Annotated in this window: 51 protein-coding genes and 3 tRNA genes (1 of these 54 cut by a window edge); 14 read left to right on the top strand and 40 right to left on the bottom strand. The window is 72.1% G+C overall.

Going from position 1 to position 56,288, the window contains the following annotated elements:
• Together ABD236_RS25180 and ABD236_RS25175 are read left to right on the top strand one after the other, a co-directional pair.
• On the top strand, window positions 1-932 hold the 3' portion of the coding sequence (locus ABD236_RS25180) for an SPFH domain-containing protein (RefSeq protein WP_425543942.1). 232 nt of this gene lie to the left of the window's left edge; the window shows 932 of its 1,164 coding nt (coding positions 233-1,164); the start codon falls outside the window, past its left edge; the stop codon is at window positions 930-932.
• 157 nt (window positions 933-1,089) lie between these two features.
• Window positions 1,090-1,680 (top strand): lytic polysaccharide monooxygenase auxiliary activity family 9 protein, encoded by a 591-nt coding sequence (locus tag ABD236_RS25175; RefSeq protein ID WP_344077089.1) that lies wholly within the window; start codon window positions 1,090-1,092, stop codon window positions 1,678-1,680.
• 447 nt (window positions 1,681-2,127) lie between these two features.
• On the opposite strand, the gene ABD236_RS25170 is transcribed toward ABD236_RS25175, so the two are convergent.
• The 10 genes from ABD236_RS25170 to ABD236_RS25125 form a co-directional block, all read right to left on the bottom strand.
• Window positions 2,128-3,633 carry an MFS transporter gene (locus ABD236_RS25170; RefSeq protein ID WP_344077087.1) on the bottom strand — a complete coding sequence of 502 codons (1,506 nt, stop codon included), beginning with the start codon at window positions 3,631-3,633 and terminating at the stop codon, window positions 2,128-2,130.
• 128 nt (window positions 3,634-3,761) lie between these two features.
• On the bottom strand, window positions 3,762-4,238 hold the full coding sequence (locus ABD236_RS25165) for a group II truncated hemoglobin (protein WP_344077083.1): 477 nt from the start codon (window positions 4,236-4,238) through the stop codon (window positions 3,762-3,764).
• The gene (locus ABD236_RS25160; RefSeq protein WP_344077081.1) at window positions 4,235-4,786 is read right to left on the bottom strand and encodes a hypothetical protein; all 552 of its coding nucleotides are present in this window, start codon (window positions 4,784-4,786) and stop codon (window positions 4,235-4,237) included. The genes ABD236_RS25165 and ABD236_RS25160 overlap by 4 nt, the downstream gene beginning before the upstream one ends.
• A 114-nt stretch (window positions 4,787-4,900) precedes the next feature.
• Window positions 4,901-4,974 (bottom strand) — tRNA-Lys (locus ABD236_RS25155).
• Window positions 4,975-5,058: 84 nt separating this feature from the next.
• Window positions 5,059-5,817 carry an IclR family transcriptional regulator gene (locus ABD236_RS25150; protein WP_344077079.1) on the bottom strand — a complete coding sequence of 253 codons (759 nt, stop codon included), beginning with the start codon at window positions 5,815-5,817 and terminating at the stop codon, window positions 5,059-5,061.
• Between the two features lie 177 nt (window positions 5,818-5,994).
• Window positions 5,995-6,723 (bottom strand): amino acid ABC transporter ATP-binding protein, encoded by a 729-nt coding sequence (locus ABD236_RS25145; protein WP_425543946.1) that lies wholly within the window; start codon window positions 6,721-6,723, stop codon window positions 5,995-5,997.
• A gap of 52 nt (window positions 6,724-6,775) precedes the next feature.
• Complete coding sequence (ehuD, locus tag ABD236_RS25140; RefSeq protein WP_344077122.1) at window positions 6,776-7,393, bottom strand: ectoine/hydroxyectoine ABC transporter permease subunit EhuD; 618 nt, start codon at window positions 7,391-7,393, stop codon at window positions 6,776-6,778.
• 56 nt (window positions 7,394-7,449) lie between these two features.
• Complete coding sequence (gene ehuC, locus ABD236_RS25135) at window positions 7,450-8,109, bottom strand: ectoine/hydroxyectoine ABC transporter permease subunit EhuC (protein WP_344077075.1); 660 nt, start codon at window positions 8,107-8,109, stop codon at window positions 7,450-7,452.
• Entirely contained in the window at window positions 8,106-8,960 is an 855-nt protein-coding gene (ehuB, locus tag ABD236_RS25130) for an ectoine/hydroxyectoine ABC transporter substrate-binding protein EhuB (protein WP_344077073.1), read from the bottom strand. Before ehuB ends, ehuC begins: the two co-directional genes overlap by 4 nt.
• A gap of 42 nt (window positions 8,961-9,002) precedes the next feature.
• Window positions 9,003-10,388, bottom strand: coding sequence for an amidase (locus ABD236_RS25125; protein ID WP_344077071.1), 1,386 nt, complete (start codon window positions 10,386-10,388; stop codon window positions 9,003-9,005).
• Between the two features lie 124 nt (window positions 10,389-10,512).
• Here ABD236_RS25125 and ABD236_RS25120 point away from each other — a divergent pair, with 124 nt between their 5' ends.
• Window positions 10,513-11,601, top strand: a complete 1,089-nt coding sequence (locus tag ABD236_RS25120) for an LLM class flavin-dependent oxidoreductase (protein WP_344077069.1) — start codon at window positions 10,513-10,515, stop codon at window positions 11,599-11,601.
• Between the two features lie 306 nt (window positions 11,602-11,907).
• A complete protein-coding gene (locus ABD236_RS25115; protein WP_344077066.1) occupies window positions 11,908-13,623 on the top strand; it encodes a glycosyl hydrolase family 18 protein in 1,716 nt (571 codons plus the stop codon).
• Between the two features lie 535 nt (window positions 13,624-14,158).
• On the opposite strand, the gene ABD236_RS25110 is transcribed toward ABD236_RS25115, so the two are convergent.
• Complete coding sequence (locus tag ABD236_RS25110; RefSeq protein ID WP_344077064.1) at window positions 14,159-16,036, bottom strand: putative bifunctional diguanylate cyclase/phosphodiesterase; 1,878 nt, start codon at window positions 16,034-16,036, stop codon at window positions 14,159-14,161.
• 330 nt (window positions 16,037-16,366) lie between these two features.
• Here ABD236_RS25110 and ABD236_RS25105 point away from each other — a divergent pair, with 330 nt between their 5' ends.
• Window positions 16,367-17,635 (top strand): M6 family metalloprotease domain-containing protein, encoded by a 1,269-nt coding sequence (locus ABD236_RS25105; RefSeq protein WP_344077062.1) that lies wholly within the window; start codon window positions 16,367-16,369, stop codon window positions 17,633-17,635.
• Window positions 17,636-17,694: 59 nt separating this feature from the next.
• Here ABD236_RS25105 and ABD236_RS25100 read toward each other — a convergent pair.
• The 7 genes from ABD236_RS25100 to ABD236_RS25070 form a co-directional block, all read right to left on the bottom strand.
• Window positions 17,695-17,768 (bottom strand) — tRNA-Lys (locus tag ABD236_RS25100).
• Entirely contained in the window at window positions 17,759-18,361 is a 603-nt protein-coding gene (locus ABD236_RS25095) for a bifunctional DNA primase/polymerase (RefSeq protein ID WP_344077060.1), read from the bottom strand. Before ABD236_RS25095 ends, ABD236_RS25100 begins: the two co-directional genes overlap by 10 nt.
• A gap of 609 nt (window positions 18,362-18,970) precedes the next feature.
• Entirely contained in the window at window positions 18,971-19,306 is a 336-nt protein-coding gene (locus ABD236_RS25090) for a hypothetical protein (protein WP_344077058.1), read from the bottom strand.
• Between the two features lie 102 nt (window positions 19,307-19,408).
• On the bottom strand, window positions 19,409-20,752 hold the full coding sequence (locus tag ABD236_RS25085) for an AAA domain-containing protein (protein ID WP_344077056.1): 1,344 nt from the start codon (window positions 20,750-20,752) through the stop codon (window positions 19,409-19,411).
• A complete protein-coding gene (locus tag ABD236_RS25080) occupies window positions 20,749-22,335 on the bottom strand; it encodes a hypothetical protein (RefSeq protein ID WP_344077054.1) in 1,587 nt (528 codons plus the stop codon). The genes ABD236_RS25085 and ABD236_RS25080 overlap by 4 nt, the downstream gene beginning before the upstream one ends.
• On the bottom strand, window positions 22,326-23,513 hold the full coding sequence (locus tag ABD236_RS25075) for a hypothetical protein (protein WP_344077052.1): 1,188 nt from the start codon (window positions 23,511-23,513) through the stop codon (window positions 22,326-22,328). Before ABD236_RS25075 ends, ABD236_RS25080 begins: the two co-directional genes overlap by 10 nt.
• Window positions 23,434-24,315, bottom strand: a complete 882-nt coding sequence (locus ABD236_RS25070) for a phosphatase PAP2 family protein (protein ID WP_344077049.1) — start codon at window positions 24,313-24,315, stop codon at window positions 23,434-23,436. The genes ABD236_RS25075 and ABD236_RS25070 overlap by 80 nt, the downstream gene beginning before the upstream one ends.
• A 193-nt stretch (window positions 24,316-24,508) precedes the next feature.
• On the opposite strand from ABD236_RS25070, the gene ABD236_RS25065 reads away from it, so the two are divergent.
• Window positions 24,509-25,114 carry a histidine phosphatase family protein gene (locus ABD236_RS25065; protein ID WP_344077047.1) on the top strand — a complete coding sequence of 202 codons (606 nt, stop codon included), beginning with the start codon at window positions 24,509-24,511 and terminating at the stop codon, window positions 25,112-25,114.
• Window positions 25,115-25,448: 334 nt separating this feature from the next.
• Here ABD236_RS25065 and ABD236_RS25060 read toward each other — a convergent pair whose 3' ends face one another.
• Complete coding sequence (locus ABD236_RS25060; protein WP_344077045.1) at window positions 25,449-26,912, bottom strand: NsdA family TPR-like regulatory protein; 1,464 nt, start codon at window positions 26,910-26,912, stop codon at window positions 25,449-25,451.
• A gap of 230 nt (window positions 26,913-27,142) precedes the next feature.
• On the opposite strand from ABD236_RS25060, the gene ABD236_RS25055 reads away from it, so the two are divergent.
• Both ABD236_RS25055 and ABD236_RS25050 read left to right on the top strand, forming a co-directional pair.
• Complete coding sequence (locus ABD236_RS25055; protein WP_344077043.1) at window positions 27,143-27,595, top strand: hypothetical protein; 453 nt, start codon at window positions 27,143-27,145, stop codon at window positions 27,593-27,595.
• Window positions 27,596-27,602: 7 nt separating this feature from the next.
• Window positions 27,603-28,517, top strand: a complete 915-nt coding sequence (locus ABD236_RS25050) for a spermidine synthase (protein ID WP_344077041.1) — start codon at window positions 27,603-27,605, stop codon at window positions 28,515-28,517.
• Window positions 28,518-28,524: 7 nt separating this feature from the next.
• Here the strand turns inward: ABD236_RS25050 and ABD236_RS35070 are convergent, their stop codons facing one another.
• Window positions 28,525-29,079 (bottom strand): hypothetical protein, encoded by a 555-nt coding sequence (locus ABD236_RS35070; RefSeq protein ID WP_425543941.1) that lies wholly within the window; start codon window positions 29,077-29,079, stop codon window positions 28,525-28,527.
• 100 nt (window positions 29,080-29,179) lie between these two features.
• On the opposite strand from ABD236_RS35070, the gene ABD236_RS25035 reads away from it, so the two are divergent.
• The 3 genes from ABD236_RS25035 to ABD236_RS25025 all read left to right on the top strand — a co-directional run bounded on the left by ABD236_RS25035 (window position 29,180) and on the right by ABD236_RS25025 (window position 33,226).
• Entirely contained in the window at window positions 29,180-29,881 is a 702-nt protein-coding gene (locus tag ABD236_RS25035) for a response regulator transcription factor (RefSeq protein WP_344077032.1), read from the top strand.
• On the top strand, window positions 29,878-31,275 hold the full coding sequence (locus tag ABD236_RS25030; RefSeq protein WP_344077030.1) for a HAMP domain-containing sensor histidine kinase: 1,398 nt from the start codon (window positions 29,878-29,880) through the stop codon (window positions 31,273-31,275). Before ABD236_RS25035 ends, ABD236_RS25030 begins: the two co-directional genes overlap by 4 nt.
• A gap of 466 nt (window positions 31,276-31,741) precedes the next feature.
• Window positions 31,742-33,226 carry a glycoside hydrolase family 18 protein gene (locus ABD236_RS25025; RefSeq protein ID WP_344077028.1) on the top strand — a complete coding sequence of 495 codons (1,485 nt, stop codon included), beginning with the start codon at window positions 31,742-31,744 and terminating at the stop codon, window positions 33,224-33,226.
• Between the two features lie 35 nt (window positions 33,227-33,261).
• Here the strand turns inward: ABD236_RS25025 and ABD236_RS25020 are convergent, their stop codons facing one another.
• The 6 genes from ABD236_RS25020 to ABD236_RS24995 all read right to left on the bottom strand — a co-directional run bounded on the left by ABD236_RS25020 (window position 33,262) and on the right by ABD236_RS24995 (window position 39,189).
• On the bottom strand, window positions 33,262-33,450 hold the full coding sequence (locus tag ABD236_RS25020; protein ID WP_344077026.1) for a hypothetical protein: 189 nt from the start codon (window positions 33,448-33,450) through the stop codon (window positions 33,262-33,264).
• The gene (locus tag ABD236_RS25015; RefSeq protein ID WP_344077024.1) at window positions 33,447-34,217 is read right to left on the bottom strand and encodes a MerR family transcriptional regulator; all 771 of its coding nucleotides are present in this window, start codon (window positions 34,215-34,217) and stop codon (window positions 33,447-33,449) included. The genes ABD236_RS25020 and ABD236_RS25015 overlap by 4 nt, the downstream gene beginning before the upstream one ends.
• Before the next feature lie 58 nt (window positions 34,218-34,275).
• Window positions 34,276-35,754: a glycoside hydrolase family 1 protein gene (locus ABD236_RS25010; protein WP_344077022.1), complete on the bottom strand. Its 1,479-nt coding sequence runs from the start codon at window positions 35,752-35,754 to the stop codon at window positions 34,276-34,278.
• 149 nt (window positions 35,755-35,903) lie between these two features.
• Entirely contained in the window at window positions 35,904-36,800 is an 897-nt protein-coding gene (locus ABD236_RS25005) for a carbohydrate ABC transporter permease (RefSeq protein WP_344077020.1), read from the bottom strand.
• Window positions 36,797-37,840, bottom strand: coding sequence for a carbohydrate ABC transporter permease (locus tag ABD236_RS25000; protein ID WP_344077018.1), 1,044 nt, complete (start codon window positions 37,838-37,840; stop codon window positions 36,797-36,799). Before ABD236_RS25000 ends, ABD236_RS25005 begins: the two co-directional genes overlap by 4 nt.
• 2 nt (window positions 37,841-37,842) lie before the next feature.
• Complete coding sequence (locus ABD236_RS24995) at window positions 37,843-39,189, bottom strand: ABC transporter substrate-binding protein (RefSeq protein WP_425543940.1); 1,347 nt, start codon at window positions 39,187-39,189, stop codon at window positions 37,843-37,845.
• Window positions 39,190-39,473: 284 nt separating this feature from the next.
• Between ABD236_RS24995 and ABD236_RS24990 the strand changes: the two genes are divergently transcribed.
• A complete protein-coding gene (locus ABD236_RS24990) occupies window positions 39,474-40,514 on the top strand; it encodes a LacI family DNA-binding transcriptional regulator (protein WP_344077014.1) in 1,041 nt (346 codons plus the stop codon).
• Between the two features lie 347 nt (window positions 40,515-40,861).
• Here ABD236_RS24990 and ABD236_RS24985 read toward each other — a convergent pair.
• The 4 genes from ABD236_RS24985 to ABD236_RS35065 form a co-directional block, all read right to left on the bottom strand.
• Window positions 40,862-40,934 (bottom strand) — tRNA-His (locus tag ABD236_RS24985).
• Between the two features lie 156 nt (window positions 40,935-41,090).
• Window positions 41,091-41,693 (bottom strand): oligoribonuclease, encoded by a 603-nt coding sequence (orn, locus tag ABD236_RS24980; protein WP_344077010.1) that lies wholly within the window; start codon window positions 41,691-41,693, stop codon window positions 41,091-41,093.
• A 5-nt stretch (window positions 41,694-41,698) separates the two neighbouring features.
• Entirely contained in the window at window positions 41,699-42,931 is a 1,233-nt protein-coding gene (locus ABD236_RS24975) for a helix-turn-helix domain-containing protein (RefSeq protein WP_344077007.1), read from the bottom strand.
• Between the two features lie 387 nt (window positions 42,932-43,318).
• On the bottom strand, window positions 43,319-43,750 hold the full coding sequence (locus ABD236_RS35065; RefSeq protein WP_425543939.1) for a hypothetical protein: 432 nt from the start codon (window positions 43,748-43,750) through the stop codon (window positions 43,319-43,321).
• 358 nt (window positions 43,751-44,108) lie between these two features.
• Here ABD236_RS35065 and ABD236_RS24965 point away from each other — a divergent pair, with 358 nt between their 5' ends.
• Together ABD236_RS24965 and ABD236_RS24960 are read left to right on the top strand one after the other, a co-directional pair.
• Window positions 44,109-44,630 carry a universal stress protein gene (locus ABD236_RS24965; RefSeq protein ID WP_344077004.1) on the top strand — a complete coding sequence of 174 codons (522 nt, stop codon included), beginning with the start codon at window positions 44,109-44,111 and terminating at the stop codon, window positions 44,628-44,630.
• A gap of 154 nt (window positions 44,631-44,784) precedes the next feature.
• Complete coding sequence (locus ABD236_RS24960) at window positions 44,785-45,354, top strand: GPR1/FUN34/YaaH family transporter (RefSeq protein WP_344077002.1); 570 nt, start codon at window positions 44,785-44,787, stop codon at window positions 45,352-45,354.
• Window positions 45,355-45,486: 132 nt separating this feature from the next.
• Here the strand turns inward: ABD236_RS24960 and glmS are convergent, their stop codons facing one another.
• From glmS to ABD236_RS24910, 10 genes are all read right to left on the bottom strand, one after another.
• Window positions 45,487-47,304, bottom strand: coding sequence for a glutamine--fructose-6-phosphate transaminase (isomerizing) (gene glmS / locus ABD236_RS24955; RefSeq protein ID WP_344077000.1), 1,818 nt, complete (start codon window positions 47,302-47,304; stop codon window positions 45,487-45,489).
• Between the two features lie 73 nt (window positions 47,305-47,377).
• Window positions 47,378-47,659 carry a hypothetical protein gene (locus ABD236_RS24950; protein WP_067159327.1) on the bottom strand — a complete coding sequence of 94 codons (282 nt, stop codon included), beginning with the start codon at window positions 47,657-47,659 and terminating at the stop codon, window positions 47,378-47,380.
• A gap of 108 nt (window positions 47,660-47,767) precedes the next feature.
• Window positions 47,768-48,643, bottom strand: coding sequence for a DUF4429 domain-containing protein (locus tag ABD236_RS24945; protein WP_344076996.1), 876 nt, complete (start codon window positions 48,641-48,643; stop codon window positions 47,768-47,770).
• Window positions 48,644-48,717: 74 nt separating this feature from the next.
• On the bottom strand, window positions 48,718-50,496 hold the full coding sequence (locus ABD236_RS24940; protein WP_344076994.1) for an IucA/IucC family protein: 1,779 nt from the start codon (window positions 50,494-50,496) through the stop codon (window positions 48,718-48,720).
• A complete protein-coding gene (locus tag ABD236_RS24935; RefSeq protein ID WP_344076992.1) occupies window positions 50,493-51,056 on the bottom strand; it encodes a GNAT family N-acetyltransferase in 564 nt (187 codons plus the stop codon). The genes ABD236_RS24940 and ABD236_RS24935 overlap by 4 nt, the downstream gene beginning before the upstream one ends.
• Entirely contained in the window at window positions 51,053-52,327 is a 1,275-nt protein-coding gene (locus ABD236_RS24930) for a lysine N(6)-hydroxylase/L-ornithine N(5)-oxygenase family protein (RefSeq protein WP_344076990.1), read from the bottom strand. The genes ABD236_RS24935 and ABD236_RS24930 overlap by 4 nt, the downstream gene beginning before the upstream one ends.
• Entirely contained in the window at window positions 52,308-53,753 is a 1,446-nt protein-coding gene (locus ABD236_RS24925; protein WP_344076988.1) for a pyridoxal phosphate-dependent decarboxylase family protein, read from the bottom strand. The genes ABD236_RS24930 and ABD236_RS24925 overlap by 20 nt, the downstream gene beginning before the upstream one ends.
• Window positions 53,754-53,973: 220 nt before the next feature.
• Window positions 53,974-54,813, bottom strand: coding sequence for a siderophore-interacting protein (locus ABD236_RS24920; protein WP_344076986.1), 840 nt, complete (start codon window positions 54,811-54,813; stop codon window positions 53,974-53,976).
• A gap of 2 nt (window positions 54,814-54,815) precedes the next feature.
• Entirely contained in the window at window positions 54,816-55,850 is a 1,035-nt protein-coding gene (locus tag ABD236_RS24915; RefSeq protein WP_344076984.1) for an ABC transporter substrate-binding protein, read from the bottom strand.
• Between the two features lie 100 nt (window positions 55,851-55,950).
• Complete coding sequence (locus tag ABD236_RS24910) at window positions 55,951-56,127, bottom strand: hypothetical protein (protein WP_344076982.1); 177 nt, start codon at window positions 56,125-56,127, stop codon at window positions 55,951-55,953.
• Window positions 56,128-56,288: the final 161 nt, after the last annotated feature.

Raw genomic sequence — 56,288 nt, 5'->3', positions numbered from 1 at the left:
GGCCCGCCCCGCCCGGCGACCCCGACCTGGTCGAGCGGCCCGGGCCGGTGGTGCCGGGGGCGGTGGCGGTCGCGGCGGGCTTTGCCGCGCTGGCGGGGTGCGCGGCGGTCGTCTGGTCGGCGGGCCTGGTCCCGGGGGCGGTGACCCAGGCGCTGCGGCTGCCCCCGTCCCCGTACGCCGCTGGGCACGCCGTCATGGGGCCCGCGCGCTGGGCGCTGCTGGTGTGCGGGACGGCCGTCGCGGTGGTCTGCTTCGGCGGGCTGGGGCGCGGCCGGGCCGGGTACGCCTGGGTGCTCTCGCTCTGCGGCGACTATCGGGGGAGCGTGCGGCGCACGGGGCTGGTGTGGATCAGCCCGCTGCTGCTGCGCGAGCCCGTCGACGTACGGCTGCGGCACTGGCGCAGCGAGCCGATGCCCGCGGTCGACGCGGACGGCACGGCGCTGCGGGCCGTGGTGCTGGTGGTGTGGCGGGTCAGGGACACCGCGCGGGCCGCCCTGGCCGTCGACGACCATCTGATCTATCTGCGCGACCAGGTGGAGGCGGCGATGGCCCGGGTGCTCTCGCAGCTCCCGGCCGACGCCTTCCACGAGGACGCCCCGACCCTGCGGGACGCGGAGGCCGTCGGGGACGCGCTGACCCGGCTGCTGAAGGCGGAGGCGGAGCCGGTCGGGATCGAGGTGTACGCGGTGCAGCCGACCCGGATCGAGTACGCGCCGGAGGTGGCGGCGGCGATGCGGCGGCGGCGGGTCGCGGCGCTCGACGCCCGGCACCGGGACGCGGTGCTGGGCTCGGTGGTGGACGCGGTCGACGACACGGTGGCCCGGCTCACCTCGCGCGGCCTGGTGGAGCTGGACGACTACGAGCGGCGCGTGCTGGTGAAGGACCTGACGGTGGCGTTCTATACGGGCCGGGGCGGGGCGGAGGGCGCCTGAGCGCGGGCCCCTGAACGGGGGGAGCGGCGGCGTCGAAGCCGTGTGGTGATTGGTCTGGACATGCTCAACTGGCGGGAATAGCCTGTGAGTTGGTCCAGACCAGATTGCACGCGTGCCACGGCCCCAGAACTCCCCCACGTTCTCCAGGAGCGTCAGCATGCGCAAGAAGAAGCTGGGCGCGGCCGTCGTCGCGCTCGCGGCGGCGGGCACGTCGCTGCTCGCCACATCGAGTGCCAGCGGTCACGGGTACACCGACCAGCCGCTCAGCCGCCAGAAGGTGTGCGCCAACGCGCACGCCTGCGGCGAAATACAGTGGGAGCCGCAGTCCGTCGAAGGCCCCAAGGGGTTCCCGGCCGCGGGACCCGCGGACGGCCGGCTCTGCGCGGGCGGCAACGCGCGCTTCGCGGAGCTCGACGATCCGCGCGGCGGTACGGGCTGGCCGGCCACGCGTATGACGGCGGGTCAGACGTACACCTTCCGCTGGCAGTTCACCGCGCGGCACGCCACGACGGACTTCCGGTACTACCTCACCAAGCAGGGCTGGGACCCGGCCCAGAAGCTCACCCGGGCGGCGCTGGATCCGCAGCCGTTCCTGACGGTCCCGTTCAACGGCAAGCAGCCGCCGCCGACGCTGTCGCACGACGGCACGATTCCCTCCGGGAGGAGCGGGCATCATGTGATCCTGGCGGTGTGGACTGTGGCGGACACGGGGAACGCGTTTTACGCGTGCTCTGACGTGCAGTTCTGAGTGCCCGGTCTTTGGCTGCGGGTGTGTGGTGGGTTGCTCGCGCAGTTCCCCGCGCCCCTGCTTGTGCCCGGTCTTTGCCTGCGGGTGCGTGGTCGGTTGCTCGCGCAGTTCCCCGCGCCCCTAGGTAGTACGTCTCGCTCGGGCGGGTTTTCGCGCCGCGGGAAGCCCGTTGTCGTCTGCGGGTCGTGGCCGGTTGCTCGCGCAGTTCCCCGCGCCCCTAAAAGCCTGTGGCTGAGCAGGGTTCGAGAGCTGCGGCACACCCCCAACCGGCCACGCCCGACCCCCTGAGGGGCGCGGGGAACTGCGCGAGAAGCGGCCACCGGCTCGCAGCCGACGAACCACCCAGGGGCGCGGGGAACTGCGCGACCGGCTCGCCACTCAGCCGCAGACAAACGACCGCCGGGCGGGCTCACTCGGAGCCCGGCCGGCGGTCGTCGTAGCGCGGGGTTACCCCACCAGCTCCCCCTCCCGCGCAGGCGCAGCCACACTCGTCCCCCGGAGCAGACCCACCGTCACCCCCGCCGCGACCAGCAGCAGAACCGTCCCCCCGACCCCCGCGAACTGCATCCCGTGCACAAACGCCTCCCGAGCCGTGGTCACCAGCCCGTCGTCGCCGGTGGCGACCGCCGCGCCCAGGGTCTCGCGGGCCGCGGCCGGGGCCGAGTCGGGCATGTCCGCGCGGTAGACCGCCGTGCCGATCGAGCCCAGGACCGCCATGCCCATCGCCCCGCCGAACTCCTGCCCGGTCTCGAGCAGTGACGCCGCCGAGCTCGCCTTCTCGGCGGGCGCCGAGGCCAGCGCCATGTCGGAGACGAGCGCCATCACCGTGACGATGCCGCTGGCGATCACCGCGGCGCCGGTCAGTACCAGCCACAGCGAGTCGGTGCCGGTGAGGGCGAGCACGCCGTAGCCCGCGGAGCCGATCGCGAAGCCGGACGCGATGACCGGGGCCTTGCCCAGCTTGGCCGCGACCGCCGTGGCCGTAGGGGCGGCGATGCCCACCGCGAGCGAGGGGGCCAGCGACCACAGGGCCGCCTCCATGGTGCCCATGCCGAGCACCGACTGGAGGTACTGCGTGGTGAAGTAGGCCGAGCCCATCATCGCGAACGCCGCGATCGCGTTGAGCGAGATCCCGGCGCCGAAGACCCGGTCACGGAAGAGCTCACGGCTGATCATCGCGTCCCGCCGCACCCGCTGGCGGTGGACGAAGACCCAGCCGACCGCGAGGCCCACGGCCACCGACAGCAGCCGCGCCGCGCTGAAGCCCTCGGCCGCGAACTCCTTCAGCCCGTACACCACCGGCAGCACCGCGCCCATCGACAGCGGCACGCTCAGCAGGTCGAACCTGCCGGGGGCCGGGTCCTTGAACTCGGGGACCAGGACCGGGACGAGGACCAGCAGGAGCAGCATCGCCGGCACGTTGATCAGGAACACCGAGCCCCACCAGAAGTGCTCCAGCATCACGCCGCTCATCACCGAGCCGAGCGCGATGCCGCCCGCCATGGCGCCGGACCAGATGCCGATCGCCTGGCCGCGCTGCTTGTCGTCGCGGAACATGTTGCGGACCAGGCCCATGGTGGAGGGCATCAGGGTCGCGCCGCCGACACCGAGCAGGGCGCGGGCGGCGATCAGCATCTCGGCGCTGGTCGCGTACGCCGCCGTCACCGAGGCGAGGCCGAACGCCGCCGCTCCGATCAGGAGCAGCCTGCGGCGGCCGATCCGGTCACCGAGCGAGCCCATCGTGATCAGCAGGCCGGCCAGCGCGAAGGCGTAGACGTCGAAGATCCACAGCTGCTGGGTGGCGCTCGGGTCCAGTTCGCGGGTGATCGAGGGGATCGCGAAGTAGAGGACGGAGACGTCCATGGAGACCAGGAGGAGCGGCAGCAGCAGGACGACGAAGGCGGTCCATTCCTTGCGGCCCGCGCGGAGGTTGGTGCTCGGTGTGTGGGTCATGACAGGAACTGTACGGGCGTTTAATACGACTGTCTAGAACGAATGTATAGGACATGCGTATGGCCCCTCCGGAACCGTCCGGAGGGGCCATGTGCGAGGTCGGGCGAGCGGGGGAGGCGGGGGGCGGGTCAGCCCTGCCAGGGCGGGGTCTGGTTCCAGCCCCACCTCGGCACCTTCGCCCCCGTCCCCTCCACCGGCGGCGGATTGGGGCCGGAGTACACCAGCGCCATCCGCGTGCCCCACTCGATGTAGTACGCGAACACCGCCCGGAACTCCGGGTCGTCCGGCAGCCCCACCTCGTCCGCCGCGTCCATCAGCAGCGCGATCCAGCGCCGCCGCTGCTCCTCGGTGATGCCGCGGCCCAGATGGCGCCCGGCCATGTGGTCGTGGCCGCCGTGGGCCGCGGTGTAGTCGGCGGGGCCGCCGAAGACCTCGGCCAGCCAGACCGCCACGTGGTGGGCGTGCTCGGCCGGGGCGGCCGCGAACACCGGTGCCAGGACCGGGTCCTTGTGCACATGCCCGTAGAAGACCTCGGTCAGGCGGTCCAGCGCCTCCTGGCCGCCCATCCACTCGTAGACGCTGGGGATCCCCGGAGCGTCGCTCATGCGTTTTCCTCCTCGGCGGGCCCCGACGCGCGGTCGGGCCCCTGGGCGCGGACTTCCCGTACCCGCTCCAGGGAGTCGCGCAGCTCCCCGAGCCAGTCGTCGGTGTGACTCTGTACGAGCCGTACGCACCAGGCAAGGGCCTCGCTGCGACTGCGGACCACACCGCCCGCCACCAGGGTGTCCAGGACCTGGCGTTCGGGCTGGCGGAGCCGGGTCATGACCGGGGCCGAGACCTGGGTGAACATCGCGCGCCGGCCGCCGCACTCGGCGCCCCAGGAGACCTTGCGTCCATAGCGGTGCTCGGCCTCGCGGGCCACCGCGATCCGCTCGTCGCGGGTGCGCTCGCGGAACTCCTGGATACGGCCGTCGAGGGCGGCGGTGCGCTCGGCGGGGGAGGCGTCGTCGGCGAGCTTCGGCTCGGGGACGCGCCCGACGACGGTGATCTCCTCGCGGTCGACGACCACCTCGACCAGGCGCTCGAAGAGACCCTCGGGGATGCGGCCGGAGAACCAGCCGCGAAGCTGCTCGTGCTGTTCGGCTGTAATCATGTAATCAGCATTACGCGGGCAAGGCGGCCTGCCAAGGGTGTTCGCCGTGGGCCGGAAAGGTGTAAGGGCAACGCAAAAAGCCCTCCGCTTTCGCGAAGGGCTTCCTGCTGTCTGTGCGCCGCCAGGGACTCGAACCCCGGACCCGCTGATTAAGAGTCAGCTGCTCTAACCAACTGAGCTAGCGGCGCCTGCTGACAGAGAAAATACTACCTGGTCCGAGGGGGTGCTCCTGCCACCCTCGGATCACGGATCGGATTACGGAAACGAAACGCCTAGATCGCCAGTGAGAGCACCACGGGAGCGGCCCGGCGGTTCAGGGTGTCGGCCGCCGAGCGCAGCCGGTGGGCGTGTTCGATCGGGAGCGAGAGCGGCAGGCAGCCGACCGCCGAGCCCGCCGTGAGCGGGACGGCCGCGCAGACCGTGCCCACCGCGTACTCCTGGAGGTCGAGGACCGGGACCGTCGCCGGCTGGCTGTCCAGCTTGTTGAAGAGCACGCGTTCGTTGGTGATGGTCCGCGAGGTGAGCCGGGCGATCTTGTGGCGCGAGAGGTGGTCGCGCCGCCCGTTCTGGTCGAGCTGGGTGAGCAGGCACTTGCCGACCGCGCTGGCGTGGGCCGCCGAGCGGAAGTCCACCCACTCGTTCACCTTCGGGGCGCGCGGGCCGTCCGCGTACTGCGTGATCTTCACTTCGCCGTCGATGTACCGGCTGATGTAGACCGCCGCGCCGACCGAGTCGCGCAGCTCGGTGAGGGTGGCCTGGAGCTTGGCCTCCAGGGCCTGCTGGCGCACCACGCCGGAGCCCAGCAGGACGGTCGAGTCGCCGATCACATACGCGCCGTCGGCGACCTGCTCCACATAGCCCTCGCAGCGGAGCATGAGCAGGAGGGAGGCGAGGTGCGCGGTCGGCAGACCGGTCTCTCGTGCGATCTGGACGTCCGTCACTCCGCTCCCGTGCTTGGAGATCGTCTCCAGGACGCGGAAGGCGTACTGCACCGAGTGGAACGGCGCGGTCGGCTCGGGCTTCAGCGCCACGGTTTCCCCCTAGCAGGTCGAGGCTGCGAAGGTGGACAGCTTCACCGTTCCACGATAACCGCCAAGGCCCGTTTGCGGTGGGGGTGTTGACGAGATTGATGATGCGCCCCGGCTCGCGAGCAGGGGCGCATCCGCCTGGCATATGCCAGGGGTAAGGTCTCTGGCCGGAACCAGAGGTCAGAGCACCGCACCCAGGAACTCGCGCGTGCGTTCGTGCTCTGCCCCGGAGAAGATTTTCTCCGGCGGACCCGACTCGATGACCTTCCCGGAATCGAACATCATGACCTCGTCCGAGATGTCGCGCGCGAAGTTCATCTCGTGGGTGACGCACAGCATGGTGATGTCCGTCGTGGTCGCGATGTCCCGCAGGACGTCCAGGACCCCGGCCACCAGCTCCGGGTCGAGCGCGGAGGTCACCTCGTCGAGAAGCAGCACCTGGGGCCGCATCGCGAGGGCCCGGGCGATCGCGACCCGCTGCTGCTGGCCGCCGGAGAGCTGCGAGGGCTTGGCCCCGGCGCGGTCGGCGAGACCCACCAGCTCCAGCAGGTCCCGCGCCCGCGCCTCGGCCTCGTCCGGTGACAGCCCGAGCACCCGGACCGGCGCCTCGGTGAGGTTGCGCAGCACCGTCATGTTGGGGAAGAGGTTGAACTGCTGGAAGACCATCCCGATCTTCTTCCGGGCCTCCCGGCGCTCTCTCTCGGCGGCCGGAAACAGCCGGTCCCCATTGACCTGGATCGTCCCGGAGTCGGGTGTCTCCAAGGTCATCAGCAGCCGCAGGATCGTGGTCTTGCCGGAGCCGGAGGGGCCGATCAGCGTGACGTGCCTGCCCGGCCGCACCGAGAAGCACAGATCGTCCAGGACCGTGGTGGCGCCGAAGCGCTTGGTCACGTTGTCGAAGGTGATCAGGGGCGAGTCCGGGGCGGCGGCGGGGGAGGACGGGGCGGGCTTGGGGGAGAGGTCAGCGGGCAAGGCGGCGCTCCAGGGCTCGTACGAGAAGGGATGCCGGATAGGCGATGAGGATGAAGGCGACACCGACCACGGTCAGCGGCTCGGTGTACTGGAAGGTCGACGCGCCCTCCAGACGGGACTGCTGAAGGAGTTCGAGGACGCTGATCCCGGCGAGCAGCGGGGTGTCCTTCAGCATCGAGATGACGTAGTTGCCGAGCGCGGGAACGATCCTGCGGACCGCCTGCGGCAGGATCACCGCCAGCCAGGTCCGGTGCGTGGGCAGGCTGAGCGCGGTGGCCGCCTCCCACTGCCCCTTGGGCACGGCGTCGATGCCGGCCCGGTAGACCTGCGCGGTGTACGTCGAGTAGTGCAGCCCGATGGCGAGCACGCCGGTGGTCAGGGCGGAGAACTTCACGCCCCACTCGGGCAGCACGAAGAACAGGAAGAACAGCTGCACCAGCAGCGGCGTGGTGCGGATGAACTCGGTGACGGCGGTCACCGGCCACCGCAGGAGCCGGGAGGGCGCGCGCAGGCCGAGCGCCCACACCAGGCCCAGCGAGAACGAGATGAGCGAGCCGAGCGCCAGGACCTGGAGGGTGACGAGCACCCCGTCCCAGAAGCGCGGCATGAAGTCCGCGACGGCGGACCAGTCCCAGGAGGACTGCGCTCCTTGAGCCGACAGCGTCACTTGACCGTCACCCCCAGATTGGCCTTGGTGCGGCGCTCCAGCGCCTTCATGCCCCGGGTGATCCCGAAGGCGAGGACGAAGTAGACGACGAGCGTGACGCTGTAGATCTGGGCGCTGTCCTGGGTGGCGAGCCGGACCAGGTACGCGGCGAACGACACGTCGCCGACGCCGAGCAGCGAGACCAGCGCGGTGCCCTTGAGCAGCTCCACCAGCAGGTTGCAGAACGGCGGGATCATCTCCGGCACCGCCTGCGGCAGCAGCACCAGCCGCATCCGCTGCCAGGGCGTGAGGCTGAGGGCGATACCGGCTTCGCGCTGGGCGGTCGGGACGGCCTTCAGGGCGCCCCGGACGATCTCCGCGCCGTACGCCCCGTAGGACAGGCCGAGCGCGAGGACGGCCGCCCACATCGGCACCAGCTGCCAGCCGACCAGCGGCGGCAGCACGAAGAACAGCCAGAACATCAGGACCAGGGCGGAGGTGCCCCGGAAGACCTCGGTGTAGAAGCCGGCCAGGAACCGTACGAACCGGGAGCGGTGCGTACGGGCCATGCCGACCCCGAAGGCGACGGCGGCGGCCAGCGCCGCGCTGTACACCGTCAGCTGGATCGTGATCCAGATTCCCGGCAGCACCCAGTGCTGCCACAGGCCCGCCGTCATCGGCACAGCTCCTTGGCGGTGAGGGTGGTCATCTCGGCCTCGGTGAAGCCGAACGGCCGCAGGATCCGGAAGAGTTCGCCGCTGGCGCGCATCTTGTGCAGCTCGGTGTTGAAGGCGTCGCGCAGCGTGGTGTCGGTGGGCCGGAAGGCGAAGCCGCCGCCGTCGACCTTCTTCTTGCCGTCGACCACGGCGGCGAAGGGCGCGGTGGCCTCGGTGCGGCTGCTCTTGCGCACCACGGCGCGGGTGGTGAGCGCGGTCCCGGCGAAGACGTCGACGCGGCCGGACTCCACCGCGTTCAGCCCGGCGACCTGGTCCTGGAGGATCACGATGTCCTTCTCCGGGATGCCGGCGGCGACGGCGTACTGGATCTCCGCGTAGCCGGTCCCGGTGGCGAAGCGGGCGCGGGTGCGCACCACGTCCTGGTAGGTGTGCAGCCCCTTGGGGTTGCCCTTGCGCACGATGAACGCGTCGAGCATCTGGTACTCGGGGTCGGCGAACAGGACCTGTGCGCAGCGCTCCTTGTTGATGTACATCCCGGCCGAGACGACGTCGAACTGCTGGGAGTTGAGGCCGGGGACGAGGGAGGAGAAGTCGGTGGCCACCGGCTGGACGCGGTCGATGCCCAGCCGCTTGAAGATCACTTTGGCGAGCTCCGGCGCCTCTCCGGTGAACCGGCCGTCCTCGTCGACATAGCCGTACGGGACCTCTCCGGCGATCCCCAGCCGTACCGTGCCCTGCGATCTGAGGCGCCCGAGCGCGTCGCCGTCGGGCACCCGGGAGCAGCCGGCGGCGGCGAGGGCCGCCCCGACACCTCCGGCCAGAAACGTTCGTCGTGCAGTTGCTCGAACCATGGCGGCGCCGCTACCCGCGATCAGCGCCGCCATGCGTCCCTCTCATCCCTCCAGTGCCCGCGCCCCCCTCAGCACCAGCGTGTCGCGGTGGCGCGCGGCGACCAGCTGGAGGCCGATCGGCAGCCCGTCGGCGTCGGTCCCGACCGGCACCGTGAGCGCCGGCTGGCAGGTCAGGTTGAAGGGGTACGTGAACGGGGTCCATCCCGTCCACCGGCGCAGCCCGGAGCCGTGCGGAAGCTCCGCGCCCGCCTCGAACGCGGTGATCGGCAGGGTCGGGGTGACCAGCAGGTCGTAGGTGCGGTGGAAGCGCGCCATCCGGTGGCCGAGCTCCGCCCGGACGTCGAGGGCGGCCAGATAGTCGACCGCCGAGTACCGCGCGCCCTGCTCGGCGATCTCCCGCAGGCCCGGCTCCAGCGCCGCCCGCCGCTCGGTGGGGAGCCGGCCGACCATCCGGGCCGCGCCCGCGAACCACAGCGTGTGGAAGGCGGCGACCGGGTCCGCGAAGTCGGGGTCGGCCTCCTCGACGTACGCGCCGAGCCCGGCGAGCCGGGTCACCGCCGCCCGTACCGCCGCCGCGACCTCGGGGCGCACGGCCACCTGGCCGCCGAAGGAGGGCGAGTAGGCGATCCGCAGGCCCTTCACGCCCTCGCCGAGGCCCGGCGAGAGCGGCGGGGAGCCGTCGGCCGCCGACCAGTCGCGCCAGTCGGCGCCGCTGATCACGTCGAGCAGCAGCGCGGTGTCGGCCGCGTCCCGCGCGATCGGCCCGATGTGCGCGAGCGAGCCGAACGGGCTCGGCGGGAACAGCGGCACCCGCCCGTACGTGGGCTTCAGCCCGACCACCCCGCAGAACGAGGCGGGGATGCGGACCGAGCCGCCGCCGTCGGTGCCGAGCGAGAGCGGGGCCGCCCCGGCCGCCACCGCCGCCGCGCTGCCGCCGCTGGAGCCGCCGGCCGTGCGCGCGGGGTGGTGCGGGTTGCGGGTGATCCCCGAGAGCGCCGAGTCGGTGACCCCCTTCCAGCCGAACTCGGGCATCGTGGTCTTGCCCACGAACACCGCCCCGTGCTCGCGCAGCCGGGCCACGGCGGGCGCGTCCACGTTCCAGGGCCCGGGCCCCGGCGGGAGCGTGGAGCCGCGCAGGGTCGGGCCGCCGGCCACCGGGAGGGAGTCCTTGACGGACACCGGCACCCCGTCGAGCAGCCCGCGCGGCTCCCCGGCCCGCCACCGGGCGGTGGACTCCTCGGCGCGGGCCAGCGCCGCCTCGGCGTCGACCCGGACGAAGGCGTTGATCCGGGGCTGCACGGCGGCGATCCGCTCCAGCACGTCCCGGACCGCCTCGACGGGGGAGAAGTCGCCCTTGCCGTATCCGTACAGAAGTTGATGGGCCGTCAGGTCAGCGAGTGAGGTGGGGCCTCTCGTCGGATCGGTCATGTCCGGGGTCGTACCCGTGTTTGCTGATCGACAGCGTCCGGGGCGGCGGCCCGACGGGCGGGGAATAAAACGGAGACAGCCTCCTGTTAGCTTCGGGGTATCCGTACCGCCGTACCCGTACGGCATGAACTGGAGGAGCGGACCGGTGGACGTGGACGACATTCGAGGGACGGCGTTCGGCAGCGCGCCCGTGCCCCTGTCCGTGCTGGACCTGGTGACGGTCGGCAGCGGCTACACCGCGACCAGGGCCCTGCGCACCAGCGTGGAGATCGCCCGGCTCGCCGAGCGGCGCGGCTTCACCCGCCACTGGGTGGCCGAGCACCACTCCATGCCCGGCGTGGCCTCCTCGTCCCCGGCCGTCATCCTCGCCCACCTCGCCGCCCACACCGAGCGCATCCGGCTCGGCTCCGGCGGCGTCATGCTGCCCAACCACGCGCCGCTGGTGATCGCCGAGCAGTTCGGCACCCTGGAGGCGCTGGCTCCCGGGCGGATCGACCTGGGCCTGGGGCGCGCGCCCGGCACCGACGGCGCGACGGCGGCGGCCCTGCGCCGCACCGACCACCTCAGTGAGGGCGCGGACGAATTCCCGAAGCAGCTCAGCGAGTTGACCCGGTTCCTGGACGACGACTTCCCCGACGGGCACCCCTACGCCCGGATCCACGCCGTGCCCGGCCCCGTGCAGGGCCCCACCGGGCGGCCGCCGATCTGGCTGCTCGGTTCCTCCGGCTTCAGCGCCCGGCTCGCCGGGATGCTGGGCCTGCCGTTCGCCTTCGCGCACCACTTCTCGGCCGCCAACACCGTGCCGGCGCTCGACCTCTACCGCGAGTCGTTCCGGCCCTCGCGGGTCCTCGACGCGCCGTACGCGCTGATCGGCGTCTCGGCGCTGGCCGCCGACAGCGAGGCCGAGGCGCGCCGCCAGACGCTCACCAACGCCCTGTCGATGGTGCGGCTGCGCACCGGCCGCCCGGGCCTGGTGCCGACCCCGGAGGAGGCCGCCGCGTACTCCTTCAGCCCGCTGGAGCGGGAGTTCGTCGACGGCTGGCTCGCCAACGTGGTCTCCGGTACGGCCGAGGAGGTGCGCGACGGGCTCGACGCGCTCCAGAAGCGGACCGGCGCGGACGAGCTGATGCTGACCGCGAACGCGCACTCGCCCGAGGCGCGGCTGCGTTCGTACGAGCTGATCGCGGAGGTGTACGGGGCGCCCTCGGCGTGACCGCCCGGGGCCGCTCCCGGTGATCGTCGCGGCACCCACGCGGGGCTCACCCGCCGGTAAATCCTGGCTTCCGCGCGGTGGGTGGTCCAACCCGTTCACGGCCCCTTCCAAGATCCATAAGACAGCCTTAAACCGCTCGTCACCGATGGTGGCGAGCGGTCGGCGTATCCGGTCCACCTCCCTGACAAGCGGTTTCGCGCTCAAATTGGTCTAGTCCTCAATTTGGTTCAGACCATTGACGCGGGCATGGCGTGATCGCTATCACTGCTCCAACCGCCGTTCCGCTCAGCCCACCGGAGGCCGACCGTGCCCGTCCGCAGACCTCTAGCCGCAGCCCTGACGACCGCGACGCTCGCCGCGGGCGCGCTGGCCGCCTTCGCGGGCCTCGGCCCGGCCGGCGCCGCCTCGGCCGCCGACGCGCAGACCGTCGCCGCCTCCACCGGGGGCGTGAAGATCGCGTACTACGACCAGTGGAGCGTGTACGGGAACGCCTTCTATCCCAAGCACCTCGACACCCGGGGCATCGCGGGCAAGCTGGACGTCATCAACTACTCGTTCGGCAACATCCACCCCACCGACCTCACCTGTTTCGAGGCCAACAAGGCGGCGGGCGACGACAACAACGCGAGCGCCGGTGACGGCGCGGGCGACTCCTACGCCGACTACCAGAAGTCCTTCAGCGCGGCGGACAGCGTCAGCGGCGTGGCCGACAAGTGGGACCAGCCCATCGTCGGCGTCTTCAACCAGTTCAAGCAGCTGAAGGCGAAGTACCCCAAGCTGAAGATCAACATCTCGATCGGCGGCTGGAGCTACTCCAAGTACTTCTCCGACGCGGCCAAGTCGGACGCGAGCCGCAAGAAGCTGGTCGCCTCCTGCATCAAGCAGTACATCCAGGGCGACCTGCCGGTCGAGGGCGGCTACGGCGGCCCCGGCTCGGCCGCCGACATCTTCGACGGCATCGACATCGACTGGGAGTACCCCGGCTCGCCCGATGGCCACCTCGGCAACCACTACGCGCCCGAGGACAAGCAGAACTTCACCCTCCTGCTCGCCGAGTTCCGCAAGCAGCTCGACGCGTACGGGGCCGCGCACGGCGGCAAGAAGTACCTGCTGACGGCGGCGATGCCGGCCGGCCAGGACAAGATCAAGAACATCGAGACCGACAAGGTCGGGCAGTACCTCGACTACGCCAACGTCATGACGTACGACATGCACGGCGGCTGGGACGGCGACGGGCCGACGTACCACCAGTCGCCGCTGTACTCGGGCGCCAACGACCCGACCGACGTGATCAAGCCGGGTACGCAGAAGTACTCGATCGCCAACGCGGTCGACTCCTGGCTGGACGGGAACGCGGCGTACGGCATCGCGGGCGGCTTCCCCGCGAACAAGCTCACCCTCGGGTACGAGTTCTACTACCGCGGCTGGAAGGGCGTCCCCGCGGGCTCCGCGAACGGCCTCGCCCAGGCCGCGACCGGCCCGTCCGGCGCGCGTCCGCTGAGCCAGCAGCCGGGCATCGCCCACTACAAGGAGCTCGGCGGGATCGTCGACAACGCGGCGACGACGTTCTGGGACGACCAGGCGAAGGCGTCCTACTTCTACAAGGACGGCGAGTTCTTCACCGGCCTGAACCAGAAGTCGATCCAGGCGCGGGCCGACTACGCGCACAGCCGGGGGCTGGCGGGGGCGATGATGTACTCCCTGCTCGGCCTCGACGACCGGACGACGCTCCTGAACCAGATCGTCACGGCGGTCGGCTCGTCGCCGTCCTCGACGCCGGACCCGACGACGCCGCCGACGACGCCTCCGACCACCCCGCCGACCACTCCGCCCACGACGCCGCCCACCACCCCGCCGACGACCGGGTGCACGGCTGCGGCCTGGGACAAGGGCGGTACGTACACCGGCGGTACGCAGGTCTCCCACAAGGGCCACAACTGGAAGGCGAAGTGGTGGACGCAGGGGGAGGAGCCGGGGACGACGGGCGAGTGGGGGGTGTGGCAGGACCTGGGGGCGTGCTGACGCGTCTGCCCTGAGCCCCCTTCGGGGGGAGGCCGCCCCACCCCGTGCCGGGGGTGGGGCGGCCTTCTTGTCGCCCCACCCCGCCCCTTCCCTAAACCCTCCGGGGGTGGGGGGCCGGTTTGCCTGGGCCGCCGAGGGGGCTGCGGGCCTGCGGCCCGGTGGCGGGTTGCTCACGCAGTTCCCCGCGCCCCTGAAAACCCTCGTTCGCCTGCGGCCCGTGGCCGGTTGCTCGCGCAGTTCCCCGCGCCCCTGGGTGGTTGGTTGGCTGCGGGCCGGTGGCCTCTTCTCGCGCAGTTCCCCGCGCCCCTGGCGGCCTGGGGCTGAGCTGGTTCCCAGGGGGACGGCGTACACCCCAAGGGCCCGTGGCCGAGCAGAGTCCTCCGGCTGCGGCCGACTACCTAAGGGGCGCGGGGAACTGCGCGAGCAACCCACCACTCAGCCGCAGGCAAAGGCCGGGCGGGATCAGGGGCGCGGGGAACTGCGCGAGCAACCACCCACTCACCCGCAGACAAAGGCCGGGCACAAAAGGCCCCACTCAGCCGCAGACAGAGGCCGGGCCACTACGCCGGCACCCGGCGGACAGCATCGTCGCGATCAGTTCCGGCGCGATCGCCCGCGAATACAGCCACCCCTGCCCCGTATCGCACCCGATCCGCCGCAACCGCCCAGCCTGATGCACCGTCTCCACGCACTCCGCCGTCACCTTCAGCCCCAGGCGGTGCGCCAGCTGCACCAGCGCCTCGACGATCGTCTCGTCGGCGGGGTTGGGGTGCGTGCCGCCCTCGTCGTACTGGAAGCCCCGGACGAAGGAGCCGTCCAGTTTCAGGACGGAGACCGGGAGGCGAGACAAATACGCCAGGTTCGAGTAACCCGTGCCGAAGTCGTCGATGGCGATCCGTACGCCCATGTCGGACAGCGCCTGGAGGGCCTGGAGGGGGCGGCCCGCCGAGCCCATCACGGCGGACTCCGTGAGTTCCAGCTGGAGCAGGTGCGGGGCCAGGCCCGTCTCCGCCAGGATCTCCGCCACGTCCGCGACCAGGTCGGAGTCCCAGACCTGGCGCACGGCCACGTTCACGCTGACGAAGATCGGCGGCACCCCGGGGTGCTCGATCTGCCAGCGGCGCGCCTGCCGGCAGGCCGTACGAAGGACCCAGCGGCCGAGCTGGACGATCGAGCCGTCCTCTTCCGCAATTCCGATGAACCGATTCGGCGCAAGTGTGCCGAACTGCGGATGGTTCCATCGGACAAGCGCCTCGACGCCCTCCACGGCTCCGTCGGCCATCCCCACCAGCGGCTGGTACTCCAGGGTGAACTCGCCCCGCTCCACGGCGGGCCGCAGCGTGGAGGAGAGCGCCTGACGGGTCATCCGGTGCGCGTTGCGCTCGGGGTCGAAGAGGGTCCAGCGGGCCTTCCCGTCGGCCTTCGCCCAGTACAGCGTCGTGTCGGCGTCCTGCATCAGACCCGTCGCCGTCGTCCCCGCGACCGCCCGCTCCACCACGCCGATGGACGCCGAGACGGACAGCCGCTGCCCGGCGAGGTCGAACGGCTGCTGGAGCACGGCCAGTACGGACTGCGCCAGATCCGCCAGCTGCTCGGTGCCCGTCGAGTCCTCGACCAGGACCGCGAACTCGTCGCCGCCCAGACGCGCCACCAGGTGGCCGCCGCTGCGGGCGTACCCGCACTGGTCGGCGCAGTGCGTGAGGCGGGCCGCGACCGCGGACAGGAGCCGGTCGCCGATGCGGTGGCCCAGTGTGTCGTTGACGGCCTTGAAGCCGTCGAGGTCGAGGTAGCAGATGCCGATCCGGCCGGTGCCGCCGCGCCCGTACGTGGAGGCCTCCAGCGCGCCCGCCAGCCGCTCGAAGAAGAGCGTGCGGTTGGGCAGCCGGGTCACCGGGTCGTGCATCTGGAGGTGGCGCAGCCGGGCCTGGAGCTCGCGCCGGTCGCTGACGTCCGTGATCGAGAGCAGCGCCCCGGTGCTGTCGCGCACCGGCGAGACGGTGACCTCGGCCCACAGCGAGTGCCCGTCGGGGTGCTTGAGGCGGCGGGTGCAGCGGAACCGGGAACGGCTGCCCTGGAGCACGTCCTGGTAGATGTGCCAGGTGCGGGCGTCGGCGGCGAGGTCCACCAGGTCGGCGGCGGCCTGGCCGCACAGCTCGGCGGGCGTGGAGCCGAGCAGCTCGGCCAGCGCGTGGTTGGCGGCGGTCACATGGCCGTCCCGGTCGACGACGGCCATCGCCAGGTGGGCCGCGTCGAAGGCCGCGCGGTAGTCGCGCGGCTCGGCCGTGGTGCGCCCGACCGCGTGATGTTCGGGCGGTCGGCCGAAGGGCCCCGCAGGCCCCTCCGGATGACGCTCTGTGACCGGCGGCCGCATGGTCCCGGGGGCTGCTCCCGGTCCTTCGGGGGTTCCGCTCACCGCTCGCTCCCGCTGTGCATTCGAGTCGTACAGAGATGTGGTCGGGGCCGTCGGCCGGGTGGAGGACAGCCGCCCGGGGCTGAATCCACGCAGGAAAGTGTGCCGATCATAGAGGCAGGCGCAAGAGCCGATCCAGCTCCACGACGGTGATCATGCGCACCGGGCGCCCGAGGCCGATCGTTTCTGCACGCGCCTGGCCAGCGGCGATCCCCATGTGACCAATTGTGACTTTCCGTAAGGCATCGGGGTGTCGGGCTGGTGTCGGGCCCCTCACCCACCTGGGGCAGCGGAACAGGGCGTAATCACACAAACCATCACAAGGTGGGTGAGGTGTCCCGCATTCCGTACCCGGAGGTCGACGTGGAGCGTCAGCTGACACCCGGGGGAGTGGAGCGTGCCCGGCTGCGCAGTGCCGCCGCCGCGCTCACCTCCCTGACGGCGGTCGCCGCCACCACCCTCGCGGCCGGCCCGGCCGTGGCCGCCAAATCCGCGATGCCCTGCGCCCTGCCCCGTACCGCCGCACACCACTCGCTGGGAGTGGACACCTGGAACACCGCCTATCCGCGCCCGGTGCGCACGCTGAAGGCGGTGATGGTCTTCCTCTCCTTCCCGGACTCGTCGCCGGTCGCCGCCCCCAAGGACCTAGCCACCGACTACTTCCCCGCCACCAGCGACTTCTTCGCCCGTGCCTCGTACGGCAAGTTCCGGCTGAGGGCGGAGGCGCGGCCGCACTGGGTGAGGATGCCGAAGCCGTCCACCGCGTACCGCATACAGCGCGACTGGGACCCCGACCGGCGCACCGAGTATCTGCGCGACGCCGTCACGGCCGCCGACCCGGACGTGGACTTCTCCGCGTACGACGTCGTCTACCTGGTCGCCGACCCGGACGCGCCGGGCGTCGACTCGGACGCGACGAAGGTCGTCAACTTCGACCAGCCGCTGCGGGTCGACGGCACCGATCTGAAGCGGGTCGTCACGGTCTTCGAACAGCACCCGCCGGACCGCAACGTGCTCGCCCACGAGACCGGCCATGTCTTCGACCTGCCGGACCTCTACCACCGTCCGACGGACGGCAAGGGCGACTGGGACACCTACGTCGGCGACTGGGACGTGATGGGCAGCCAGTTCGGGATGGCGCCGGACCTGTTCGGCTGGCAGAAGTGGAAGCTGGGGTGGCTGGACCGGCGCCAGGTCGCGTGCGTGGCGACGCGCGGCTCCACGCGCCTCACCCTGGCGCCGCTGTCGGAGTCGCCCGCGCGGGTGGGGCCGGGCGGGGTCCGGCTCGCGGTCGTACGGACCTCGCAGGACAGCGCGATCGCCATCGAGGCCCGGGACGCGGCGGGCAACGACCGTACGACCTGTACGTCCGGGCTGCTGATCTACCGGGTCCGCAGCGAGACGGCGTCCGGGACCGGGCCCGTGGAGGTCCTGGACACGCATCCGGACTCGGGGGCGTGCTGGGAGCACTCGGTCTACCCGGCGCTCGCGGACGCGCCGCTGAACGTGGGCGAGACGTACACCGTGCCCGGGGACGGGGTGCGGATCGAGGCGACGGGGCGGACGCGGTCGGGGGGCTGGACGGTCCGGGTGACGCCGTAGGGGTGTCCTCCCGGCGCACGAAAAGGCCCCCCGCTCGCGCGAGGGGCCTTTTCCGTCTGTGCGCCGCCAGGGACTCGAACCCCGGACCCGCTGATTAAGAGTCAGCTGCTCTAACCAACTGAGCTAGCGGCGCCTGCTGACGTCGTAGACCTTAGCATCCTGATCGGCGGGAGGAAAAATCGATAAGCGCCGGTCCGTGGGGGTGGGGTTTCGGGCGGCTCGGACGCAGGCCCAGAGCAGTACGTCGGGGCCCGGGAGCCAGGGGTGGCGGCTGTCCGGGGCGACCAGCCAGCGGGGGGCGCCGGGGTGCTCGGGGCGGCGGAGACCGGGCACGGTGACCGCGTCGCCGGCGCCGTGGCACAGCAGCGGCGGCACCTCGGTCCACTCCTCCCAGCCGAGCAGGGCGGGCAGGCGCTGGGCGGTGCCGGGGGCGGCGAAGAGCAGCGTCCGGCCCCGGTGCCGGGCGACCGGGCCCGATCCGGCGCCCTCGCCCCACAGCAGGTCGAGCATCCGGCGCCCGAAGACGGCGGTGACGTTGACCACGTCGAAGGCCGAGCCGCAGGGCAGGACGACGGGGGCGCCGGGCCGGTCCTCCCACAGGGCGAGGGTGCTGCGCGGGTACGGCGCGGCCGAGGCCAGCCAGGTGGCGCCCTCGGGGGTGACGGTGACCAGGGCTTCTTCGGCCTCTTCGGTCTCTGCGGCCTCTTCGCGCTGCCTGATGCTCATACGCACTAGATGTACGGGGCTGGGGGTGGGGGGCCTTCGGGATTGGGGGAAAGCGGGACGGGGTGGGGTGGGGTATGGTGCGGGGTTTTTTGCCCGGACTTTGTCTGCGGGCCGTCTTGGCTGCTCGCCCGGTTCCCCCACCCCGCCCCTTCCCTAAACCCTCCGGGGGAGCCCTTTCGTCTGCGGCTGAGTGGCGGGCTGGTCGCGCAGTTCCCCGCGCCCCTGAAACGCCCCTGCGGGGCGACCAGCCCCGGACGACCAGGGGCGCGAGGAACTGCGCGAGCAACCGTCCACGGTCCGCAGACGAAGGCGGGTTTAGGGGCGCGAGGAACTGCGCGAGCAACCGTCCACGGTCCGCAGACGAAGGCGGGTTTAGGGGCGCGAGGAACTGCGCGAGCAACCGGTTACGGTCCGCAGACGAAGGCGGGTTTAGGGGCGCGAGGAACTGCGCGAGCAACCGTCCACGGCCCGCAGACGAAAGCGGGTTTAGGGGCGCGAGGAACTGCGCGAGCAACCGGCCACGGCCCGCAGACAAAGGCGGGTTTCAGGGGCGCGGGGAACTGCGCGACAAGCCCCCCACTACGCCGCAGACGAAGGCCGGGCAACAGGCTATGGCGTCCCGCGTGACAGGTCCCGGCCGAACTCCACCATTTTCTTCGCGTAGTCCTCGGTCCACTGCGCCCGCCGCGCGATGTCCGCCGCCGTGAGGCGGTCGAAGCGGCGGGGGTCGGCCAGCTGGGCCGCCGCGATCGCCTGGAACTCCACCGCCCGGTCCGCCGCCGCGCGGAACGCCAGTGCCAGCTCCGTGGAGCGCGACAGCAGCTCACGGGGGTCCTCGATCGACTCCAGGGCGAAGAAGTGCTCCGGGTCGGCGGCGGCCTCGGCCGGCTCGAACAGCAACGGCGCCGGCCTCAGCCGCTGCTCTTTCCGCTCGGGCTCCGCCATCGGGGTCTCCTCCTGCCGCAGTTCAACGGCCCGGAGTCCGCCCCGGGCCACCCACCATTGTCCCGCGCCCCGCAAGTGGGCCTCGGTCACCCCGCGCGCCCCCTACGAGCGCCAGACCACCCGGTGCTCCGACAGATGGGTCAGGACCGCGTGGTTCGCCTCCCAGCCGTCCGGGAACTTCACCGTGACGCCCAGCTGGACCGGCTCGGTCGAGGGGTGCTCGTCCAGCAGGTCCGCCACGCCCGCGCGGCACACCACGATGCAGGCGTGCCGGTGCCGGGAGGCCAGGACGCACAGCCGGCCGGTCTCCAGGTGGAACGCCGTCGCGTCGGGGCGGCCCGAGAGCGGGTGCAGCACCACCGTCACGTCGAACTCGCGGCCCTGGAGCCGGTTCGCCGTGTCCACCGCGACCCCGGTCACCCCCAGCTCCGCGAGCGCCGCCCGCACCGCCGCGGCCTGGTCGCGGTGGGCCGTGCCGACCGCGATCCGGGCGGCGGTCAGCGGCACCGGGTCGGGCGAGCGCTCGCTGGTCGCCGCGCCGCCCCGGTCGAGCAGCCTGCGGACCACCTGGGCCACCGCCCGTACCGCCTCGGGGTCGGTGCGCGGGGTGTGGCGCGCCGGCAGCTCGAGGAGGGCCCAGCCCGCCTCGGCCGCCTCGTCCAGCGCCCGGTCCGGCGCCGAGCCGTCGGATGCGACGCCGAAGGAGAGCCGCCGGTCGCCGTGGTCCGTACCGCTGCGGAACGGGGTGTACGGGTAGAACGCGTCGGAGACCAGCGGCGCCGCCGACGCGGGCAGCCGCCAGGAGACCGGCAGCCGGTGCTGCGGCAGCTCGGGGTTGTGCGCGAGCAGCGTGGTCACCGCGCTCGCCGACGGGTCGTAGGAGAGCCCCGCCCACTGCTCGGAGTCCGCGATCGCGAACGGGTCCAGCTGGCCCGGGTCGCCCACGAACAGCGCCCGCTCGAACAGCCCGGCCACGGCCAGCAGCGCGTCGGAGCGCATCTGGTAGGCCTCGTCCACGATCGCGTGCGCCCACGGCTCGACGTCCTTGACGTGCGCCCACTTCGCGGCCGTCGACAGCACCACGTCCAGGCCCGCCAGATCCCCGGCCTTCGACGACTTGCGTACGTTCGCGAGGTCGTCCAGCGCCTTGTCGTACGGGTCGGCGTCGCTGCTGTGCAGCCGGCCCACCGGCAGCTCCGGCTCCTTCTCGGCCAGCCGCAGGACGAGGTCGTCGACCTGCGCGTTGGTCTGCGCCACCACCATCAACGGGCGCCCGGCGGCGGCCAGTTCGAGCGCCGCGCGCACCACCAGCGTCGACTTGCCGGCGCCCGGCGGGGAGTCCACGACGACGCCCCGGGCCTCGGCGTGCAGCGTGTGCTCCAGGATCTTCCCGGTGGCCTCGGCCGCCGCCGCACCGGGGTCGAAGCCGCGCTCGGCACGGGTCACAGGACGTCCTCCGGGGTGAGCGGGTCGGGGTGTTCCGCGGCCGTGCCCGGCGGGCCGCCGTGGGTCCACGGGGTGGCCTCCGGGTCGGGGAGCTTGGGGCCGCCGCGCTGGTCGTGCTCGAAGAGCGTCCAGCACACCCGGTCGCCCTTCTCCGGCACGGAACCGGGCGCGGGGTCCTTGCTCCGGCCCATCTTGTCGAGCAGCCGCAGCACCAGGGCGCCGTCCGCCTCGTATCCCACGAACTCCGCCGACTGCGGCTTGCCGTCCAGCGAGCGGAACACCTTCGCCCGCTCGGCCAGGTGCGGCGTGTCGTCGGTGCGCACGGTCACCAGGGGGCGCGGGCTCGGCCGCTTCGACTCCGAGAAGGCCATCACCACGTCGACGACCTCGCCCGCGAACGCCTCCCCGGCCAGTCGCCGCCCGGCCATCACCAGCGGGTCGTCCAGCGCCTCCTGCGCCTCCAGCTGCGCCTGCGCGCTCTCCCGGGAGGCCAGCTTGGCCGCCGCCGTCACCGCGTCGTCGCGGCGCGGCTGCGGCGGCTCACCGGCCCGCACCCGGTCGCGGTGCGCGGTGAACGACCAGCGGTCCCGGGTCCAGCGGTCCACCGCGCGCGGCGCCGCGGGCAGCTCCCGCAGCAGGTCCAGGGAGCGCCACACGGCGTCCCAGGTGGGCCGCAGCTGGCCGCCGACCAGGCGGCGGATCTCCTGCTCGGCCCGGCTCAGCTCGGCCAGGCGCGCGTCGGCCGCCCCGCCGTCCTCGGCCGCGTACAGCGACTGGCGGGCGCGGTCGTAGCGGTCGATCGCCGGGGCGAGCAGCTTGTTGTCGAAGGCCGGGTCGGTGGCGGGGCCGGCCGGCGGGCACAGCAGCTGACCGTCCCCGTCCCGGGCGAGCTCGGCCCGCAGCGCCGCCTCGGCGCCCGTGGCCCCCTCGGGCGGGTCGATCCAGGCGAGCAGCGCCCCCAGGTGCTGGTCCTCCAGGCTGGACTGGCCGGTCGCCCAGTGCCTGGCGAGCAGATCGGTGGCGGCGAGCAGCAGCGCGGAGCCGGGGACGCGGGCGCGCTCCCCGTAGTGCGTCAGCCAGCGGCCGAGCAGGGGGACGCGCGGCGGCGCGGGGTGCGGGGTGTCCGGGTCCTGCTCGGCGGTCCGGCGAAAGCGCATGGACCGGCCGAGCAGCCGTACGAAGTCGACCGCGGCCCGGCCCGGCACCACCAGCTGCGGCGCGTCGGCGCACAGCTCGACCTCGACCTTGACCTTCTTGCCCGTCTCCGGGTCCGTCTCGCTGCGCTCGGCGGCCTCGACCTCGTCCGCGTACGCCTCCAGGTGCGGCAGGACGGCGTCGGCGAGCTCGGCGAGGAACGCGAACCGCAGCTCGCGGTCGCGCGGCTGCGGCACGACGAGGAGCCGGGGCGCCTCCCGGTCGGTCCCGACGAGCGCCCCGAGCGGCGCCCCGGCCTCTCCGGAGGTGGTCAGCGGGACCAGCACGAGCGGCTGCTCGGACAGGTGCCGGTGGCGCACGGTGGCCAGCGGCGCGGCCCGTCCGGCCTCGACGGCCTCCAGCCGGGCCAGGGTGGCGATCAGCGACATACGGCGCCTCCCACGGTCGCGCCCGCCAGCGCCTCGGCGCGCAGGGCGGCCGCCCTGCGCAGTGCGGCCACCGCCGGGTCCGCCGCGTCACCCGCGTGCCCGCGCGCGGCGTCCAGGACCGCGCCGACGCTGGTCAGACCGCCCAGCTCGGCCCGCAGCCCGCGGCCGAGGGCCGTCACCGCGTCCACCGAGCGGGCCCGGTCGCGGCAGTGGAAGGCCAGCTCGCAGGCGGACAGGCACTCCGGGGCGTACGTCGCCGGGACCGACTCGACCGTGTCGGTCAGCTCGGGGGCCGGCTGGTCGAGCGCGAAGCTGGCGCCCGGCGCCAGGGCGTCGGCGATCTCCTCGATCCGGGTGAGCCTGGCCAGCTGGCGCCGGGTCACCGACAGCTGCTTGCGCACGTCGACGAGGGAGGCGGTGGGCAGGTTGGAGAAGTCCTTGGGGCAGACGAGCAGCACCGAGTGAGCGACGGCGGGGGCCGGGGAGCCGGTGTCCTGCGCTGCGCCGCTGACCAGCCCGGCGACCCGTTCGAGCGCCAGCACGTAGACCGCCGCCTGGCGGGCCGCGGCGCCCACCTTGGCCGGGTCGGCCGCCGCGTCGATCATCGGGAAGGACTTGATCTCGACGACCGTCCAGCGGCCGTCGGGGGCGACCACCACCGCGTCCGGCTCCAGATAGGCGGGGGAGCCCGCCACCTCCAGCGCCAGCATCGGGTGGTCCAGGAGCGTCCAGCCGCCGGAGGCGGTCGCCTCCCGCAGGGCGAGCGCGGTACGGGCGGCGCGGCCCTCGGGGCCGGCCGCGGCCAGATCGGGCACCGCCGCGTCCCGGGGCTCCTCGCCGCCGGTGCGCTCGTGCAGCAGCCTCAGCAGTTCCGTACCGCCGTCGGACTTCACCCGGGACTCGAAGGTGTTGCCGCGCGCGATGGCGAACTGGGACTGGCCGAAGGCCGCCGACGGGGAGCCCAGGGCCTCGGCGAGCGCGCCCTTGTCGACGCCCGCCCCGTCGAGCAGCGCGCGGCGGCGGCAGCCCGGGTTGGCGGCGAGCGCCGCCAGCGCCCGGGCGTCCAGCGGGCGCGGCACGGCCGTGGGGCCGCGCAGCTCAGCGAGCCGCTGACGGATGGCTGTCGTCCGCTCCCGCGGTGGAGTCTTCGGACGTGCGCTGCCCTGGGATTCGCTCACCCGTGGAAGTCTTGCATCCGGCACTGACAATCGGGGCCCGTGCGCCGAACGAGCCGGGTGCGACACGGGCGCGCACGAGGTCCGCGAGCCGCATCGCGGGCTTGGAGAGCAGCAGGCCCAGGCCCATCACGACGGCGCCGGCGACCGCGTCGAGCAGATAGTGGTTGGCGGTGCCCATCACCACGAACGTGATGGTCAGCGGGTACAGGACGCCCAGGACCCGGGTCAGCCGGCTGCCGCCGAAGCGCCACAGCATCACCCCGCACCACAGCGCCCAGCCCACGTGCAGGCTCGGCATCGCCGCGTACTGGTTGGTCATCCCGCCCATGCCGCGCGGCGCGCTGGCGTCGCCGCCCCACCAGCCGTACGAGCTGTACTGCGCCATCGTGTCGACGAACCCGTGCGAGGCGTCGAGCAGCCGGGGCGGGCACGTCGGCATCAGCGAGAAGCCGACCAGGCCCATGAGGGTGGAGAGCATCAACCAGGTGCGGGCGGCGCGGTAGCGCACCGGGCGGCGGCGGAACAGCCACACCAGGATCGCGGGCGTCACCAGGTAGTGCAGCGACGCGTACGCGAAGTCGGCGGGTATGCCCAGCTCCGGGGTCCGGGTGAAGAGCCGGTTGAGCGGGTGCTCGGCGTTGATGTGCAGGTACTTCTCTATGCGCAGGATCTCCAGGCCGTGGTCGACGGCCTGCGACTCGTTGCCACTCACCAGAAGGCGGCCCGCCGAATAGGCGGCATAGACGATGGCGATGAGCGGCAGCTCGGTCCACCAGCGGGGCCGAGGCGCGGGGTGCTGCATCTCCGGACCCTCTCCATCTTCTCTTCAGGGCCCCGTCGGGCCCCGTTCAGGTGTTCAACCGTACGGTGGTCGTGGGCGCGCTCGTGCACCCACCCCCAAGGGACGCGGGAGAGCGCCGCGAGGGTGCGCGATGATGGAGGTGAACCTCCGCCGAACCCTCGGCATTCTGCACGCGCCCCGGGAGTGACCTGACATGCCAGCCGCCGAACCGCGCATCCTGCTCGCCCGGCACGGGCAGACCGAGTGGTCGCTCGCCGGCAAGCACACCGGCCGTACCGACATCCCGCTCCTCGAAGAGGGCCGCCGGGGCGCGAAGCTGCTCGGCGAGCGCCTGCACCGGGCGCCCTGGGACGGCCTGGCGGACGTCGAGGTCCGTACGAGCCCGCTGGTACGCGCGCGTGAGACGTGCGACCTGGCGGGGTTCGGCGACCGGGCGACCGACTGGGACGCGCTGATGGAGTTCGACTACGGGGCGTACGAGGGGCTCACGCCGCCGCAGATCAAGGCGGGCCGGCCCGACTGGTTCATCTGGCGCGACGGGGTCGAGGGCGGGGAGACGCTGGCGCAGGTCTCCGCGCGGGCGGACGAGGTCGTGGAGTGGGCGCGGTCGGGGCGGCGGGATGTCCTGGTGTTCGCGCACGGGCACATTCTCCGGTCGATCGCGGCGCGGTGGCTGGGGGAGCCGATCGGGTTCGCCGCGCGGATCAAGCTGGATCCGACGTCGTTGTCGGTGCTGGGGTGGGCGTATGGGGAGGCGGCTGTGGAGCGGTGGAACGATACGGGCCACCTGGAGGTCTGACCGGGGTTTTTGCCCCCACCCCGCCCCTTCCCTAAACCCTTCGGGGGTGGGCGGGGCGGGCCCCCGGGCCCCGTATGCCGCTGCGCGTTCGTCTGCGGACCGCCTTCGGCTGGCCGCGCAGTTCCCCGCGCCCCTAAAAGCCTGCGGCTGAGCTGGACTCTCCGGCTGACCCCTACCCCCTAGGGGCGCGGGGAACTGCGCGAGAAGCGGCCACGGCCCGCAGACGAAAGCGAGCGTCCAGGGACGCGGAGAACCGCCCGAACGACCCGTACTACCCAGGGGCGCGGGGAACTGCGCGACCAGCCACCCACTCATCCGCAGACAAAGGCCGGGCTCACACACTCGCTCGGCGGTCCAAGAACGACCCCACCTCGGGGCACGTCGCGTGGGGGGCCAGGATTCGGGCCGTGTCGGCGAGCATCGCCTGGATACGGGTGGACTGGACCTCGGGCAGGAGGTCCAGGACCTGGTGGCCCGCCGCCGCCGACTCCGTCGGCGCCCCGGCCCGAGCCAGATCGTCCGCCAGCTCCGCCCGGTACAGCGCCAGGTTGCGGGCGAAGTGCGGATCCTGGAGGGACGCGGCGCGCCGGGCGTGCCGGGACGCGCGCGGCCAGTCCCCCAGCGCCGACCAGCACTGCGCCTCCAGCATCTCCAGCTCCGCCTCCACGAAGAACGTCATCCACTCCGGATCCCGCTCGGCCGGCCCGCGTGCGAACAGCGCGTGCGCCCGGGCGAGCGACTGTTCGCACGCCGCCCGGTCCCCGAGCCCGGCCCAGCCCCCCGCCTCCCGCAGGCTCAGCAGCGCCAGCAGCCGGGGCGAGCCCAGCCGCCGGGCCGCCCGCCCGCCCGCCTGCGCGGCCCGCAGCGCCTCGCGCGGCCGCCCCGCGTCCCTGGCCAGGAACGACATATTGCAGAAAGCGTGCGCCTCGAGGGCCGGGTCGCCCGCGAGCCGGGCGGTCGCGAGCGCCTCGGCGTAGTGCGAGCGGGCCTCCTCGTAGTGCCCCGAGTCATGCGCGAGCCACCCCACCGAGATGGCCAGCTCCCCGGCGCCCGCGTGCAGCCGGTCGGCCGTGGAGCGGCGCGCGGTGCCCGCGTCGAGCAGCGCGTACGCCGTCCGCAGGGGCTGCGCGGCCCTGCGGTAGAGCCCGTTCGCGCCGTGCCGGTCGTCGAGCAGCCGGATCCGTCGCACCGCCTCCTCGACCGCGCTCACCTCGGCCTCGCCGACCAGTCGGACCGGCTGCCGGGCGCAGTCGTGGGGCGCGGCAGCCGCGTGCTCGGGCAGCAGCCCCAGGGAGACGGCCGCCAGGGTGGCGGAGCCGCCGGTCATGAATGCGCGACGCAGCACGTCGCTCTCCTCGTCGTCACGTTCAACTTCGTCACGTTCAACTTCGTGGTGGTGGTCGATGGTGCCGCAGCCGTGTTGCGGGTACGGCGGATGCGTGGCGTACGCCGGGGTCGCACCACACCCCGCACGCGCCCCCCGGCCCCGTACCGCCTCACGCGACGAGAACCCCATGTCGGCCAGCGTCAAACCCGGGAACATATGGCGGAACACGCGTTCGTAGGCGTAGTTGGGGCAGCGGATCTCGCCGGCCTCCACGCGTCCGACGTACCGCGCGTCACAGGCGACCTGCTCGCCGATCTCACGCGCCGCCCTGCGGACCGCCGCCGCGAACTCGCCGGGCGAACGCTGTCCCCGCAGCTCCCGGAACGCGGTGTTGGGGCCCTTGGCGGGGCCCCGGCCGGGGGCCTGGGCGGCGGAGTTCGCTCCGGCGCTGGGATCCGTTGACGTCGCCATGGCTCAGCAGCTCTCTTTGGCGGGGTGGTGCGGAGGAAGAACGTACCGGCAACATCGGCTCCGACAACCGAAGTTTGGCTACAAAAGGGATATCTCACCCGCGATCTGCTATGAACTGCCATCCTTTGCGGCGGCGTAGCGCCGTAGCCGTTGACAGGGGCCCGCGTTGAACCATGCGGATACCGCCAACCCGCAGAAACCACGTGGGGGTTGCCTTGTTGGAGGCCGGCATGGACATCAATGGCACCGGGACGACCACGACGACAGCGCGGCACCGGCCCACCCGGGACCTCAGCGGACCGCCGGGCGGCGAGGAGCCCTGCGACCTCGTCACCGTGCCCGCCCGCCAGGGCCTGGAGGCGGTGGACATCCTGCGCCGCGCCGTCGCCCCCGCGGCCGTCGGCCCGGTGGTGCACGACGGTGCCTGCGACACGCTGGGCTTCCTGGTGCCGCCCGGCACCGCGGCCGCCTGGGACGTGCCCGGCAGCGCCTGCACCGAGACCAGTGGACGCGGCCTGCGCATCCCGGGGCTGCCCGCCGAGCCGCCGGTCTCCGGCGGCGGCTGGCTGCTGCCGCCGGACGCGGCGCGGGTCACCGACCCCGCCGTGCTGCGCGTGGCGCTGAACGCGGCGGCCCGGCTCATCGAGGCCGCGGACGGCATCACCGAGGCGGGCGGCCGATAATGGTCGGATGGCGGCACGAAGCGGTACGAAGAACACGGCGAAGGGCGGGCCGAAGGCCGCGCAGGGCGGGCGGCGCGGCCGCCCGGCCGCCCCGGAGGCCGTCGTGGAGGCGGTCGACGGCGGCCTCGCCGAGCTGATACCCGACCGGGACCGGCCGCACGGCTGGACCCTGCTGCTCGACGGCGCCCCCCAGTCCCACGTCGACCTGGACGCGCCCGAGCGCCTCACCTTCGAGTACCAGCGCCGCCTCGGCCACGTCATCGACCTCGCCGGCGAGCCGGGCCGCCCCCTCCAGGTGCTGCACCTGGGCGGCGGCGCCCTCACCCTGGCCCGCTACACGGCCGCCACCCGCCCCCGCTCCACCCAGCAGGTCGTCGAGGTCGACGCGGCGCTGGTCGGCCTCGTCCGCCGTGAGCTGCCGCTCGACCCGCAGGCCCGCATACGGGTACGCGCCCTGGACGCGCGCGAAGGGCTCGCCAAGCTCCCGGACGGCTGGGCCGACCTGGTCGTCGCCGATGTCTTCAGCGGCGCCCGCACCCCCGCCCATCTGACCAGCGCCGAGTTCCTGGGCGAGGTGCGCCGGGTGCTGCGGCCGGGCGGGATCTACGCCGCCAACCTCGCCGACGGGCCGCCGCTGGCGCATCTGCGGGGCCAGATAGCCACCGCCGCCCAGCTCTTCCCCGAGCTGGCGCTGGCCGCCGACCCGACCGTGTGGCGCGGCAAGCGGTTCGGCAACGCGGTCCTGGTCGCCTCGGACGTGCCCCTGCCGGTGGCCGAGTTCACCCGGCGCATAGCGGGCGACCCGCACCCGGGGCGCGTCGAACACGGCCGTGCGCTGGCCGACTTCACGGGCGGGGCGGCCCCGGTGACGGACGCGACCGCGAAGCCCTCTCCCGTACCGCCGCCCGCGGTCTTCCGCTAGCGGGCGCTCAGCCCCGGTCGTCCAGCTCCACCGTCGGCGCGTGGTTGTACCAGGTGCAGAACACCGACACCTCGCGCGTGCCCTTGCTGAACGTCACCCGGATCCAGGTCGGCTGCTTCCACACCTGCATCTGCCAGCCGCTGTCCGGCGTCGCCGTGACCAGCTCCGCCGAGGCGGTGCCGATGTCGAAGACGACCCGGCCGCCGGCGACGTTGTACCCCTTCACGTTCCCGGAGGAACGGGATGAAGGGGGTGAAGGGGAGTACGTGGGTGGGGCCTCCGAGTGGCCCGGCTTTCCGTCGCCTGGCTTCGAGGGCGTACGGGAAGGGCTGCCCGGCCCGGACGGCGACGGCGGGTCCTTCGGCCGCCGCGTCGAGGAGGCGAGCGGCCGTACCGCGCCCTGGGTGGTGTGCCCGTCGCCGGTGAGCGGGACCGCGCGCGGCGGGTCGTACGCCGTTCCGGCCATCACCGTGTGGACGCCCCACCAGGAGAGCGTGACCGCCGCGCCGGTGGCGAGCGACCAGGCGCAGACGTGAACGATTCCTCGGTGCAGCGGGGTCATATCGGGGCCCATACTGCACCACGCGCCCCACGCGTGTCCCCTCTCGCCGCTCCCGTCCCAGCCGGGACCGGCGTACTCCGGATGGCGTACGGTGCCGCCCATGGCAAGTGTGCTCGTGGTCGAGGACGACCAGTTCGTTCGCTCCGCCCTCATCCGCCACCTCACCGAGGCCTCCCACACGGTACGGAGCGTCGGCACGGCCCTCGAGGCGCTGCGCGAGGTGGCCCATTTCCGTTTCGACGTGGTCGTCCTCGACCTCGGACTGCCCGATCTCGACGGGGCCGAGGCGCTGAAGATGCTGCGCGGCATCACCGACGTACCGGTGATCATCGCGACCGCGCGGGACGACGAGACGGAGATCGTCCGGCTGCTCAACGACGGTGCCGACGACTACCTGGTCAAGCCGTTCTCGGTGGAGCACCTGTCCGCCCGGATGACGGCCGTGCTGCGCCGCGCGCGGGCCGCGGGCGCCGAGCCGCCGCCGACGCTGATCCAGGTCGGCGGGCTCTCCATCGACCCGCTGCGCCGCCAGGCCGAACTGGACGGCGTACGGCTCGATCTGACCCGCCGCGAGTTCGACCTGCTGGCGTTCCTCGCCGGGCGGCCCGGGGTGGTCGTGCCGCGCAAGGAGCTGCTGGCCGAGGTGTGGCAGCAGTCGTACGGCGACGACCAGACCATCGACGTCCATCTGTCCTGGCTGCGCCGCAAGCTCGGCGAGACGGCCGCGCGGCCCCGCTATCTGCACACTCTGCGCGGGGTGGGCGTGAAGCTGGAGCCACCGAGGGCGGAGAGCGGCCGATGAGATGGGCGCTGGTGAAGGTCGCGGTCGCCGTCACGCTGATGGTGGTGCTCGCCTTCGCCGTACCGCTGGGCCTGGTCATCAAGGAGATGGCCCGCGACCGCGCCTTCTCCAACGCCGAGCGCCAGGCCGCCGCCATCGGCCCGACCCTGTCGATCACCACCGACCGGGACGCGCTGGAGCGCGCGGTGGCCTCCACCCAGGCGGGCGCGGCGGGCCGGATGGCCGTGCACATCCCGGCGCCGCCGGGCGGCGCGCCCGCCGAGATCGGCCGGCGGCGGGCCTCGCAGAAGTCCCTGGACGCGACGCGCAAGGTGGTCCGCGCGTACATCTCCGGTGTCCCCGGCGGCTCCACGCTCCTCCAGCCGACCGCGCTGAGCTCGGGCGAGATCGCGATCGTCGAGGTGTACGTGCCCGAGGCCGAGGTCACCAACGGCGTGGCCACGGCGTGGCTGGTGCTCGCGGGAGTCGGGATCGCCCTGGTCATCGGCTCGGTCGCGGTGGCGGACCGGCTGGGCGTACGGATGGTGCGCCCCGCACAGCGGCTCGCCGGGGCGGCGCACGACCTGGGGGAGGGGAAGCTGGGGGCGCGGGTCCCGGAGGAGGGCCCGGCGGAGCTGCGCTCGGCCGCGGTGGCCTTCAACTCGATGGCCGACCAGGTGGTCCAACTCCTCGCCAACGAACGGGAGCTGGCGGCGGACCTGTCCCACCGCCTGCGTACGCCGCTGACCGTGCTGCGCCTCAACGCCGCGTCCCTGGGCGAGGGTCCGGCCGCCGAGCAGACGCGGGCGGCCGTCGAGCAGTTGGAGCGCGAGGTCGACACGATCATCCGCACGGCCCGGGAGGCCAAGCCGCAGACCCAGCCGGCGGGGGCGGCCGCCGGGTGCGACGCGTCGGAGGTCATCCGGGAGCGGATGGCGTTCTGGTCGGCGCTGGCGGAGGACGAGGGCCGGGAGGTACGCCTCGCGGGCGTCGACCGGCCGGTGCGCATCCCGGTCGCCCGGCCCGAACTCGCCGCCGCGCTCGACGCGATGCTGGGCAACGTGTTCCGGCACACGCCGGAGGGCACGGCGTTCTCGGTGGACGTCCACAACGGGGAGGACGCGGTGATCGTCCTGGTCTCGGACGCGGGGCCGGGGATCGCCGATCCGCGCGCGGCGCTGGCGCGGGGGTCGAGCGGGGGTGGCTCGACGGGGCTCGGCCTGGACATCGTTCGCCGTCTGGCGGAGTCGACGGGGGGTGACGTGCGGCTCGGGCGGTCGGTGCTGGGCGGGACGGAGGTCCGGGTGTGGATCGGGCTGGGGACACCGCGGTCGACTCCGTCGCGGATCCGGGGCCGCCGGGGGAGGTCGCGCCGCGCGACGCCACCACGGGGCGCGTCCCCCCTCCGCGAGTGAGCCCGCCCCGGCCCGGGGCCCGTGCGACGCGGTGCCGGGCGGGCCTTCGTCTGCGGGTCGTGCCCGGTTGCCCGCGCAGTTCCCCGCGCCCCTGAATGGCCCGGACTTTGTCTGCAGGTGTGTGGGTGGCTGGTCGCGCAGTTCCCCGCGCCCCTAAAGGATCGGTGGCTGAGCTGGGTACTCCGGCTGCGGCCAACCCCCTAGGGGCGCGGGGAACTGCGCGAGCAACCCATCACCATCCGCAGACGACCGGTATCCGCCGGAGGCTTTCGGGAAGGGGTGGGGTGGGGAATTTAACCAGACCCCATCGCCCCCTTAAGCGAACCCTAAGATCCCCAACCCCCACCCCCCACACCCCATTTGCCCGTTTCCCAACGGCTAGCGTGCTGCCCGCACCCCACCCCCACCCCCACCCCCACCCCCACCCCCACCAAACCCCACACCCCCAAGGGCAGGCGCACAAACAATGACCCGCACCCACCGCCGCCACGCGTCCCGTAAGGCGAAGGCGATCGGCGCCATAGCCACCGCCGCCGCCATCGCCGGCACCGCCGTCGTCCTCACCGGCACCGCCCACGCCGCCTCCGTCGCGGCCGCGTACACCAAGACCAGCAGCTGGGGCGGCGGCTACACCGGCCAGTACGTCATCACCAACGACAGCGGCGAGGCGCTCGCCGACTGGACCCTGGAGTTCGACCTCCCGGCCGGGACCAGGATCTCCTCGCTCTGGAACGGTGAGCAGACCGTCAAGGGCCAGCACATCACCGTGAAGCCCGCCGCCTGGGACAAGAACGGCCTCGCCCCCGGCGCATCCGTCACCGTCGGCTTCGTCACCAGCTCCTCCGGCACCGCAGCCGACCCCACCGGCTGCCTCATCAACCAGGAGAAGTGCTCGGTCGACACCGGTGCGACCCCCGCCCCGACCGGCCGCCCCACCACCCAGCCGACCCCCACCACCAAGCCCACCCCCACCACGAAGCCCCCGACCGCCACGCCGACCCCGACCGGCACGCCCACCCCCACCAAGACCAGCACCCCCCAGCCCCCCACCACCAACACCTCCTCCCGCTTCGCCCCGTACGTCGACACCTCGCTCTACCCCGCGTACGACCTCGTCGACACCGCCACCAAGACCGGCGTGAAGGAGTTCCACCTCGCCTTCATCACCTCCGGCGGCGGCTGCGCCCCGCTCTGGGGCGGTGTCAGCGACCTGAACAGCGACGCCGTGGCCGCGCAGATCGGCGCGCTGCGCGCCAAGGGCGGCGACGTACGCGTCTCCTTCGGCGGCGCGGCCGGCTCCGAGCTCGGTCTCGTCTGCAAGAGCGCCGGCGACCTCGCCACCGCGTACGGCAAGGTCGTCGACGCGTACAAGCTCACCAAGGTCGACTTCGACATCGAGGGCGCGGCCCTGCCGGACACCGCCGCCAACACCCGCCGCGCGCAGGCCATCGCGCAGCTCCAGAAGTCCCACCCGGGCCTCGACGTGTCGTTCACGCTGCCGGTGATGCCGGAGGGGCTGACGCAGCCCGGCGTCGACCTGGTCGCCGACGCCAAGAAGAACGGCGTAGCCGTCTCGGCCGTCAACATCATGGCGATGGACTACGGCCCGGCGTACAGCGGTGACATGGGCACGTACGCCATCCAGGCCGCCACCGCCACCCAGGCCCAGATCAAGGGCGTCCTCGGGCTCTCCGAGGCCGCCGCCTGGAAGGCCGTGGCCGTCACCCCGATGATCGGCGTCAACGACGTCAACACCGAGACGTTCAAGGTCGACGACGCCACCCAGCTGGTGGACTTCGCCAAGTCCAAGGGGCTCGGGCGGCTCGCCATGTGGTCCGGCGCCCGGGACAAGCAGTGCGCGGGCGGTGCCAAGAACTCCGCCGACCCCACCTGCTCCTCCATCGTCCAGGAGCCCCTCGCCTTCACGAAGGCCTTCGCCGCCTTCAAGTAGCCGACCGGGACCACCCCCGCGCGCGCCCCGCCGGTTCACCCCCCACCCGGCCGGGGCGCGCGCTCCTTCCGTACGCATACGAGCACCAGGGCGAGCAGGCCCAGGGCGAGCGCCACCGCCGCCACCGCTCCCCAGGGAACCGCCCCCACCGCCGCCAGCAGGCACAGCAGCGGCAGCCCGATCAACAGCAGCGGCAGCACCGGCACCATCGACAAGACCCTCATGCGCCCTCGCCCTTCCTCGCCGCGTCCAGATAGTCCGCCAGGTCGTCCCACCGGCCGGGACGGGCCGTCGCCTCGCCGCTCAGGGCCGCCGGGTCCGCGCGCCAGGCCGCCCGGACGCCCGCCGAGATCGTCGCGTCCCCGCCGCTGAACAGCGCACTCAGCTCATCCATGCGCGCCACCAGCTTCCGTACGGCGGCGGTCGTCGGCGGAGTCCCGGACACGCGCAGGGCCTCGGCCCGCCGGTAGAGCGCGGGCCACTCCACCTCCAGGAGGTAGTGCGCGGCCGGCCCGAGCGCGGCGGCGTGCGCGCCCAGGGCACGGATCCGGTCGTCGTCCAGATGCTGCCGGAGCGCGCGCTCGGCCGCCGGGCCCGCCGCCCCGGTCGCGCGCAGCGCGGCGAGCACGGCCTCGGTCGTGGGCGCCCGTCCGTCGGCGACCTCGTCCTCGATGTGGACCAGCCGCTGCCGCAGCGCCTCGAGCGCCGTCAGCGCCTCCTCGACGCTCGCGCGGTGGTCGCGCAGCACCCGCACCGGGTCGACCCCGGAGTCGAGGCAGAGGGCGATGGACTCCAGCCCGAGGCCCAGGCCGCGCAGGGCGAGCACCTGGTAGAGGCGGACGATGTCGTCCTCGGTGTACTCCCGGTGCCCGCCCGCCGTGCGGCGCGACGGGGAGAGCAGCCCGATGGTGTCCCAGTGGTGCAACGTGCGGACGGTCAACCCGCTGGCCTCGGCCAGCGGGCCCACCTTCCAGGTCGTGGAAGCGGTCATGGCCCCACGATGCCTCCTCACGCGACGTGAGGTTCAAGTGCCGGCCCCTCCCGGGGCGCTACGGCTGCGGCGGCACCTGGGGCAGCACCCCCGTCCGCGCCAGCTCCCCGTACCACCGCGCGCTCGACTTGGGCGTACGGGCCTGGGTCTCGTAGTCGACGTACACCGCCCCGAACCGCTTGCCGTAGCCGTACGCCCACTCGAAGTTGTCGAGCAGCGACCACAGGAAGTACCCGCGTACGTCCGCCCCGTCCCGCATCGCGCGGCGCACCGCCGCGAGATGGCCGTGCAGATAGCGGATGCGGTCGGGGTCGTGCACCGAGCCGTCGGGGGCGGGCTTGTCGTCGTACGCGGCGCCGTTCTCCGTGATCATCAGCGGTACGCCGGGCGCCTCCCGGGAGTAGCGCATCAGCAGGTCGTACATCCCGGTCGGGTCGATCGACCAGTCCATCGCCGTCCGCTCGCCCGGCGGCTGGTGGAAGACCACCGAACCGGCCCCGGGCCAGGGCGAGTGCGCGCTCGCGCCGTGCCCGTCGGGGCGGGGTACGCGCAGGTCAGGGCCCTCGTCGGGGCCGTTGTCAGTGGTGGCGGATACAACTGAGGGTGCGTAGTAGTTGATGCCCAGCAGATCGAGGGGGTGCTTGGTGACGTTCAGATCGCCGTCGTGGACGAACGACCAGTCGGTGAGCCGCGCGGTGTCCCCCAGCAGGTCGTCGTCGTACGCGCCCTTGAACAGCGGCCCGGTGAACACCCGGTTGGCGAGCGCGTCGATGCGCCGCCGCGCGTCCAGGTCGGCGGGCGACTGGGTGCGGGCCCTGACCGCGCTCGGGTTGAGGCTGATCGCCAGCCTGGCGGCCTTCGGCAGCGTGGCGCGCAGGGCCCGGGCCGCGAGTCCGTGGCCCAGGTTGAGGTGGTGCGCGGCGCGCAGCGCGGCCACCGGATCGGTGCGGCCGGGCGCGTGGACGCCGGAGCCGTATCCCAGGAAGGCGCTGCACCAGGGCTCATTGAGGGTGGTCCACATATCCACCCGGTCGCCGAGCGCCTCGGCGACCAGCCCCGCGTAGTCCGCGAACCTGTGGGCGGTGTCCCGCTCGGGCCAGCCGCCCGCGGACTCCAACTCCTGCGGCAGGTCCCAGTGGTAGAGCGTGAGGGAGGGCGTGATGCCCTGCTCCAGGAGCCCGTCCACCAGCGCGCGGTAGAAGTCGAGCCCGCGCTGGACGGCGGGGCCGCGCCCCGTCGGCTGCACCCGTGACCAGGACACCGAGAAGCGGTACGCGTTGAGGTCGAGGTCCGCCATCAGCCGGACGTCGTCCCGCCAGCGGTGGTAGTGGTCGACGGCGATGTCCCCGCTGTCCCCGCCGGACACCTTCCCGGGCGTACGGCAGAAGGTGTCCCAGATGGACGGCGTGCGACCGCCCTCGGCGACCGCGCCCTCGATCTGGTACGCGGAGGTGGCGGCGCCCCAGAGGAAGTCGGCCGGGAAGGCCTCGGCCTCGGTCTCAGCCTCGGCCTCGGTCTCGGGTGCGGAGTCGGACATGGAGACACTCCCATCGTGGTGGTACGGAAGGAGGTTGCTGTCGGGCGGGGAGGCGGGGGCGGACGAGGGGCCGGGCGCGTGGCCGGGCGCGCCGCCGGGCCCGTGGCCGGGCGTGCCGCCGGGCGCGTGGCCTCGCCCGTGGTCGCCGCTCATCCCTTGACCGCGCCCTGCATGATCCCGCCGACGATCTGCCGCCCGAAGAGGACGAACGCCAGCAGGAGGGGGAGGGTGCCGAGGAGGGCGCCGGCCATGATGACCGACTGGTCGGGGATATAGCCGCGGCCGAGGCCGGTGAGCGCCACCTGGACCGTGGGGCTGCCGTTCTGGGTCAGCGCGATGATCGGCCAGAAGAAGTCGTTCCAGGCCATCACGAACGTCAGCATCCCCAGGACCGCCATCGCGGGCCGGGCGGCCGGGAAGACCACGTGCCACACCACCCGCCAGCTGCTCGCGCCGTCGACCCGGGCGGCCTCGATCAACTCGGTGGGCAGCGCCTCGATCAGGTACTGCCGCATGAAGAACACCCCGAAGGCGCTGACCAGGGTCGGCAGGATGACGGCCTGGAGCTGGTCGGTCCAGGACAGCTTCGCCACCAGCATGTAGAGCGGCACGACGCTGAGCTGCGGCGGGATCATCATCGTGCCGATGACCAGCAGCAGCAGCGCGTTCTTGAAGCGGAACCGCAGCTTGGCGAAGGCGAACCCGGCGAGCGTGGAGAAGAAGACCGTGCCCAGCGCGATCGAGCCCGCCACGACGGTGGTGTTCAGCAGGGCCGTGCCCATGTTGGCGTCGGTCCAGGCGATCTTCAGGTTCTTGAAGAGGTTCCCGCCGAACCAGAAGGGAGGGGGAGTCTGGGCGAGCCGCTCGTTGGAGCGGGAGGCGGCGACCGCCGTCCACACCAGGGGGAACAGCGAGCCCGCGGTGAAGAGGATCAGGATCGTGTACGTCAGCCGCCCGGCGTGCAGCTGGCGGCCGGCGCGGTGGACGGACCGGGGGGAGGCGGAGCGGCGGCCGGTGGCGGTGGGGGATGTCGTCTTGGCGTTCATGACGTCTCCTTGCGCAGGGCGCGCGAGACCAGCCAGTTCACCGCGCCGATCAGCAGCAGGATCAGGAACATCGCCCAGGCGATCGCCGAGGCGCGGCCGAGATGGAGGTTCACCCAGCCCTGCTCGTACAGATACAGCCCGAGCGTCTGGAACTGGTGGTCGGAGCCGCCGGTGGCTCCGGCGCCGCCGTTGAACAGCAGCGGCTCGCCGAACAGCTGGGTCGCGCCGATCGTCGACACGACACAGGTGAACAGGATCGTCGGCCGCAGCGCGGGCACGGTGACGTGCCGGAACTGCTGCCAGCGCGAGGCCCCGTCGAGCGCGGCGGACTCGTACAGATCGGGTGGGACGGCCTGCATCGCGGCGAGGTAGATCAGCGCGTTGTAGCCGGTCCAGCGCCACACCACGATCGTGGAGACGGCGAACTGGGAGGTCCAGGTGCCGTTCTGCCAGTCGACCGGGCCCAGGCCGGCCTGCCCGAGCGCCCAGTTGACCATGCCGTAGTCACGTCCGAAGAGGAGCACGAAGACGAGGGTCGCGGCGGCGACGCTGGTGGCGTACGGGGTGAGGACGGCGACCCGGAAGAACATCGAGCCGCGCAGCTTGTAGTTGAGGAGATGGGCGATACCGAGGGCGATCAGCAGCTGGGGGACGGTGGAGATGACGCCGATGGTGAACGTGTTGCGCAGCGCGTTCCAGAAGAACTCGTCCGACAGGAGGCGGGAGAAGTTGCGCAGCCCGACCCAGCGCATGTCGTTGGGCGCGGTCAGCTCGACCTGGTGCAGGGAGGCCCAGCCGGTGTAGAGGAGCGGGAAGAGGCCGAAGGCGGCGAAGAAGAGGAAGAAGGGCGCGACGAAGGCGTACGGGCTCCAGCGCACATCGCGCCGGTAGCGCCGGCTGCGCCGCTCCCGCCGCCGGGCCTCGGCGGGGTCGGCCGCGTCGGCGGCGGAGCCCGGCGGGGCGGGGGCGGCCACGCCGCCCGGGGCCGCCGCACCCCCCGCCCCCGGCCCGGCCAGGTCCGCCCCGGTGTCGCTCGCCATCCTCACTGGTCCAGCGCGTTGTCGATGGCCTTGACCGCGGCGTCCCAGCCCGCCTGCGGGGAGCGGCCCTTCTGGTCGACCTGGAGCATGCCCACGTCGGCCAGGTTCTGCGCGATGATCAGGTCCTTCGGGCCGAGGACCTGCACCGGGGTGCCCTCGGCGGCCTTGGCGAAGATCTGGCCGATGGGGGCGCCGCCGAAGTAGTCGTGGTGGGCGTTCGCGACGGTGGGCAGGGCGTACGCGGCCTTGGCGCTCGGGAAGCTGCCGCGCTTCTCGAAGAAGGTCGCCTGCTGGGCCGGGGCGGTCAGCCAGGCCGCGAGCTCGGCGGCCTCGGCGCGGTGCTTGCCCGCGGAGGGGACGACGAGGAACGAGCCGCCCCAGTTGGACGGCTTGGGCGCGGCCGCCACGTCCCACTTGCCCTTGCCCGCCGCGCCCGCCTTGTCCTGGATGTAGCCGAGCATCCAGGCGGGGCAGGAGACGGTGGCGAAGGTGCCGTTGGCGAAGCCCTGGTCCCAGCTGGGCTGGAACTGCTGCAACTTGGCGGTGAGCTTCTTGGTGGCGAACGAGGCCGCCGTGTCCCAGGCCTCCTTCACGCCCGGGCTGGACTTGTAGACGACCTTGCCGCCGCTGTCGTAGAAGCGGGTGGCGCTGCTGCCGGTGATGGCGTTCATCACCCCGGAGGCGGAGTCGACGAAGGCGGTGCCCTTGGGTGCCTTCGCCTGGTAACGCTCACCGGCCGCCAGGTACTTCTGCCAGTCGCCCGCCCACAGCTTCCCCACGGCCTCCCGGTCGGTGGGCAGCCCGGCGGCGGCGAACAGGTCCTTGCGGTAGCAGATGCCCTGGGGCCCGATGTCGGTGCCGAGCCCGACGGTCTTGCCGTCCTTGGTGGTGGCCTGCCCCCACTTCCAGGGCAGGAAGGCGTCCTTGTCGACGCCCTTGGCCTTGCCGAGGTCCTCCAGGTGGGCCGCCTGGGTGGCGGTGACCTCGGCGATGTTGTTCACCTCGACGGCCTGGATGTCGGCGAGCCCGCTGCCGGAGCCGAGGTGGGTGAGCAGCTGCGGGTAGTAGTTCTCGTTCCGCTCGATCGACGTCTGCTTGATCTCGATGTCCGGGTGGAGCTTCATGTACGCGTCGTAGAGCCCGGCCTCCTTGAGGCCGAAGGCCCCGAAGACGCCGACCGTGAGCGTCGTCTTCGCCCCGCCGCCCCCGCTGCCGCCGGAGGAGGACGAGCCCGAGCCCGAGTCCTTGCTGTCGCCGTCGTCGGCGCAGCCCGCGAGCAGCCCGGCGCCGAGCACCGAGACGACGGCGAGGGCGGCGAGCCGCCGGGAGGCGCGGGCGCTCGTACGCACCCCCTCACTCGTTCTCGTACTCACTCTCGTGTTGATTCTCGAACGCATGATGGTCCTCCAACTGGCTTGCCGTGCAGGGTGATTGACGGTGCGTCGTGCAGTGGGGGAAGGTGCGGAAGGTGTACGTACGCATAGGGGTGGGAGCGCTCCCAGTCGTGATGTGTTGAAGGGTGGCGACTGTCCGGGAGGGTGTCAAGGGAGCGGACAAAGGCAGTCCGCCGACGGGGTGGTGCTGTTAGTTTTCACCCGAGTTCCACGATGCGCGGCGAGACGGGGAGGCAGGCATGAGAGCAGCTCGCACGGTCCGGGGCCGTGGAGCCGGGCGGCCCACCCTTGAAGAGGTGGCGGCGCGTGCCGGGGTGGGCCGGGGCACGGTCTCACGGGTGATCAACGGCTCGCCCCGGGTCAGCGACCGTACGCGCGCGGCCGTCGAGGCGGCGGTGGCCGAGCTCGGCTACGTCCCCAACCGCGCGGCCCGCGCCCTGGCCGCCAACCGCACGGACGCGATCGCCCTGGTCGTCCCCGAGACGGAGACGCGCTTCTTCGCGGAGCCGTACTTCTCGGAGGTCGTCCGGGGCGTGGGCCAGGCGCTCGCGGAGACGGAGATGCAGCTCCTGCTGACCCTGGTGGGCAGCGACCGGGAGCGCCGCAGGCTCGCCCAGTACCTGATGGGCCACCGGGTCGACGGCGTCCTGCTGGTCGGCGTGCACGCCGACGACCCGCTGCCCGAGCTCCTGGAGCAGCTGGACATGCCGGTGGTGATCAGCGGCCCGCGCTCGGAGGAGGAGCCGCTGGCGTCGGTGGACTCGGACAACTTCGCGGGCGCCCGGGCGGCGGTGGCCCACTTGGTGGCACGCGGCCGCCGCTCGATCGCCACGATCACCGGCCCGCTGGACGTGTACGGGGCCCGGCGCCGCCTCGACGGCTACCGCGCGGCCCTGGCCGAGGCCGGGCTGCCCGCCGCCGCGCAGCTGATATCCCCCGCGGACTTCACCGAGGAGGGCGGCCGCCGGGCGATGGCGGACCTGCTGGCCCGGGCTCCGGAGGTGGACGCGGTCTTCGCGGCCTCGGACGTGATGGCGTCGGGCGCCCGCCAGGTCCTGCGCGAGCACGGCCGCCGCGTCCCCGAGGACGTCTCCCTCATCGGCTTCGACGACTCGGCGATCGCCCGCCACATGGACCCGCCCCTGACGAGCGTGCGCCAGCCGATCGAGGAGATGGGCCGGGCGATGGCCCAGCTGCTCCTGTCCCAGATAGCCGCCCCCGAACCGTCCCGCCCACGGCTGGTCCTGCCCACGGAGTTGGTGGTGCGGGCGTCGACGTGAGGGCCGGGGGTCACGTGCGTACGCATCCGGGAGTACCGCGCGGATGCCGACAGCCGCCCGGCCGGGCCCCGCACGACGAGAACCCCGACACGGTCTCGGCCTCACCGGTGACGGGCCTGTGGCAGACGACACAGATCCGGGGCCGCGCGTGCCGCAGGTAGGCCCGGGGGTACCAGTGGGTCCGGTAGTCCAGGATCCGCAACGGACGCGGCCCGAGGTCGATGGCGGTGGCGGTGGCGAAGGGTATTCGCGAGGGCGAGGCCGTCGTGCGGATCCCCGGCGAGGACACGGACCCCGGCAACGAAGAAGGCCCGGTCCGCCGAAGCGGACCGGGCCTTCCCGATCAGGGTGAGTAACGGGACTCGAACCCGCGACATCCTGGACCACAACCAGGTGCTCTACCAGCTGAGCTATACCCACCATGCGTGGCCGGACTGTTGTGGTCTGGGAAAGTCCCTGGGGGCTTTCCTTACCGGCCGAGAAAAAGTGTACAGGGTCCGGGAGGGTGCTCGCGCACATGTTTCGCGGCACCCTCCCGGGGTGGTCCTGCACTGCCCCCGGAACCACCCCGAAGGGCTACTCCGCAGGCAGGACGTGCTTCGCCGCGATCGCCTTCGCCGTGTCCGAGTCGGGGCCCGGCTGGGCGACGAAGATCGCCTCGCGGTAGTAGCGGAGCTCCGCGATGGATTCGCGGATGTCCGCCAGCGCGCGGTGGTTGCCGTTCTTGTCCGGGCTGTTGAAGTACGCCCTCGGGTACCAGCGGCGGGCGAGCTCCTTCACCGAGGAGACGTCCACGATCCGGTAGTGGAGGTACTCCTCCAGGGCCGGCATGTCACGCAGGAGGAAGCCGCGGTCGGTGCCGACCGAGTTTCCGCACAGCGGGGCCTTGCCCGGCTCCTTCACATGCTCGCGGACGTACGCCAGGACCTGCGCCTCGGCGTCGGCCAGCGTGGTTCCGCCGGCCAGCTCGTCGAGGAGCCCGGAGGCGGTGTGCATGGCGCGCACCACCTCCGGCATGGTCTCCAGCGCGGCGTCCGGGGGACGGATCACGATGTCCACCCCTTCACCGAGCACGTTCAGCTCCGAGTCGGTGACCAGCGCGGCCACCTCGATAAGTGCGTCGTCCGTCAGCGAGAGCCCGGTCATCTCGCAGTCGATCCACACCATGCGGTCGTTCATGTGTCTCAGCCTACGGGGCCGCTCCGCTGCCCCGGCAGACTCGGACGCATGTAACCGGTGGCGTACATCTCGGCGACGGACTTCCCCGGGTGGTCCGGCGGCGCCGCGTGGGTGATCGCCGGTGGACCGACCAGCGCGCTGGCCGCCGCGCGCCGGGACTGCGGCATGGCCTGCGGCGGCACCGTCTCCAGGGTCGGCGGACCCCCGGACGGCTCCGCCTGCGGCCGGCGCGCCCGGTACGCCGCCCGGTAGGACGCCGGGGACGAGCCGAGCTGGCGGCGGAAGTGCCCGCGCAGCGCGACCGGCGAGCGGAAGCCGCAGCGGCCCGCGACCTCGTCGACCGAGTAGTCCGACGTCTCCAGGAGACGCTGGGCCTGGAGCACCCGCTGGGTGATCAGCCACTGGAGCGGGGCCGATCCGGTCAGCGAGCGGAACCGCCGGTCGAACGTACGGCGTGACATGTACGCGCGAGCGGCGAGCGTCTCCACGTCGAACTGCTCGTGGAGGTGCTCCAGCGCCCAGGACACGACCTCGGCCAGCGGGTCGGACCCGATCTCTTCGGGTAAAGACCTGTCGAGATAGCGCTCCTGGCCGCCACTGCGCCGCGGCGGGACGACGAGCCGGCGCGCGAGGGCTCCGGCGGCGTCGCTGCCGTGGTCGGTCCGCACGATGTGCAGACAGAGATCGATTCCGGCCGCCGTGCCCGCCGACGTGAGGACGTCCCCGTCGTCGACGAACAGCTCCCGCGGGTCCACATGGACCGACGGATAGCGCTTGGCGAGCGTGGGCGCGTACATCCAGTGCGTCGTCGCCGGGCGGCCGTCGAGCAGCCCCGCGGCGGCGAGGACGAACGCCCCCGTGCAGAGGCCCACGATGCGGGCCCCTTCCTCGTGCGCCCGGCGCAGTGCGTCGAGCGCGGCCGCCGGCGGCGGCGAGGTGATGGACCGCCAGGCGGGCACCACCACGGTGCCGGCCCGGTTGATGGCCTCCAGCCCATAGGGCGCGGTCAGTTCGAGCCCGCCTGTGGTCCGCAGGGGGCCCTCCTCTCCGGCACAGACCAGCAGGCGGTAGCGGGGTACGCCCGCGTCCTGCCTGTCGATCCCGAACACGGAGAGCGGAATGGAGCTCTCGAAGATGGGGCCGCCACTGAACAGCAGTACGGCAACGACTTCCCGGCGTCGACGGCCGGCGAGCTTCCTTGTGGCCTCCGGTGATGCGGCAGCGGAGTCCTGGCTCATTTTGCTAAGCCCCCCTCGGTGTTCGCGGCTCCCCGTTCTTGTCGGGCTTGTCGCTCCTGCACTTTTCCCCTTGGTTTTGCACGAGTCCCCCAGCCTTCGATACGCATGATCGAATCTACTGCGTTCTGTGGCGTCGGCGTGACAAGTCCGGTACTCAGCGCTATGTCGACTTGGCAACTTGGCGCGAAGCATTCGATCACGAAGGGTTTCACTCAGGGCGCCCTGAGGGAAGTGGGCGTCGCATGCATGGCCCGTACCCGTATGGCGAAACCCGCCACCGCTGCCCGTTTTTCGCTGGTGGCAAGGGGGTTGGCAGGCCATTTCGGGCAGGGGAGAGGGGGGAGGGGAAGTTGGCTGAAAACATACGGGTCCGTGTGTACGAACGCGTCAGTCCAACGGCGAACTTTCGCCGTTCGCCCCGCCGTCGCGGTGCCGGCCGGGCCCCGGCCGGGCCGCCGCCCGCTCCGCCGCCCGCTCCGACTGGCGCAGCAGCAGCCGGCAGACCGCGGTGATCGCCGCGAGCCCGACCGCGGAGCCGGTGGCCCCGGCGAACGAGGAACCGTAGACGACGAGCACCACGGGCACCAGGACGCAGCTGAACGCCGCCCAGCGCACGATGTCGCCCGCGCAGTCGCTGGTGCCCGCTTGGGGCCTTCGTACGCCGTGCGCGCCCCCTTCCGGGCGTCCGCGGTCGCACGGCGAGCCCGCGGCGGGCGCGGGCGCGCCGCGCCTTCGGGGGGCGTACGCGACCCGGGGTGAGCCGCCGGGCGGAGTGGGCGGGCAGCTGTCCTGGGCGAGCGGCGGGGCGGGCACGGGCATGGGCTCCCTGGGGGGTGTCGGAACAGCGTCGCGGCGGCCGCGTGTCTAACGGGCGGGCGCGGGTTCCGGTCACTGCGCGTGCACAGCGGGGCCACAGCCGCCGCACAGCCGGGAGGTCACCGAAGTGGATCGAACGTGCACAGAATGTTGAAGAACAGACCTCTGTACCGGCCATCGGCCATTGCCATCCGGGGCGGGCTCGTGCATGCTCCGGGGAACGCCGTGCAGCATCGGCGGCTCTGGGCAGGAGAGGAGTGTCGCCGTACCCTTGGGGGTATGGGCTTGGGAAGATGATTCCCGGACACAGCTCCGCCGCCAACTGTCGCCCTCCCATGAGGATCCAAACGCCGAGACACCCATGGCCGGTCAAGAATTTTCCGAACCCGCGGACCGCAAGCAGGTAGCCGACCCGACGTCGGACCTCCAGGCGGCAGAAGAGCCACGTCTGTCCTGTGACCCCGCCTTCCGGCACGGAGTGGTGGTCGGCTTCGACGGCTCGACGTCGAGCGAGCGCGCCCTGGCGTACGCCATCGGGATGGCCAGACGCTCCGGTTCCGGTCTGATCATCGTGCATGTCGCCAACCGGCTGCCCACCACCGTGTGGGCGGGCTGCGAGCCGCCGGTCTTCGTGGACGTGCCCGACCACCGTACGGAAGTGCTCGGCCTGGAGCTCGCCTGCGCGGACTACCTCGCCGAGGTCTCCTGGATCCTGGTCGAGCGCGGTGGGGACATCTGCCACGAACTGGAAGAAGTCGGTCGGGAGTACGCGGCGGACGCGATCGTCGTGGGCTCCACGCACGGCATCGTCGGCCGGATCTTCGGCTCGGTCGCCGGCCGGCTGGCCCGGCGCGCCCAGCGGCCCGTGGTCGTCATCCCGTAGCCCGCTTCGTCCCAGCTGAGACGCTGTCAACTCCCCTTGTTCCAGGGTGAATCTACCCTTCGGTAGGTGGTGGATTGTGCCCTTGTGAAGGGTACATAAGGGTCGCTGGGAAGCAGCACGACCGCAGCACCACCGCACATGAAGGGAGCCCGCCGTGGACCACGAAGCCCCTGCGGGAAGCGTCACTTCCACTCTCGGCCACCTCGCCCTCGGACTCACCCTGCTCGCCTTCGGCCTGGGGACCACCAAGGTCGTCGACGGCGTCACCGTGGCCGACGCCGTGTCGATCGCGACCTACGTCGGCGGCATCGGCCTCTTCGTCCTCGGCATCGTCGCGTTCCGTGACCAGGACGCCTTCACCGGCACCGCGTTCGCGGGCCTGGGCGCCTTCTGGTTCACCTGGGCGAGCGGCGCGGACGACAAGTTCTCCACCAACGCGGCAGGCCTGTTCCTGCTGCTGTTCGGGCTGCTCGCGCTGAGTCTGGCGGTCGGCTCGGCGGGCTATGGGCCCATCCGGCAGGGCGCGTACGCGCTGCTGTTCGTCTCCCTGGTGCTCCTCGCGATCGCCGACTTCGCCACCAACGACGGCCTCGCCAAGGCCGGTGGCTGGGTGGCGGCGGTCGCGGGCGCGGTGTCCTGGTACGGGGCGACGGCGGCCCTGGCCAACTGGCCGACCGCGCTTCCACGACGCGCTGCCGGCCGGGGGGTGACGGCCGCCGGCTAGGCAGCCGCAGCCGGTGCGATGGGCGGCACCGGCGGGCAAGGGAGCGGCCCCGCACGCCTGGTGGCGCGTGCGGGGCCGCTTCTGCTGCGGGTGCCGTACGAGCGGTACGGAATCCGCCGTACCGGTACTGGACTACTCGACCGTGACGGACTTCGCCAGGTTGCGCGGCTTGTCGATGTCACGGCCCATGGCCAGCGCCGTGTGGTACGCGAAGAGCTGGAGCGGGATGCCCATCAGGATCGGGTCCAGCTCGTTCTCGTTCTTCGGGACGACGATGGTGTGGTCGGCCTTCTCCTGCTCGCGGTGGGCCACGGCGAGGATGCGGCCGCTGCGGGCCTTGATCTCCTCCAGGGCCGCGCGGTTCTTCTCGAGCAGGTCGTCGTCGGGGACGATGGCGACCGTGGGCAGCGCGGGCTCGATGAGCGCCAGCGGGCCGTGCTTGAGCTCGGAGGCCGGGTAGGCCTCGGCGTGGATGTAGGAGATCTCCTTGAGCTTGAGGGAGGCCTCCAGGGCGACCGGGTAGCCGCGCACACGCCCGATGAACATCATCGACTGGGCGCCGGCGTACTCCTTGGCCAGCTTCTCGATCTCCGGCTCCATCGCCAGGATCTCCGAGATCTGCCCGGGCAGCTTGCGCAGGCCCTCGATGATCCGCTTGCCGTCGGCCACCGACAGGTCGCGGATGCGGCCCAGGTGCAGCGCGAGCAGCGCGAAGGCGACCACGGTGTTGGTGAAGCACTTGGTGGAGACGACGCAGACCTCGGGGCCGGCGTGCACATAGGTGCCGCCGTCGGCCTCGCGGGCGATCGCCGAGCCGACCACGTTCACCACGCCGAGGACGCGGGCGCCCTTGCGCTTGAGCTCCTGGACGGCGGCGAGCACGTCGTAGGTCTCACCGGACTGGGAGACCGCGATGTAGAGCGTGTCGGGGTCCACGACCGGGTTGCGGTAGCGGAACTCGGAGGCCGGCTCGGCGTCCGCGGGGATGCGGGCGAGCTCCTCGATGAGGCCGGCGCCGATCAGACCGGCGTGGTACGAGGTGCCACAGCCGAGGATCTTGATCCGGCGCACGCCGCGGGCCTCGCGGGCGTCCAGGTTGAGGCCGCCCAGGTGGACGGTGGAGAACCGGTCGTCGATGCGGCCGCGCAGCACCCGGTCCACGGCGTCGGCCTGCTCCGACATCTCCTTGTGCATGTACGTGTCGTGGCCGCCCATGTCGTAGGAGGCGGCCTCCCACTCGACGGTCTCGGGGGTGGCGTTGGTCAGCGTGCCCGAGGTCGTGTACGTACGGAAGTCGTCGGCCTTCAGGGTGGCCATCTCGCCGTCGTTGAGGGTGACGACCTGACGGGTGTGGGCGATCAGCGCGGCCACGTCGGAGGCGACGAGCATCTCCTTCTCGCCGATGCCGAGGATGACCGGCGAGCCGTTGCGGGCGACCACGATGCGGTCGGCGAAGTCGGCGTGCATCACGGCGATGCCGTAGGTGCCCTCGATGACCTTGAGCGCCTCGCGGACCTTCTCCTCCAGGGAGTCGGCCTGGGAGCGGGCGACCAGGTGGGTGATGACTTCGGTGTCGGTCTCGGAGGCGAAGACGACGCCCTCGGCCTCCAGCTTGGCGCGCAGCTCGGCGGCGTTGTCGACGATGCCGTTGTGGACGACGGCGACCTTGTTCTCGGGGTCGAGGTGCGGGTGCGAGTTCACGTCGCTGGGGGCGCCGTGGGTGGCCCAGCGGGTGTGCGCGATGCCGGTGGTGCCGGTGAAGCGCTTGGGGACACGGGCCTCCAGGTCGCGGACGCGGCCCTTGGCCTTGACCATCTTCAGCGCGCCCGACTTGGGGCTGTTGATGACCACACCCGCGGAGTCGTAACCCCGGTACTCCAGCCGCTGCAGGCCTTCCAGCAGCAGGGGAGCCACATCACGCTTACCGATATAACCGACGATTCCGCACATAAAGGCTCTGCCCCTCCATCGACGTACAGGTTCAACAAGTCCACTGGCCCGAAGGCGTGTGCTCGGCCGTCGCTCAGCCGTAGACGATGCGGCGCAGCTGCCGGAGCGAGAGCTCCGGTGGCGCCACGGCGCGGTGCGGCAGCTCGGCCGCGATCCGCTCGAAGATCTCCGCGTTCACCAGGCCGCCGGACTGGAGCTCACGGTGGCGGCGGCGGACGAACTCCTCGTACGTCTCGTCGAAGTACGCCAGCACATCGAGGACCACCCGGGCGGCCTCACCGCGCTGGAGCGCGGTGCTGCGCACCAGATGGTCGATGAGGTCGTCGTGGGACGACGGGCTGCGGCGTTCGAGCACCCGTCGATATTGCGGGGAATCCGGCCCTCATGCAAGAATCCTGCCCGATATCGGGCAGGATTCTCATGATCATACGCAGCCTGGTACAGACCAGGCGGGTTTTCGGGCTCAGAGCCGCTTCAGTACGGCCTGCTTGGCGAAGGTGAACTCCTCCTCCGTGAGGATCCCGGCCTGACGCAGCTCACCGAGCTCGCGCAGCCGCCGCAGCAGGGCGTCCGGGTCGTCGGTGGCCGCGGGCGCCGGCCCGAGCGCCTTGGGCTCCGCCACGGGCAGCGGCTCCGGCGCGTGCGGATGCGGCATCCGCACCACCACGGCCGAGGCCAGCAGCGCCATCAGCGGGTCCTTCTTGAACCCGTTGAGCTCCACGGCGTGCGGATCGCGCCCGGCGGGCAGCCGGGGCGCGTTCGGCGAGCTCACGAAGCGCAGATGGCCGTCCTCCAGACCGCGCGCCGGCTGCCACTCCACCGCGTGCAGATCCTCCAGGGCGATGCCGGCCGGGCCACTGCTGGTCTTCGCCTCGTCGGTGTGCCAGGTCCACTCCAGCCGGACCGTGCGCCCGTCGAAGCTCGCGGTGCCGTCGCCCGCGCCCACGGTCATCGGCAGCGAGGGGCCCGGCAGCAGATAGCGGTCGACCGGCCCGGTGGGCACCGAGTCGAGCAGCAGGGCGTTGCGGACCTCGTCCACCAGGTACTCGGCTATCGCGGACGCCTTCGTCTCCACGGTCAGGGTGTACGGGTCGGAGGCGTCGTCCAGCTTGCCGCCGGTGACCTGGAGCAGCGGGCAGGCGCCGTCGCGCAGCCTCAGCCGCAGCCGCCCGGTCCTGCGCCCCGGCTCGTACGCCACCCCGGCCAGCGCCACGAGCGGCACGGTGACCTCGCCGAGGGTGCGGCGCAGCAGGCTGACGCCCTTGTCGCTGCCGGGCACGATGCGGACGCCGTCCCCGTCGAAGGTCCAGGTCCCGTCCTTCTGGATGATTTCCGCCATGCGGGGATTGTTCCATCAGGTGTACGTGAGCTGGCAGTTGACCTTCTGCGCCGGGCCCGAGGCCGGGCCGGGGATCAGACCGCCAGCGGGTTGCTCAGCGTGCCCACGAGTTGCAGCGCCCCCGACGGATCCGTCAGGTCCACCATCTGGCGGTTGTTCCGCAGCTGCAACCGGTTCAGGCACGACAGCGCGAACTCCGGCGCGAACATGTCGTACTGCTTGAACTTGTCGGCGAGCTCCGGCACCGACGCCTGGTAGGACGTGACGCACGACGACACCGCGTCCCAGAACTCCGCCTCCTCCAGCACCCCCTCGCTCACCAGCGTCGCGTTCAGGAAGCGGAAGAAGCAGTCGAAGACGTCCGTGAAGACGGACAGCAGCTTCATGTCGTCGGGGACGTCCGCCCGGATCCGCTCCACGGCCGGGGGGAGGACCGCGTCGGGGTCCATCACCGCGATCTCCTCGGCGATGTCCTTGAAGATCGCCCGCGAGACCGTGCCGTCGGCCGCGAGCACCAGGATCACGTTCTCGCCGTGCGGCATGTAGACCAGGTCGTAGGCGTAGAAGGAGTGCAGGACCGGGACGAGGTAGGCGTCCAGGTAGCGGCGCAGCCACTCCGTCGCCCCCACCCCGGACTCCGCGATCAGCGCGCCCGCGAACGACGCCCCGGCGCCGTCGACGTGCAGCAGCGACGCCATCGTGGCGAGCCGCTCACCCGGCGCCAGGGTCGGCACCGGGCTCTCGCGCCACAGCGCCGCCAGCATCTTGCGGTAGGGCGAGTAGCGGTCGGTGGCCCGCTCGTACTGGCGGTGGTGGTAGCCGATCGCCGCCCGCTCGCGGATGATCGAGAACCGGGCCGCCTGGAGCACGGAGTCGCGCTCCACCAGCCCCGCCAGCCAGTCGTTGATCGCCGGCGTCGCCTCCATGTACGCCGCCGAGAGGCCGCGCATGAAGCCCATGTTGAGGACCGAGAGGGCGGTCTTCACATAGTGCTTCGTCGGGTCCGACGTGTTGAAGAACGTACGGATCGACTGCTGGGCCAGATAGCTGTCGTCGCCGACGCCCAGCGGCACCAGTCTGTCCTGCGCCACCTCCGCCGCGAACGTCACCGACAGCTTGTTCCACCACTGCCAGGGGTGCACCGGCAGCAGCTGGTAGTCCGCGAGGTCCAGACCCCGGGCCGCCAGCGTCGCGGCGAAGCGCTCCAGCGTCGCGGTGCCCAGCTCCGCCTCGATCAGCGTCTCGTAGTCCAGGCCCGCGCCCGAGGTGAAGGTCGCCCGGTCGCGCCGCGCCGCCAGCCAGATCAGCTGGATGGGAGAGGCGGCCTCCGGCGCGTACGCCGCGTACTCGTGCACACCGAACCCGAGCCGCCCGTTGTTGGCGACGAAGCACGGGTGCCCCTCGGTCATCCCCGTCTCGATCGCCTGGAAGTCCGACCGGGCGAGCTCGGCCGCCGGGATCTGCTCCTTGGTGAGCTTGTACGCCGTACCGGAGAGCGTGGAGGAGATCTCCTCCAGGTACACCGGCAGGATCTCGTCGCTCAGGCCCAGCGTGGCGCGCAGCTCGATGAAGAAGTCGAGGGCGTCCAGCGGCAGCGGGCCCTCGGCGCCGTGCCGCGTCACCGACTCCGGGTCGACCTGCCAGTGGTCGAGGGCGTACAGCGCGGCCGTGAAGCGGTACTCCACCGTGCCGTCGTCGCTGTGCACGCGGTAGCGGTCCTCGCCCAGCGGCACCGGCTTCAGCAGCCGCTCGTGGGCGAACTCGGCCAGCGCCTTGCGGATCAGCAGCCGGTTGGCGCGCGCCCACAGCTCGGGGGTGAGGTGGGGGACCGCGATGTCGGTGGTCGTCGTCATCGGGCCGCTCCCTCGGTCGCCGCCTCGAACGCGGCGCGTGTGCAGACGCTCAGCAGCGCCCTCTTCTCCGGCTTGGTGATCTCCCCGACGACCTCGAAGCCGACGGCCGCGTTGAGCGCGTGGACGGCCTTGTTGCCGACGTCGGGCTCCACGACGACCCGCCGGGTCGCCGGGTCCTCGAAGAGGTGCGCCATCACGGCGGTGATGACGGCCCGGGTGAAGCCGTGGATCGGCGCCCCGGTCGGCGCGACCAGGAAGTGCATACCGACGTCGCCGGGCTCCGGCTCGTAGAGCCCGACCAGCTCGCGGTGGGCCGGGTCGTACTTCTCCATCAGGAAGGCGGGCTCCCCGTCGTGCAGTCCCAGCAGCGCGTGGTGGTGCTCGTCGGCGGCGATCTCCATGTACGCCCGCTCGACGTCCTCCAGTCTCGCGTCCTGCATCATCCAGAACGCGGCCTTGGGGTGGGTGACCCAGCCGTGCAGCAGCTCGGCGTCCTTGAGCGGGTCGAGGGCGCGGACCGTGAAGGTGCCGACGCCGGGGGATATGTGGGTGGTGCTCATACGGCGAACTCCTGGAAGGCGATGGACTTCTCGACCGGGTAGTGCTCGCGGCCGAGCAGCTCGCCGATGATGTACGCGTTGCGGTAGGCGCCCATGCCCAGGTCGGGCGAGGTGATCGAGTGGGTGTGCACGGCGGCGTTCTGGAGGAAGATCTCGCGGCCGTTGACGTCGACGGCGTAGTTGCGCGCCACGTCGAACCGGCCGTGGCCGTCCCGCTTGATCCGGTCGGCGACGGGCTTCAGGAACTCGGGCTCGGCGTACTTGTAGCCGGTGGCCAGGACCAGGCCCTGGGTGTCCAGGGTGTAGTCCTTCTCCTGCTCCTCCTGGCGCAGCCCCAGGGTGTACGTACCGGTCGTGGTGTCGTAGCTGGCGGCGTTCAGGGAGGAGTTGGTGAGCAGTCGCGTCCCGACCGGGCCCTTGAGGCTCTTCTGGTAGAGCAGGTCGAAGATCGCGTCGATGAGCTCCGAGTCGATGCCCTTGAACAGGCCCTTCTGCTGCGACTCCAGGCGGTAGCGCGTCGACTCGGGCAGCGCGTGGAAGTAGTCCACGTACTCCGGCGAGGTCATCTCCAGCGTCAGCTTGGTGTATTCGAGGGGGAAGAAGCGCGGTGAGCGGGTGACCCAGTTCAGCCGGTAGCCGTGGACGTCGATCTCGCTCAGCAGGTCGTAGTAGATCTCCGCCGCCGACTGCCCGCTGCCCACCAGGGTGATCGACTCCTTCTTCTGGAGCGCCTCCTTGTGGTCCAGATAGCGGGAATTGTGCAGATAGTCGCCGCCCAGGCCCTGGCAGGGCTCCGGGACGAACGGCGGGGTGCCGGTGCCAAGGACCAGCCGCCGGGCGCGGAACTCGGAGCCGTCCTCGGTGCGTACGACGTACACCTCGTCCTCGTACGTCACCGTCTTCACCGTCTGGTTGAAGCGGATCGAGGAGAGCTTCCCGGCGGCCCAGCGGCAGTAGTCGTTGTACTCGGTGCGCAGCGGGTAGAAGTTCTCGCGTATGTAGAACGAGTAGAGCCGGCCCGACTCCTTCAGGTAGTTGAGGAAGGAGTACGGCGAGGTCGGGTCGGCCAGGGTGACCAGGTCCGACATGAAGGGGGTCTGGAGGTGGGCGCCCTCCAGGAACATCCCCGAGTGCCACTCGAAGTCCGGCTTGGTCTCCAGGAAGAGGCCGCTGAGCTCGTCGACCGGCTCGGTCAGACACGCCAGGCCCAGGTTGAAGGGCCCGAGGCCGATCCCGATGAAGTCGTACGGCTCACGAGGCTGCGTGGACAAGGTTCTCTCCCAGGTACTGCTCGGCGTGGCCGGCGATCAGATCGAGGACGGCGGCGATGTCACCGGCCGTCGTCTCGGGGTTGAGCAGGGTGAACTTCAGGTACTGGCGCCCGCCGGTCTTGGTGCCGGCGACGACCGCCTCGCCGGACGCGAACAGCGCCTTGCGGGCGTAGAGGTTGGCGCGGTCGATCTCGGCGGGCGAGGTGACGGCGTCCGGGATGTAGCGGAAGACCAGGGTGGACAGCGTGGGCTCGACGACCACGTCGTAGCGCGGGTCGGCGGCGAGCAGCCGCCAGCCCTGGACGGCCAGGTCGCACACCTCGTCGAAGAGCGAGCCGATGCCGTCGGCGCCCATCGTGCGCAGCGTCATCCAGAGCTTCAGGGCGTCGAAGCGGCGGGTGGTCTGGAGGGACTTGTCGACCTGGTTGGGGATGCGCTCCTCGGCGGCCCGGCGCGGGTTGAGGTAGTCCGCGTGGTACGTGGCGTGCCGCAGCGTGCTGCCGTCCTTGACCAGGATCGCGCTGGAACTGACCGGCTGGAAGAAGGACTTGTGGTAGTCCACGGTGACCGAGTCGGCGTGCTCGATGCCGTTGAGGAGGTGACGGCGGGTCGGCGAGACGAGCAGCCCGCAGCCGTACGCGGCGTCGACATGGAACCAGGCGCCGTACCGCTCGCACAGCTCGGCGATCTCCGGCAGCGGGTCGAGGGAGCCGAAGTCGGTGGTGCCGGCGGTGGCGACGACGGCCATGGGCACATTGCCCTCGGCGGCGCACCGCTCCAGGGCGCGGGCCAGCGCCACGGTCTGCATCCGCTTGTCGTGGTCGCAGGGGATCGACACCACGGCGGACCGGCCGAGACCGAGCAGCTGCGCGGACTTCTGGACGCTGAAGTGGCTGCACTCGGAGGAGAAGATCCGCAGCTTCGCCAGGTCCTCGGTCTTGGCCTCCTCGCGGGCGAGCAGCAGCGCCTGGAGGTTGGACTGGCTGCCGCCGCTGGTGAACACCCCGTCGGCGGCCGGGCCGTAGCCGACGCGCCCGGCGGTCCAGTCGATCAGACGGCGCTCGATGAGGGTGCCGCCGGCGCTCTGGTCCCAGGTGTCGAGCGAGGAGTTGACGGCCGAGAGGACCGCTTCGCCGAGGACGGCGGGGATGACCACCGGGCAGTTGAGGTGGCCCAGGTAGCGGGGGTGGTGGAAGTAGACGGCGTCGCGCAGATACACGTCCTCCAGCTCGTCCAGGACGGCGGAGGTGTCGCCCAGTGGCCGGTCGAGGTCGACGCGGTCGATGAGCGGGGCGATGTCCTCGACGCCCGCGCCCGTGAACGGGCGCCGGGTCGCGGCGAGTTTCGACGCCACCCGCTCGACTCCCTCGGTCACGGAGCGCCGGTAGCTCTCCGCCGTCGTGTCATTGAGCAGGTGCGAGCGCATGAACTGTCCTCCCGGATCGGGGACTTCGTCGGGCCCTCCGGGCAGAAAGGAAGGGGGCGAGGACCGCGATCTCGAAGTAAGGTTAGCCTAACCTAACTTTGATCTCAACAGTGCCTCGCCCCCTGGGCGCAGCCCCGTCAGGGGCGCGGGGCTGTGACATGTGCGGCTCCGCCGCGCGGGCGCGACCAGCCCACCACCCAGCCGCAGCCGCGCAACCGGCCTACGCCGCCTCTTCCTCGCGCAACTGGTCCTCGGAGCGCCCGCGACGCCAGTACCCCACGAAAGTGACGTTCCTGCGGTCGACATGACGCTCATTCACGAAGTGCCGCCGCAGCTCGCGCATGGTGGAGGCCTCCCCGGCGATCCACACATACGGGTCGACACCCGGCAGCGCGGGCTCCGCCCGCACCGCGTCGAGGACGGAGGGCGCGCCCTCCTCCTTCACCAGCCAGGTGATGTCCGCTTCCGCCGCCGTGGGCAGCGCCATCCGGTCCCCGCTGAACGGCACTTCGAGCCACACCCGCGCGTGCGTACCGGCGGGCAGCCACTCCAGGATGGCGGAGACGGCGGGCAGCGCGGTCTCGTCGCCCCAGAGCACGACCGCGTCCGTACCGGCCGGCGGCCGGAACCGTACCGCCGTGTTGTCGGCGACCGCCGGACCGAGGACCGCCACACGGTCCCCGGGCTCGGCGCGCGCGGCCCAGCGGCACGCCGGACCGCCGTCCTCGTGGAGCGCGAAGTCGATGTCGACCTCGTCGGGGTCACGCCGCTGCTCGCGCAGGGTGTACGAGCGCATCACCGCCCGTACGTCGTCCGGCAGCGCCCGGTAGTCCGCGAACCAGGTCTCCGGGTTCTGGGTGAGCGGCAGTACGGGCGCGTCCTGGCCGGGGTGCGGCAGGAAGAGCGAGAGGCTCTGGTCCCGGCCGCCACCCTCGAAGTACGCCAACTGCTCGCCGCCGAAGGTGATCCTGACCAGCGACGGGCCGAGCCGCCGGGTCCGTACCACGCTCAGATCGAAGAGACGGAAGGGGACGGTGGCGGTCTCGGCTGTCAGCGTCATGGTCAGGCAACCTTCTTCGCGGTCTCGATGGCCTTGGCGAGGGTTTCGAGGATCGGGGCGCACTTGTCGTACGAGTAGATCGGCTCGGTGGTGCGGGGGGTGATCTGGCCGGCCTTGACGGCGGGCAGGCCGGTCCAGGTGGGCTTGGACTTCAGGGCGTCGGGCTGAAGGGCCGTGGAGCGGTTGTCCATCATGATCACGTCGGCCTTGTACTTGCCGACGTTCTCCCAGCTGAGCTCCTCGAAGAAGCCCTGCGCGTTGACCTTCGGCTCGACGAACCTGACGCCCAGCTCCTGGAAGTACGCGGTGTCGGCGGAGGTCTTGGGCGCGGAGACGTAGAAGAGGTCGGCGCTGGCGGAGCCGATCATCACCGTGACGTTGGGGTTGGCCTTGGTGGCGGCCCTCAGCCGGGCGGCGGCCTTCTCGAAGCGGTCCTTGGCCTGGGTGACCTTGGCGGCCTTGAGGTCGGCGCCGAGGGAGGCGGCGAGGTCGGCGCGGCGCTGGAGCGCGGCCGGCATGCTCAGCTGGGCGGCCCACAGGGCGACGCTCGGAGCCAGCTTGAGGATCTTGTCCTTGCTGTTGTCCGGCACGTACCAGAGGGCGTCCTTCTCCCACATGTCCGTGACGAGCAGGTCGGGCGCGAGGGCCGCGTACTTCTCGACGCTGAACTCGCCCCAGACGTTGCCGAGGATCTCGACCTTGTTGATGTCGAGGTCGCCCGCCTGGACGTCCGGCTTGCCGTCCTTCGTCTTGGTCGGGCCGAACACGGCCTTCACCTCGACGCCGTAGTCGTGGAGGGCGGCGGCGGTGCCGGTGAAGGCCACGATGGTCTTGGGGGTGGACTTGGACTGCGCGGTCTTGCCGCGGTCGTCCTTGAAGGACCAGGGGCCGGACTTCCCGGCGGTCTTGTCCGCGTCGCCCTTTTTCTTGTCGTCGTCGCTGTCTCCACAGGCGGCCAGCGCGGCGCCGAGGCCGATGGCGCCGCCGGCGGCCAGCAGGCCTCGGCGGGAGAGGTGGGACGATCGGGAAATGGGCATGACGATCCGCTTTCGTACGTGCCTGGGTCGGCCTCTGGCAGTTCCTGGGTAGGTTAGCCTAACCTCACAAGGATCTGTAGAGGGGTCTCCCGGTCCTTGCTCACCGCCGCAGCGGGGCGTACGTGAAGCGGACTTTGTGGGACGCGGTGGGTTCGTAGAGGGTGCGGCAGGCGGCACAGTGCCAGTGCCAGTGGTCCGCGGCGCCCGGGGCCGTGGTGGAGGTGTCCTTCCACAGGGGTGGGCGGGTGGGGCAGGCGGGGCAGGTGGGTGGGGTCACGGGGTTCAGGGTGGGGGTGGGGACGGCTTCGGGGTTGCCGTACGCCCCCGGGCCACCCCTTCGAGCGATATCCCCCACCCCGCCCGTTCCCTTAACCCTCCGGGGGCGGGCGTGGGTTGAGCCGCTTTCCCGGGGGTTACACCCCCGGCCCCCTTCGCGGC

This window comes from Streptomyces crystallinus, assembly GCF_039521265.1.
Classification (GTDB): Bacteria; Actinomycetota; Actinomycetes; order Streptomycetales; family Streptomycetaceae; genus Streptomyces; species Streptomyces crystallinus.
Note: the sequence above shows the minus strand (reverse complement) of the source record. Positions and strands in the feature narration are given on the sequence as shown.

Coding starts and splice junctions, on each gene's coding strand:
- ABD236_RS25175 (WP_344077089.1), top strand. CDS start 1,090: ATGCGCAAGAAGAAGCTGGGCGCGGCCGTCGTCGCGCTCGCGGCGGCG.
- ABD236_RS25170 (WP_344077087.1), bottom strand. CDS start 3,633: ATGACCCACACACCGAGCACCAACCTCCGCGCGGGCCGCAAGGAATGG.
- ABD236_RS25165 (WP_344077083.1), bottom strand. CDS start 4,238: ATGAGCGACGCTCCGGGGATCCCCAGCGTCTACGAGTGGATGGGCGGC.
- ABD236_RS25160 (WP_344077081.1), bottom strand. CDS start 4,786: ATGATTACAGCCGAACAGCACGAGCAGCTTCGCGGCTGGTTCTCCGGC.
- ehuD (WP_344077122.1), bottom strand. CDS start 7,393: ATGCCGCGCTTCTGGGACGGGGTGCTCGTCACCCTCCAGGTCCTGGCG.
- ehuC (WP_344077075.1), bottom strand. CDS start 8,109: ATGACGGCGGGCCTGTGGCAGCACTGGGTGCTGCCGGGAATCTGGATC.
- ehuB (WP_344077073.1), bottom strand. CDS start 8,960: ATGGTTCGAGCAACTGCACGACGAACGTTTCTGGCCGGAGGTGTCGGG.
- ABD236_RS25125 (WP_344077071.1), bottom strand. CDS start 10,388: ATGACCGATCCGACGAGAGGCCCCACCTCACTCGCTGACCTGACGGCC.
- ABD236_RS25120 (WP_344077069.1), top strand. CDS start 10,513: ATGAACTGGAGGAGCGGACCGGTGGACGTGGACGACATTCGAGGGACG.
- ABD236_RS25095 (WP_344077060.1), bottom strand. CDS start 18,361: ATGAGCATCAGGCAGCGCGAAGAGGCCGCAGAGACCGAAGAGGCCGAA.
- ABD236_RS25090 (WP_344077058.1), bottom strand. CDS start 19,306: ATGGCGGAGCCCGAGCGGAAAGAGCAGCGGCTGAGGCCGGCGCCGTTG.
- ABD236_RS25080 (WP_344077054.1), bottom strand. CDS start 22,335: ATGTCGCTGATCGCCACCCTGGCCCGGCTGGAGGCCGTCGAGGCCGGA.
- ABD236_RS25070 (WP_344077049.1), bottom strand. CDS start 24,315: ATGCAGCACCCCGCGCCTCGGCCCCGCTGGTGGACCGAGCTGCCGCTC.
- ABD236_RS25065 (WP_344077047.1), top strand. CDS start 24,509: ATGCCAGCCGCCGAACCGCGCATCCTGCTCGCCCGGCACGGGCAGACC.
- ABD236_RS25060 (WP_344077045.1), bottom strand. CDS start 26,912: ATGGCGACGTCAACGGATCCCAGCGCCGGAGCGAACTCCGCCGCCCAG.
- ABD236_RS25055 (WP_344077043.1), top strand. CDS start 27,143: ATGGACATCAATGGCACCGGGACGACCACGACGACAGCGCGGCACCGG.
- ABD236_RS25050 (WP_344077041.1), top strand. CDS start 27,603: ATGGCGGCACGAAGCGGTACGAAGAACACGGCGAAGGGCGGGCCGAAG.
- ABD236_RS35070 (WP_425543941.1), bottom strand. CDS start 29,079: ATGACCCCGCTGCACCGAGGAATCGTTCACGTCTGCGCCTGGTCGCTC.
- ABD236_RS25035 (WP_344077032.1), top strand. CDS start 29,180: ATGGCAAGTGTGCTCGTGGTCGAGGACGACCAGTTCGTTCGCTCCGCC.
- ABD236_RS25030 (WP_344077030.1), top strand. CDS start 29,878: ATGAGATGGGCGCTGGTGAAGGTCGCGGTCGCCGTCACGCTGATGGTG.
- ABD236_RS25025 (WP_344077028.1), top strand. CDS start 31,742: ATGACCCGCACCCACCGCCGCCACGCGTCCCGTAAGGCGAAGGCGATC.
- ABD236_RS25020 (WP_344077026.1), bottom strand. CDS start 33,450: ATGAGGGTCTTGTCGATGGTGCCGGTGCTGCCGCTGCTGTTGATCGGG.
- ABD236_RS25015 (WP_344077024.1), bottom strand. CDS start 34,217: ATGACCGCTTCCACGACCTGGAAGGTGGGCCCGCTGGCCGAGGCCAGC.
- ABD236_RS25010 (WP_344077022.1), bottom strand. CDS start 35,754: ATGTCCGACTCCGCACCCGAGACCGAGGCCGAGGCTGAGACCGAGGCC.
- ABD236_RS25005 (WP_344077020.1), bottom strand. CDS start 36,800: ATGAACGCCAAGACGACATCCCCCACCGCCACCGGCCGCCGCTCCGCC.
- ABD236_RS25000 (WP_344077018.1), bottom strand. CDS start 37,840: ATGGCGAGCGACACCGGGGCGGACCTGGCCGGGCCGGGGGCGGGGGGT.
- ABD236_RS24990 (WP_344077014.1), top strand. CDS start 39,474: ATGAGAGCAGCTCGCACGGTCCGGGGCCGTGGAGCCGGGCGGCCCACC.
- orn (WP_344077010.1), bottom strand. CDS start 41,693: ATGAACGACCGCATGGTGTGGATCGACTGCGAGATGACCGGGCTCTCG.
- ABD236_RS24975 (WP_344077007.1), bottom strand. CDS start 42,931: ATGAGCCAGGACTCCGCTGCCGCATCACCGGAGGCCACAAGGAAGCTC.
- ABD236_RS35065 (WP_425543939.1), bottom strand. CDS start 43,750: ATGCCCGTGCCCGCCCCGCCGCTCGCCCAGGACAGCTGCCCGCCCACT.
- ABD236_RS24965 (WP_344077004.1), top strand. CDS start 44,109: ATGGCCGGTCAAGAATTTTCCGAACCCGCGGACCGCAAGCAGGTAGCC.
- glmS (WP_344077000.1), bottom strand. CDS start 47,304: ATGTGCGGAATCGTCGGTTATATCGGTAAGCGTGATGTGGCTCCCCTG.
- ABD236_RS24945 (WP_344076996.1), bottom strand. CDS start 48,643: ATGGCGGAAATCATCCAGAAGGACGGGACCTGGACCTTCGACGGGGAC.
- ABD236_RS24940 (WP_344076994.1), bottom strand. CDS start 50,496: ATGACGACGACCACCGACATCGCGGTCCCCCACCTCACCCCCGAGCTG.
- ABD236_RS24935 (WP_344076992.1), bottom strand. CDS start 51,056: ATGAGCACCACCCACATATCCCCCGGCGTCGGCACCTTCACGGTCCGC.
- ABD236_RS24925 (WP_344076988.1), bottom strand. CDS start 53,753: ATGCGCTCGCACCTGCTCAATGACACGACGGCGGAGAGCTACCGGCGC.
- ABD236_RS24920 (WP_344076986.1), bottom strand. CDS start 54,813: ATGACGCTGACAGCCGAGACCGCCACCGTCCCCTTCCGTCTCTTCGAT.
- ABD236_RS24915 (WP_344076984.1), bottom strand. CDS start 55,850: ATGCCCATTTCCCGATCGTCCCACCTCTCCCGCCGAGGCCTGCTGGCC.